This is a genomic window from Luxibacter massiliensis, assembly GCF_900604355.1.
Taxonomy (GTDB): Bacteria; Bacillota; Clostridia; order Lachnospirales; family Lachnospiraceae; genus Luxibacter; species Luxibacter massiliensis.
This window is the reverse complement of the sequence record NZ_UWOE01000001.1, coordinates 3,742,563-3,785,526: the sequence shown is the minus strand read 5'-3', so window position 1 is coordinate 3,785,526 and position 42,964 is coordinate 3,742,563. Positions and strand designations below refer to the sequence as shown.

Annotated in this window: 52 protein-coding genes and 7 pseudogenes (1 of these 59 running past the window's edge); 44 read left to right on the top strand and 15 right to left on the bottom strand. The window is 47.4% G+C overall.

Translation table 11 applies throughout. The annotated features are described in order from the left end of the window. The first annotated feature begins 157 nt into the window (after positions 1–157). Genes EFA47_RS17885 through EFA47_RS17870 form a run of 4 tightly spaced genes read left to right on the top strand, consistent with a single transcriptional unit; the run spans position 158 to position 1,771 of the window. Positions 158–382, top strand: a complete 225-nt coding sequence (locus tag EFA47_RS17885; protein ID WP_015527899.1) for a helix-turn-helix domain-containing protein — start codon at positions 158–160, stop codon at positions 380–382. Between the two features lie 18 nt (positions 383–400). Next, entirely contained in the window at positions 401–820 is a 420-nt protein-coding gene (locus EFA47_RS17880) for a nuclear transport factor 2 family protein (RefSeq protein ID WP_015527898.1), read from the top strand. 33 nt (positions 821–853) lie between these two features. After that, complete coding sequence (locus tag EFA47_RS17875) at positions 854–1,501, top strand: flavin reductase family protein (RefSeq protein ID WP_101692537.1); 648 nt, start codon at positions 854–856, stop codon at positions 1,499–1,501. Between the two features lie 3 nt (positions 1,502–1,504). Further along, a complete protein-coding gene (locus EFA47_RS17870; protein ID WP_097786544.1) occupies positions 1,505–1,771 on the top strand; it encodes a helix-hairpin-helix domain-containing protein in 267 nt (88 codons plus the stop codon). 66 nt (positions 1,772–1,837) lie between these two features. Here the strand turns inward: EFA47_RS17870 and EFA47_RS17865 are convergent, their stop codons facing one another. Further along, complete coding sequence (locus EFA47_RS17865) at positions 1,838–2,650, bottom strand: helix-turn-helix domain-containing protein (protein ID WP_101692538.1); 813 nt, start codon at positions 2,648–2,650, stop codon at positions 1,838–1,840. Positions 2,651–3,183: 533 nt separating this feature from the next. Between EFA47_RS17865 and EFA47_RS20100 the strand changes: the two genes are divergently transcribed. The 22 genes and pseudogenes from EFA47_RS20100 (at position 3,184) to EFA47_RS17745 (ending at position 19,809) form a co-directional block, all read left to right on the top strand. After that, positions 3,184–3,375 (top strand): hypothetical protein, encoded by a 192-nt coding sequence (locus tag EFA47_RS20100; protein WP_172455309.1) that lies wholly within the window; start codon positions 3,184–3,186, stop codon positions 3,373–3,375. Then, complete coding sequence (locus EFA47_RS17855) at positions 3,376–3,714, top strand: DeoR family transcriptional regulator (RefSeq protein WP_101692539.1); 339 nt, start codon at positions 3,376–3,378, stop codon at positions 3,712–3,714. Next, the gene (locus tag EFA47_RS17850) at positions 3,711–4,010 is read left to right on the top strand and encodes a DUF3847 domain-containing protein (protein WP_087418070.1); all 300 of its coding nucleotides are present in this window, start codon (positions 3,711–3,713) and stop codon (positions 4,008–4,010) included. The genes EFA47_RS17855 and EFA47_RS17850 overlap by 4 nt, the downstream gene beginning before the upstream one ends. A gap of 2 nt (positions 4,011–4,012) precedes the next feature. Beyond that, positions 4,013–4,276 (top strand): annotated as a pseudogene (locus EFA47_RS17845) (transposon-transfer assisting family protein); the annotation flags it as partial. 383 nt (positions 4,277–4,659) lie between these two features. Continuing rightward, positions 4,660–4,833, top strand: coding sequence for a hypothetical protein (locus EFA47_RS19985; RefSeq protein ID WP_164690050.1), 174 nt, complete (start codon positions 4,660–4,662; stop codon positions 4,831–4,833). Between the two features lie 123 nt (positions 4,834–4,956). Beyond that, on the top strand, positions 4,957–5,946 hold the full coding sequence (gene rlmN / locus EFA47_RS17830) for a 23S rRNA (adenine(2503)-C(2))-methyltransferase RlmN (protein WP_002590581.1): 990 nt from the start codon (positions 4,957–4,959) through the stop codon (positions 5,944–5,946). Between the two features lie 236 nt (positions 5,947–6,182). Continuing rightward, positions 6,183–6,500, top strand: coding sequence for a DUF3784 domain-containing protein (locus tag EFA47_RS17825; protein ID WP_101692541.1), 318 nt, complete (start codon positions 6,183–6,185; stop codon positions 6,498–6,500). Positions 6,501–6,608: 108 nt separating this feature from the next. Continuing rightward, positions 6,609–8,201, top strand: a complete 1,593-nt coding sequence (gene mobQ / locus EFA47_RS17820) for a MobQ family relaxase (protein ID WP_101692542.1) — start codon at positions 6,609–6,611, stop codon at positions 8,199–8,201. 70 nt (positions 8,202–8,271) lie between these two features. Continuing rightward, positions 8,272–8,922: a CHC2 zinc finger domain-containing protein gene (locus EFA47_RS17815; protein WP_101692543.1), complete on the top strand. Its 651-nt coding sequence runs from the start codon at positions 8,272–8,274 to the stop codon at positions 8,920–8,922. 13 nt (positions 8,923–8,935) lie between these two features. Next, on the top strand, positions 8,936–10,234 hold the full coding sequence (locus EFA47_RS17810; RefSeq protein ID WP_122644338.1) for a virulence-associated E family protein: 1,299 nt from the start codon (positions 8,936–8,938) through the stop codon (positions 10,232–10,234). Between the two features lie 253 nt (positions 10,235–10,487). Further along, the gene (locus EFA47_RS17805) at positions 10,488–10,685 is read left to right on the top strand and encodes a hypothetical protein (protein WP_009249963.1); all 198 of its coding nucleotides are present in this window, start codon (positions 10,488–10,490) and stop codon (positions 10,683–10,685) included. A gap of 5 nt (positions 10,686–10,690) precedes the next feature. Further along, positions 10,691–12,355 (top strand): recombinase family protein, encoded by a 1,665-nt coding sequence (locus tag EFA47_RS17800; RefSeq protein WP_122644337.1) that lies wholly within the window; start codon positions 10,691–10,693, stop codon positions 12,353–12,355. 91 nt (positions 12,356–12,446) lie between these two features. Beyond that, positions 12,447–12,530: pseudogene (locus EFA47_RS17795) on the top strand (Maff2 family mobile element protein); the annotation flags it as partial. Positions 12,531–12,615: 85 nt separating this feature from the next. Further along, positions 12,616–12,879, top strand: a pseudogene (locus EFA47_RS17790) (VirB6/TrbL-like conjugal transfer protein, CD1112 family); the annotation flags it as partial. 71 nt (positions 12,880–12,950) lie between these two features. Continuing rightward, on the top strand, positions 12,951–13,283 hold the full coding sequence (locus EFA47_RS17785) for a transposase (protein WP_072524275.1): 333 nt from the start codon (positions 12,951–12,953) through the stop codon (positions 13,281–13,283). Then, positions 13,280–14,188 (top strand): IS3 family transposase, encoded by a 909-nt coding sequence (locus EFA47_RS17780; protein ID WP_072524276.1) that lies wholly within the window; start codon positions 13,280–13,282, stop codon positions 14,186–14,188. Before EFA47_RS17785 ends, EFA47_RS17780 begins: the two co-directional genes overlap by 4 nt. 49 nt (positions 14,189–14,237) lie before the next feature. Then, a pseudogene (locus EFA47_RS17775) lies at positions 14,238–14,834 on the top strand (VirB6/TrbL-like conjugal transfer protein, CD1112 family); the annotation flags it as partial. Between the two features lie 10 nt (positions 14,835–14,844). Further along, a complete protein-coding gene (locus tag EFA47_RS17770; RefSeq protein WP_002604480.1) occupies positions 14,845–15,393 on the top strand; it encodes an MT-A70 family methyltransferase in 549 nt (182 codons plus the stop codon). A gap of 1 nt (position 15,394) precedes the next feature. Further along, positions 15,395–15,787 (top strand): PrgI family protein, encoded by a 393-nt coding sequence (locus tag EFA47_RS17765; RefSeq protein WP_002604479.1) that lies wholly within the window; start codon positions 15,395–15,397, stop codon positions 15,785–15,787. Continuing rightward, a pseudogene (locus EFA47_RS17760) lies at positions 15,747–16,010 on the top strand (VirB4-like conjugal transfer ATPase, CD1110 family); the annotation flags it as partial. The gene EFA47_RS17765 and the pseudogene EFA47_RS17760, both read left to right, overlap by 41 nt. 237 nt (positions 16,011–16,247) lie before the next feature. After that, positions 16,248–19,595 (top strand): YodL domain-containing protein, encoded by a 3,348-nt coding sequence (locus EFA47_RS17750; protein ID WP_002584961.1) that lies wholly within the window; start codon positions 16,248–16,250, stop codon positions 19,593–19,595. A gap of 4 nt (positions 19,596–19,599) precedes the next feature. Continuing rightward, positions 19,600–19,809, top strand: a complete 210-nt coding sequence (locus EFA47_RS17745; protein ID WP_002584960.1) for a transposon-transfer assisting family protein — start codon at positions 19,600–19,602, stop codon at positions 19,807–19,809. A 201-nt stretch (positions 19,810–20,010) separates the two neighbouring features. Here the strand turns inward: EFA47_RS17745 and EFA47_RS17740 are convergent, their stop codons facing one another. From EFA47_RS17740 to EFA47_RS17730, 3 genes are all read right to left on the bottom strand, one after another. Further along, the gene (locus EFA47_RS17740) at positions 20,011–21,345 is read right to left on the bottom strand and encodes a relaxase/mobilization nuclease domain-containing protein (RefSeq protein WP_002584959.1); all 1,335 of its coding nucleotides are present in this window, start codon (positions 21,343–21,345) and stop codon (positions 20,011–20,013) included. Further along, complete coding sequence (locus tag EFA47_RS17735) at positions 21,306–21,635, bottom strand: plasmid mobilization protein (protein ID WP_002584958.1); 330 nt, start codon at positions 21,633–21,635, stop codon at positions 21,306–21,308. The genes EFA47_RS17740 and EFA47_RS17735 overlap by 40 nt, the downstream gene beginning before the upstream one ends. 201 nt (positions 21,636–21,836) lie before the next feature. Continuing rightward, positions 21,837–22,193, bottom strand: a complete 357-nt coding sequence (locus EFA47_RS17730) for a helix-turn-helix transcriptional regulator (protein WP_002584957.1) — start codon at positions 22,191–22,193, stop codon at positions 21,837–21,839. 398 nt (positions 22,194–22,591) lie between these two features. Between EFA47_RS17730 and EFA47_RS17725 the strand changes: the two genes are divergently transcribed. The 6 genes from EFA47_RS17725 (at position 22,592) to EFA47_RS17695 (ending at position 27,297) form a co-directional block, all read left to right on the top strand. Next, the gene (locus EFA47_RS17725; RefSeq protein ID WP_003431289.1) at positions 22,592–22,777 is read left to right on the top strand and encodes a cysteine-rich KTR domain-containing protein; all 186 of its coding nucleotides are present in this window, start codon (positions 22,592–22,594) and stop codon (positions 22,775–22,777) included. Positions 22,778–22,793: 16 nt separating this feature from the next. After that, positions 22,794–23,777 carry a 23S rRNA (adenine(2503)-C(2))-methyltransferase RlmN gene (gene rlmN, locus EFA47_RS17720; protein ID WP_002584956.1) on the top strand — a complete coding sequence of 328 codons (984 nt, stop codon included), beginning with the start codon at positions 22,794–22,796 and terminating at the stop codon, positions 23,775–23,777. Positions 23,778–24,250: 473 nt separating this feature from the next. After that, on the top strand, positions 24,251–24,688 hold the full coding sequence (locus tag EFA47_RS17715; protein WP_002604474.1) for a sigma-70 family RNA polymerase sigma factor: 438 nt from the start codon (positions 24,251–24,253) through the stop codon (positions 24,686–24,688). Next, entirely contained in the window at positions 24,672–24,914 is a 243-nt protein-coding gene (locus tag EFA47_RS17710) for a helix-turn-helix domain-containing protein (RefSeq protein ID WP_002604473.1), read from the top strand. The genes EFA47_RS17715 and EFA47_RS17710 overlap by 17 nt, the downstream gene beginning before the upstream one ends. A 458-nt stretch (positions 24,915–25,372) precedes the next feature. Next, the gene (locus EFA47_RS17700) at positions 25,373–25,546 is read left to right on the top strand and encodes a transposon-encoded TnpW family protein (protein WP_002604472.1); all 174 of its coding nucleotides are present in this window, start codon (positions 25,373–25,375) and stop codon (positions 25,544–25,546) included. A 77-nt stretch (positions 25,547–25,623) separates the two neighbouring features. Beyond that, positions 25,624–27,297, top strand: coding sequence for a recombinase family protein (locus EFA47_RS17695; protein WP_002604471.1), 1,674 nt, complete (start codon positions 25,624–25,626; stop codon positions 27,295–27,297). A gap of 7 nt (positions 27,298–27,304) precedes the next feature. Here EFA47_RS17695 and EFA47_RS17690 read toward each other — a convergent pair. The 5 genes and pseudogenes from EFA47_RS17690 to EFA47_RS17670 all read right to left on the bottom strand — a co-directional run. Beyond that, positions 27,305–27,448 (bottom strand): annotated as a pseudogene (locus tag EFA47_RS17690) (recombinase family protein); the annotation flags it as partial. 146 nt (positions 27,449–27,594) lie between these two features. Beyond that, positions 27,595–27,789, bottom strand: coding sequence for a hypothetical protein (locus EFA47_RS17685; RefSeq protein ID WP_002334813.1), 195 nt, complete (start codon positions 27,787–27,789; stop codon positions 27,595–27,597). Between the two features lie 72 nt (positions 27,790–27,861). Further along, complete coding sequence (gene mobV, locus EFA47_RS17680; protein WP_008395975.1) at positions 27,862–28,806, bottom strand: MobV family relaxase; 945 nt, start codon at positions 28,804–28,806, stop codon at positions 27,862–27,864. Positions 28,807–28,989: 183 nt separating this feature from the next. After that, positions 28,990–29,385, bottom strand: coding sequence for a replication initiator protein A (locus EFA47_RS17675; protein WP_008395976.1), 396 nt, complete (start codon positions 29,383–29,385; stop codon positions 28,990–28,992). Between the two features lie 111 nt (positions 29,386–29,496). Continuing rightward, entirely contained in the window at positions 29,497–29,910 is a 414-nt protein-coding gene (locus EFA47_RS17670; RefSeq protein ID WP_044930679.1) for a cysteine-rich VLP domain-containing protein, read from the bottom strand. 481 nt (positions 29,911–30,391) lie between these two features. On the opposite strand from EFA47_RS17670, the gene mtnN reads away from it, so the two are divergent. The 4 genes from mtnN (at position 30,392) to EFA47_RS17650 (ending at position 33,523) form a co-directional block, all read left to right on the top strand. Beyond that, positions 30,392–31,087, top strand: a complete 696-nt coding sequence (gene mtnN, locus EFA47_RS17665) for a 5'-methylthioadenosine/S-adenosylhomocysteine nucleosidase (protein ID WP_008395978.1) — start codon at positions 30,392–30,394, stop codon at positions 31,085–31,087. A 43-nt stretch (positions 31,088–31,130) separates the two neighbouring features. Continuing rightward, on the top strand, positions 31,131–31,931 hold the full coding sequence (locus tag EFA47_RS17660) for a helix-turn-helix domain-containing protein (RefSeq protein WP_008395979.1): 801 nt from the start codon (positions 31,131–31,133) through the stop codon (positions 31,929–31,931). Between the two features lie 36 nt (positions 31,932–31,967). After that, positions 31,968–32,483, top strand: coding sequence for a hypothetical protein (locus tag EFA47_RS17655; protein ID WP_015573183.1), 516 nt, complete (start codon positions 31,968–31,970; stop codon positions 32,481–32,483). Between the two features lie 173 nt (positions 32,484–32,656). Continuing rightward, positions 32,657–33,523: an aminoglycoside 6-adenylyltransferase AadE gene (locus EFA47_RS17650; RefSeq protein WP_001255868.1), complete on the top strand. Its 867-nt coding sequence runs from the start codon at positions 32,657–32,659 to the stop codon at positions 33,521–33,523. Between the two features lie 619 nt (positions 33,524–34,142). Here EFA47_RS17650 and EFA47_RS17635 read toward each other — a convergent pair. The 3 genes and pseudogenes from EFA47_RS17635 to EFA47_RS17625 all read right to left on the bottom strand — a co-directional run. Beyond that, a pseudogene (locus EFA47_RS17635) lies at positions 34,143–34,262 on the bottom strand (helix-turn-helix transcriptional regulator); the annotation flags it as partial. An 83-nt stretch (positions 34,263–34,345) separates the two neighbouring features. Continuing rightward, positions 34,346–34,690, bottom strand: coding sequence for a winged helix-turn-helix domain-containing protein (locus EFA47_RS17630; protein ID WP_235853304.1), 345 nt, complete (start codon positions 34,688–34,690; stop codon positions 34,346–34,348). Positions 34,691–34,845: 155 nt separating this feature from the next. After that, a complete protein-coding gene (locus tag EFA47_RS17625; protein WP_087200800.1) occupies positions 34,846–35,043 on the bottom strand; it encodes a nucleic acid-binding protein in 198 nt (65 codons plus the stop codon). 231 nt (positions 35,044–35,274) lie between these two features. Between EFA47_RS17625 and EFA47_RS17620 the strand changes: the two genes are divergently transcribed. The 6 genes from EFA47_RS17620 (at position 35,275) to EFA47_RS17595 (ending at position 40,254) form a co-directional block, all read left to right on the top strand. Next, complete coding sequence (locus EFA47_RS17620; RefSeq protein WP_087200802.1) at positions 35,275–36,588, top strand: sensor histidine kinase; 1,314 nt, start codon at positions 35,275–35,277, stop codon at positions 36,586–36,588. Between the two features lie 136 nt (positions 36,589–36,724). Further along, positions 36,725–37,459: a LytR/AlgR family response regulator transcription factor gene (locus EFA47_RS17615; RefSeq protein ID WP_087200804.1), complete on the top strand. Its 735-nt coding sequence runs from the start codon at positions 36,725–36,727 to the stop codon at positions 37,457–37,459. A gap of 199 nt (positions 37,460–37,658) precedes the next feature. Next, positions 37,659–38,393 (top strand): MerR family transcriptional regulator, encoded by a 735-nt coding sequence (locus EFA47_RS17610; protein ID WP_087200806.1) that lies wholly within the window; start codon positions 37,659–37,661, stop codon positions 38,391–38,393. Continuing rightward, entirely contained in the window at positions 38,386–38,589 is a 204-nt protein-coding gene (locus EFA47_RS17605) for a PLDc N-terminal domain-containing protein (protein ID WP_087200808.1), read from the top strand. The genes EFA47_RS17610 and EFA47_RS17605 overlap by 8 nt, the downstream gene beginning before the upstream one ends. A gap of 1 nt (position 38,590) precedes the next feature. Further along, positions 38,591–39,487, top strand: a complete 897-nt coding sequence (locus tag EFA47_RS17600) for an ABC transporter ATP-binding protein (RefSeq protein ID WP_087200809.1) — start codon at positions 38,591–38,593, stop codon at positions 39,485–39,487. Next, on the top strand, positions 39,484–40,254 hold the full coding sequence (locus EFA47_RS17595) for an ABC transporter permease (protein WP_087200812.1): 771 nt from the start codon (positions 39,484–39,486) through the stop codon (positions 40,252–40,254). Before EFA47_RS17600 ends, EFA47_RS17595 begins: the two co-directional genes overlap by 4 nt. Before the next feature lie 41 nt (positions 40,255–40,295). On the opposite strand, the gene EFA47_RS17590 is transcribed toward EFA47_RS17595, so the two are convergent. The 3 genes from EFA47_RS17590 to EFA47_RS17580 all read right to left on the bottom strand — a co-directional run bounded on the left by EFA47_RS17590 (position 40,296) and on the right by EFA47_RS17580 (position 41,577). Further along, positions 40,296–40,745: a hypothetical protein gene (locus EFA47_RS17590; protein WP_164690049.1), complete on the bottom strand. Its 450-nt coding sequence runs from the start codon at positions 40,743–40,745 to the stop codon at positions 40,296–40,298. A gap of 49 nt (positions 40,746–40,794) precedes the next feature. Next, on the bottom strand, positions 40,795–40,986 hold the full coding sequence (locus tag EFA47_RS17585) for a hypothetical protein (RefSeq protein WP_087200816.1): 192 nt from the start codon (positions 40,984–40,986) through the stop codon (positions 40,795–40,797). 90 nt (positions 40,987–41,076) lie between these two features. Further along, on the bottom strand, positions 41,077–41,577 hold the full coding sequence (locus EFA47_RS17580) for a hypothetical protein (RefSeq protein WP_087200818.1): 501 nt from the start codon (positions 41,575–41,577) through the stop codon (positions 41,077–41,079). A 165-nt stretch (positions 41,578–41,742) separates the two neighbouring features. Here EFA47_RS17580 and EFA47_RS17575 point away from each other — a divergent pair, with 165 nt between their 5' ends. Both EFA47_RS17575 and EFA47_RS17570 read left to right on the top strand, forming a co-directional pair. Then, entirely contained in the window at positions 41,743–42,675 is a 933-nt protein-coding gene (locus EFA47_RS17575; RefSeq protein ID WP_087200821.1) for a ParM/StbA family protein, read from the top strand. A 4-nt stretch (positions 42,676–42,679) separates the two neighbouring features. Then, a protein-coding gene (locus EFA47_RS17570) for a hypothetical protein (RefSeq protein WP_087200823.1) crosses the window boundary here: on the top strand, positions 42,680–42,964 show its 5' portion. It continues 117 nt past the right edge of the window; only the first 285 of its 402 coding nucleotides appear in the window; its start codon is at positions 42,680–42,682; the stop codon falls past the right edge of the window.

Sequence of the window (42,964 nt, the reverse complement as noted above, 5' to 3'; positions counted from 1 at the left end):
AAACAGCTTATGGCTAAGTAGATGTAATCAAGAAAAGAAAGGAAAAGCACAATCCAGACGGAACCGGCGGTTGTGTCAAGAAATGTTTGTGGAATGGCAAGAACTTTGATATAATGGGAACAGGAACCCCGGAACCGGGAGAAAGGCAGGAGGATAAATGCACATAAGCTATAAACCCCTCTGGCACACGCTGGTTGAGCGCAACATGAGGAAAGAGGACTTGCGGCTTGCCGCCGGTCTTACCACAAATATGATTGCCAACATGGGTAAGGGAAAAAATATCAGCATGGAGACGCTGGTTCGTATCTGCGAAGCCCTGAATTGTGGAATTTTGGATGTGATTGAGTTGGAGCAGGACGAAGAAGCGGAAATATTAAATTGACGGAGTAGGTATTGCGAAATGGACAATAGAGAACGAATTATCAGACTTTGGTTTGATATGTGGCTTGCAAAAAAAGATTTAGGTATATTTGATGTATTTTCTGATAATGCCGTATATATTGAAAGTTGGGGGCCAGAGTACCACGGCTCCAAGAAAATAAAACTTTGGTTTGAGGAATGGAATACCCGTGGAACTGTCTTGCAATGGGACATCAAGCAATTTTTCCATAAAGGCAACCAGACCATTGTTGAATGGTATTTCAAAAATAAGATGAACGCCGGTAACGTAGAAGCATTTGAAGGAATGTCGCTGATTAAGTGGACATCAGATGATAAAATTGCCCTCTTAAAAGAATTTGGTTGTAACGAAAATCGGTACGACCCTTATAAAGATGGCGATATCCCACGTTTCAGAGATGAAAATGCAAAGTGGTTTTAATACAGTCATGCTTTAACTTATGGAGGTGACGTAATGAAGATAGAAATTGAAAAAGATTTCCCACAGTATTTCAAACCTTCATATCCAGAAGAATTTGAGTTGTTTTCACATTTTGAAGTGACCGCAGGAATACCAACCGTTTTGTTTGCAATTACTACATGGAAAGAAAATGGGAAACCAAATGTCTGCTTCCATTCATGGAGTTGCTTTCATGGGGATAAAACTGCTTTCTTCGCAGTAATGGGAAATCTATATCAGCATACCCACACCTATGCCAATATCAAAAGGGAAAAATGCTTTTGTATCAACTTTCTCCCGATAAGCTATTATGATAAGTTGGTAGACACAATTAAACACAACGATATGGAAACAGACGAATTTGCAGTAGGTCATTTTACGCTTTCCAATGCAAAAACCATTCATGCGCCAATCATCCAAGAAGCATTTATCAATATGGAATGTACCTTGAAGGAAACACAGGATTTAAGCGGCGCAGGAATAGCAGCTATGGTTATCGGCCAAGTGCAGCACATTTCTGTTGAGAAAGAATATGCACAAGGCTATGAGCAGAGATATGGAAAAGATGGTTTTATGATGTTAATACCGGCACCGCAAAACCTTGTCACCGGGGAACCAAACCAATCTGCGATTGCTACGGTAAAGATAGAAAGGTTAGATTAGAAAATGGGTAAATTGCAGGAAATTCCCGGAGTTGGAAAAAATATTGAACAAGATTTAATAAACATTGGCATACGAGAGATTTCTGATTTAAAAGGAAAGAAACCAGAAGAATTGTATTTGCAGGATTGTCTATACAAAGGATTTCAGGAAGATAAGTGCCAGCTTTATGTTTTCCGCCTTGCCGTGTATTTTGCCGAACATGAAACCCATGAAGCAGAAAAATTAAAATGGTGGTATTGGAAAGATAAAGAATATCCGGACAAAGAATAAAAAAGTGAATATCATCCCCTAAACTAATTGCCGTTGCAGGAACACTCCTTCCCACAACGGCAGTTTTCATTTTCTCTTGCGCCGGAAGTTGAAGGGGCTGTTTTTGATGTTCGGCGCTTTTGACAATATCTTTTTTAATATCTTCTGTTCATCCGGCGGCAGCTTGTAAAAGTCAAGGCCGAGCGTATTGAAAATGACCGCCCACACCTTTCCCAGATAATCCCCGGAGGATTGAATGGCTTTCCGAATATCCATCGCCACTTTCTTTGCGGCAGAGTAATCCGGCGTGCTGTCAATGTCATGTTCATGGGCTTTTCGTATGTCATGGAGAATGGCGTCCCATGTTTTGTGCGTCACATGGCAGAAGAAATCTTCTTCCTTTACCTCTGCGGCAAGGATGGTCTTTGAATAGAAATCATTTTCCGCCTGCTTGTATTTCTGGATGATGGTCTGCCGCTGTTCTTCCAAAGTCTCATACAGGGTGCGAAAGGTGGAGGTTGCATGACCGTCTATGTATATCTCCGTGTCGGTCATAAGCTGCTCAAATTTATCGTTGGTAGCAATCTCACACAGGAGCCGGTTGTTGATACGGCCACTCTTTAGCAGCGCCACCATTTCATCATTCAGGTGCAGTTCCATCAGGGGCGTGTTTATCTGCTCCCGGTTTTCTGTCCGGCAGAACAGATAATCAAGAGATACCTCATAAAAATCCGCCAGCGTGACAAGGTTGCCGTGGTTGATTTCCTTATTGTCGTTGGCTTCATAACTGGCGAGGGCTGACTTTGAAATGCCGGTTTGCTGCGCCAGTTCTTCCAGATTTAAGCCTTTATCCTTGCGTAACTCCCAAAGGCGTTCCTGTATGGTAGTCGCTTTCAGCATAGGGCGCTCACTCCTTTCCGGCGGCTGTTTTCCTGCCGCTAACTGGATTATACCATACTTTCCATAATCGTGGAAATTTCCGTTTTTCGCCCCGAAATCCTACTTTGTGGATATACGGCACAGGGAACAAAAATGTTCTATGATACAGGTAGTTCATCGATGGATTATTCCAATCGAATGACCGGCCTGTATGGGATATGCTCCCCGGCGATGTAGCGCAACGACTTGCGGCAGGGAAATGGAGGAACCCTGACCGCAACGAGCGTACCAAAGGGAGCGAAACGCCGTTGTGAGAGCCAGGGGCAGGAACGACATCAGGGAGAACCGGCGAAAATGAACACCGAATTGATACCGAAACACTACCATCCGATAGGGCGTAGTCTACCCTATCCGTAATACTACGGGGGATTTCCGGGCGGTTCTATGGCCGCTTTTTCCCTGAAAATCGCCCCGAAACACGACACTAAAATCTGCTATCCGTCTATTGCGGCTGTTACGGCTGAAATGGGCGGATTTTTGTTTAAGGAGGCACCATGCCGAGAATGCCGAAAAAGAGGAAGCTGGAACTGTCCTTCTTCCTCAATGAACGGGGGCGGGTAACGTACAACGACCTTTGCCGGAAATGTCAGCGTACTTGCAAGCAGAGTTTCCGGGCGGTCATTGTGGACTGCCCCCATTATCTTTCCAAACGCTCAAAACGAAAAGTAAAGGAGGACACCGATTGAATGGAAGTTGAATTTATGACCGCAGACACCACCCTGCCGCCCTGTATGCCGCTGCCGAGAGCCATGCTGCGGCTCCCGATCAGCAGCACCGCCAAGGTCATGTACGCCCGGATGTTGGATATTGTTTTCCTGTCCGGCATAGAGGACACCAACGGGATTTTATTTATCCATTTCCCCATCGTGGAACTGGCGGCGGCACTTGCCCGCAGCACCATGACCGTGAAGCGTTCCCTGAATGAATTGGAGGACGCCGGACTGATACTGCGGGTGCGTCAGGGCTTCGGGGAACCCAACAAGATATATGTACTCATTCCCAAGAAGGAGGACAGCCGCTTATGAATGAAAAGCTGGAAGCACTCAATCAGGAGATAGAGAAAACGGAAAAGAAGCTGCGCTGGGCGCAACAGGAGGAAAAGCGTCTGACCCATCAGGCCAAGGCGCTGACCCGGAAGGAACGGACGCATCGGCTTTGCACCAGAGCCGCCATGCTGGAAAGCTACCTTCCCCACCCAGAAGCCATCACGGATGAACAGGTCAGTCTATTCTTGAAGCTGCTGTTCCACAAAGACAGCACCCGTCAGCTTATGGAAAAAGTGTTTGCCGGAAACGGCACAGAGAAGGAGGGCGCAGAATGAAGATGAATTTTTCTAAAGACGAGTTGGCTATGGTCTATCAGTACGCCGCCGGTACAAAAGAGGACACCCTTGCGGGGCTGAAAGAAATCGTGCCGGTTATCCGTGACCGGCAGACAAGGGATATTGTGGAGAATACCATCCGAAAGCTGGACGCCATCCCGGAGCCGGAGTGCCGCCGCTTTATCGCTGATACGAAGCAGCGGTTTATCCAGAATCGGGACAATTCCATCCGGCGCAGGCTTGCCGAAGCCAAGGCACAGGCGAGGACGAAAAAGCCACATCCCAAGAGAAAAGAGCCAGACCGGGAACGGTCATAATCGCTTTCAGAGCCGCAACCCGTGGACTGCCCCTCTGAAAGAGGGCGCAACTATACACCACCTGAAGGTAGTGTGTTGCGCCCTGCCGGGGGCTTCCTGCGGAAAGCGGATGATTGCCCGCAGCGTTCCGGCTCCTGCCAATCATCACAGGGGAAGCTACACTTCCCCTGCGCTGGCTGCCGCCAGCTACCCCTTTGTGGACTTGCCGCCCGGAAACACCTTGCGCTGCAAGCTGTTCCCGTCCAGCAAGTTTTACAATTCATCTATTTTCAAGAGAAAACTACCGTAGTATAATGAGACTGACAAAAACGAGTTTTACGGAGGTATGCGTAATGTATAGAACTATATTGATTGAAGGAATTACAACTGAAAATGTGGAGCAAAAAATCAACGAAAAAGTAACAGAAATGGAAAAGGAAAGCTATCATATTAAAACCATGTCGTTTTTAGGAACGGAGAAAGCCGTGTTAGTTTTCAAGAAAGGATTAAAAGGTAGCCTGCTTTAATTCTGATTTCAACGGAAAACAGATGTTGTAAATTAACACATATCGTTGATGTTGAAAAATTAGAAATCATAATCAAAAACTCTGAAAAACAAACTTTTTAATTTTGAAAAGGAAGGATATTAAATGAAACACTTACCTAAAAGTACACCTACGGAAATATTGAATGACCCATACGGATTTACTTACAAAGAAATGTCGGAAGTAATTGGAGAGGATAAAGCAAGAGCCTTATATACGGAATTATATAAACAGCCATTTCACAAAAAAAATCTATCAATATCAACAAAAAAAGTCTATAAAAGTAGCGATACTGAAAAGTATGTTTATGAATTGAAAGACAACAGGTATATCGAAACGGTTTTTATTAAACGGCGAGATGGTGGGACTGTTTGCGTAAGTACGCAAGTTGGTTGTTCTGTTGGCTGTATTTTTTGTGAGTCCGGACGCAATGGTTTTGTTCGTAATCTAACACCGTCTGAAATTGTGCAGCAGGTCATATTGATACGTCAAAAAGTAAATCGTATCGTTTTTATGGGAATGGGAGAACCTTTATTCAATTACGACAACTTGATTGCAGCAATCCATATTCTTCGAGATAGAAATGGACTTAACTTTCCAACCGACGGCATTACCGTATCAACAGTTGGTCCAGTTAATCAATTAAAAAAATTGCGCGAAGAACATCTAAAAATTCAGTTGACAATATCTTTACATGCAGCAACACAGGCTGCGAGAAACTGTATCATTCCTCATATGCACATGTACGCTATTGAAGATGTTGTTAAGCAAGCATTGTCCTATTCACAAAGGCATAATCGAAAAGTGGTATTTGCGTATTTACTTTTACCAGGTATAAATGACCGTTCCTCAGATATAAGGCAACTTGCAAAATGGTTTAAGGGCAAAAATGTTATGATTAACGTGCTGCAATACAACCCGACGAGTAATTCAAAAATTAGAGCACCACAAAAACAAGAAATGGTTGCGTTCAAACATCAATTAGAGCAAACAGGACTTGAAGTTACCATGAGAGTTTCTCATGGTAGAGAGATTAAAGCAGCTTGTGGACAATTAGCTAATACATATAATAAAGCCAAAAAACAACAAAAATAATTTAATTAAAAGAGCCAGACGCACAGACGCAGAGCCGATAATATGCAGTTTGAAATACTGCTGTTATCGGCTCTTTTTTGATTTTAATTTGTGCCCCCAATAACCATATTGGAGCAAAATCAGAACTGTTGCTTGTCGTTCTTTGATTTCCGCAGCAGCTTTGAAAAATCAAAGCCGCCGTTTCTTTTTATTTTAGATAAAACTAATGGGAAATTTCTTTTTGCGGAGGTGATTTTATGCGATGGTTTGAATTGTTTTTTTTACTCATTGTAGGCATTTTGTTTTTCTGCTTAGGCTGGGAAATATGGAAAAAAGAAAAAATCTCGTTAATACACGATTACCACCATAAAAAGGTAAAAGACTCAGATAAAAAAGCATATACAACAATAATGGGGAAATCCCTATTGATTATTGGCGTTGGAATTATACTGACAGGTGTCATTGATTTTATAACACATACCTTATATGGTTGGTGGATTTTTGGAATTGCTTTTTGTATAGGATTGATTATTATAGTTTATGCACAAGTAAAATATAATCATGGTCTATTTTGATAACTGAATACCAGCCGCCCACCGGCGGCACCACCAAGCAGGAAATCATGAACGGTTTCCTGCTTTTTCTTTGCCCGGACGCCGGGAGAAAGGAGGCCACAATCCGTCATGCCACCATGCCCGCACTTTGACCTGAAAATCGTCCAGCGCAGCAAACGCCAGTCTGCCGTCGCTGCCGCCGCCTACCAAAGCGGGGAACGGCTGTTTTCCGAATACGACCAGAAACAGAAATACTATTCCCATAAAAGCGAAATCGTCCACACCGAAATCATGCTGCCGCCCCACGCCCCGCCGGAGTACGCAGACCGCAATACCTTGTGGAACGACGCCGAAGCCATAGAAAAACAATGGAACTCCCAGCTTGCCCGGAGACTGGTGCTTGCCATACCGAGGGATATTCCCCCAGAGCAGCAAGCCGACCTTATCCGGGACTACTGCCGGGAGTTTTTTGTTTCCAAGGGCATGATTGCCGACTTTGCCATCCATGACAAGGGGGACGGCAACCCCCACGCCCATATCCTCTTTACCATGCGGGGGATGGACGAACAGGGCAGGTGGCTCCCCAAGAGCCGGAAGGTCTACGACCTTGACGAGAACGGCGAGCGTATCCGGCTTCCGTCCGGGAACTGGAAAAGCCACAAGGAGGACACCGTGGACTGGAACGACCAGAAGTACGGGGAGATATGGCGGCAGGCGTGGCAGGACACGGCGAACCGCTATCTGGAAGCCATCGGCAGCCCGGAACGCCTTGACCTTCGCTCCTATGAGCGTCAGGGGATAGACAAAATCCCCACCGTCCACATGGGGCCAGCGGTCAGTTATCTGGAACGTAAAGGCATACAGACCAACATCGGCAACCTGAACCGGGACATCAAAGCCGCCAATTCCCTCATGCAGTCTATCCGGCAGATGGTACGCAGCTTAAAGGGCTGGCTGTCCGGCCTGAAAGAGAAAAAGGCGGCGCTGCTGGAAGCACTGGAACAGGCAAAGGAGCCGACCATCCCCGAACTGCTTTCCCGGTATCTGGATATGCGGAGCGAGGAACGCACCGGCTGGACTTCCAAGGGGAAGCTAAAAGGCACTGTTGGCGATTTCAACAAGGTCATGGAAGCCCTTGACTTCCTGCGGCAGAAAGAGATCTCCACCGTGGAGAGCCTTGACGCCTATCTGGATAAGGTCAGCGGGGAGATACTTTCCGCCAAGACCGACATCCGAAAATCAGAACGCCGGATAAAGGCCATCGACACCACCCTTTCCCATATCGCCAACCACGGAGCCTACAAGGAGGTTTACAAGAAATACGCTTCCATCGGCTGGAAAACACGGAAGGAGAAGTTTGCCGCCGAACACCGGGAGGAACTGGACGCCTACCTTGCCGCAAAGCGTTTCTTCAAAGCCCATCAGGAGGAACTGCCCTTTGATACGAAAGAACTGAATAAGGAACGGGCGCAGCTTTCCGGGGAATTATCGGAAAAGAATGAGGGATTGCAGGCGGTTCAGGAGGACATGAAGCTGCTGCGGGATGTGCGCTACTGGATAAACCATGTGCTGCCGCCCGACCAGCGCCGGGTTGTGCCGGAGCCGGGAAAGAAGCCGTCCATCAACGAACAATTAAGCTGGAAGATTGAGGGCGTAAAACAGCGGGAAGAACAGAAACGCCAGCAGCCCCACCGCCAGCAAAAACAGGATATGGAACTTTAACCCATCAGGCGCTTGCCATTTTCCCCGTGAGAATGACAGGCGCTTTTCTTGTATCAGGAGGATTTGCCTATTGAACGTATTTGAAGCCGTGAAGCAGTCTGTTACCACCCGGCAGGCCGCCGAGCATTACGGCGTCCGGGTGGGAAGAAACGGGATGTGCGTCTGCCCTTTCCATGACGATAAAAACCCCAGCATGAAGGTTGACCGGCGCTTCCACTGTTTCGGCTGTCAGGCAGACGGGGATGTGATTGACTTTGTTTCCCGTCTGGAAAATGTCAGCCCCAAAGAAGCCGCCCTCATGCTGGCGCAGGACTTCTCCATCCCTTATGAGGACAGGGAGCCGCCAAGCAGGAGCCACCGCCCGAAGCCAAGACAAAGGCAGGAAAGCCCGGAACAGCAATTCAAGCGCATGGAGCGCTACTGCTTCCGGGTACTGTCCGACTATCACAATCTGCTGCGCCGCTGGAAGCGGGACTATGCCCCCAAGACGCCGGAGGAAGCATGGCACCCGCTTTTCGTGGAAGCCTTGCAGAAACAATCCCATGTGGAATATCTGCTGGATGTGCTGCTGTTCTCCGATATGGAGGAACGGGCTGCCCTGATTGCCAGCTACGGAAAGGAAGTGAGGAACCTTGAGCGGAGAATGGCAGACTTTGCCGCCCGAACTGCGGCAGGCCGTAGAACAGACCATACAAGAAGCCCCGCCGCCCCGGAGTGTTGAGGAAGTAAAGGCCATGCTGGAAAGCACCGAGAAAGGCGGCGTGCGGAATAGTATTCAAAACTGCCTGACCGTGTTCCAGCACGACCCCGAACTTTCCGGGGCGGTGGCGAAAAATCTCCTGACCGAGCGCATTGACCTTCTAAAGCCCATCGGCAGGAAACGCAGAACCGGCAGCAAGGCCATGACCGACACGGATATGAAATATATCCGCCTGTATCTGGAAAAGACCTACGGCCTGACAAGTGAGAAAAAGATAGCAGACGCCGCCGATCTGGCCGCAGACGCCAACAGCTACCATCCCATCCGGGACTACCTAAGTGGCCTTGTCTGGGACGGGAAAGAGCGTATCCGCTACTGCCTGCGGCACTTTCTGGGAGCCGATACAGACAACTACACCTTCCAATCGCTGCGGCTGTTCCTGCTGGGAGCCATCCACCGGGCGTTCTGCCCCGGCTGTAAGTTTGAGGTCATGCTCTGTCTGGTAGGCGGTCAGGGAGCCGGGAAATCCACCTTCTTCCGGCTGCTGGCCGTGAAAGACGAATGGTTTTCCGATGATTTGCGGAAGCTGGACGATGATAACGTGTACCGCAAGCTGCAAGGCCACTGGATAATTGAAATGTCGGAGATGATTGCCACCGCCAACGCCAAGAGCATAGAGGAAATCAAGTCATTTTTAAGCCGCCAGAAGGAGGTCTATAAAATCCCCTACGAAACCCACCCGGAGGACAGGCTGCGGCAGTGCGTGTTCGGCGGGACTTCCAACGCCCTGGACTTCCTGCCCCTTGACCGTTCCGGGAACCGGCGCTTCCTGCCGGTCATGGTCTACCCCGAACGGGCCGAGGTACACATTTTGGACGATGAAGCCGCTTCCAGAGCCTATATCGAACAGGTATGGGCGGAAGCCATGACAACCTACAAAAGCGGCGATTTTAAGCTGTCTTTTACCCCCGAAATGATACAGTATCTCAAAGAACACCAGCGGGATTTTATGCCGGAGGACACCAAGGCCGGGATGATACAGGCGTACCTTGACCGCTACACCGGCAGCGCCGTATGCTCCAAGCAGCTTTTCAAGGAAGCCTTAAACCATCCCTTTGACGAGCCGAAACAATGGGAAATCCGGGAAGTCAACGACATTATGAACCACGGTATCACGGGATGGAAGTATTTCTCCAATCCCCGGATATTTGAAGGGTACGGCAGGCAGAAGGGCTGGGAACGGGAAGCACCGGCAACGGGCGCTGACAACGGGCGTGAAAAAACGCCGGACGGATTTGTGGAAGTCACGGAGCAGATGGAGCTTCCCTTCTGAAAAATCCGGGGAAATGACAGCCGGTTGCCGACCCCGTTGCTATCCCGTTGCTGGGCCGGTTGCCGGGAAAAAGCCCGTAACTGCGGGCTTTTCTCCCCTCTGACAACCAAAGCAACAGAAAAATAAAAGAAAAAGTAATAAATAACCCAACCGCCAGACAGAGATTGTTTTCGAGGTTTTCCCGCGCCCGTTGCCGGACTTCGTTGCCGACCCTCTCCTGTCTGGCTTATTTCATTTATGGAGGTAACTGCCTATGGCAAAAAACAAAACTGAAATCCATGTCACAACGGTATTTGACGGCGAACTGGACGCTACGGACGTTTTCGTGAGCCTGATTGCACAGAAATACAGCCAGAGAAATGATAAAGAATATCTTGCGAAAAAGCAAGATTTGGGATATAATAAAGACAAGGTTCAGAGTGACCGTGTTCCGTCTGGATTGTGCGGGTAACGGTTATGATGAACGGATTTGAATATGCAGGCATGGACATGGTACTGGCAAGCAGCTTCCGGGCGGCTATCTATTGCAGGCTTTCCAAGGACGATGACCTTGACGGGGAGAGCGCCAGTATCGCAAACCAGCGGGCTATGCTGGAAACCTACTGCGAAAAGCAGGGATGGGAGGTTGTTGCAGTCTATCAGGACGATGGCTACACGGGGCTGAACATGGAGCGCCCCGACCTGAAACGGATGTTGAAAGCCATCGAGCGCAGGCAGATAAACCTTGTGGTCACGAAAGACCTATCCAGACTGGGTAGGAATTACTTGCAGACCGGCTTCCTGATTGAAGATTTCTTCCCCCGCAACGGCGTGCGGTATATCGCCATGAATGACGGTATCGACACCATGCGGGACAACAACGACATTGCGCCGTTCAAGAACATCCTCAACGAGATGTACAGCAAGGACATTTCCAAGAAGGTTCATTCCTCTTATCTGCTGAAAGCGCAGAAAGGCCAGTTTACCGGCTGCCTTGCCCCCTTCGGCTACCGGAAAGACCCGGAGGACAAAAACCATCTGCTGATTGATGAGGAAACGGCCCCCATTGTCCGGCGTCTGTTTGCGTGGGCGCTGGAAGGACACGGCCCCAACTACATCCGGCGCAGGCTGGAAGAAGAAAAAATCCCATGCCCGACCTACTGGAACCGGGTGCGGGGCTTTCGGAACGTGTCAACCAAGTGGGAAAAGAAAGACCCGGTCAACGGGCGGTATATGTGGGACTTCTCCGTGATTAAGGACATCCTGATGAACCCCGTCTACACCGGCGCTATCGCTTCCCAGAAGAAGGAATACCGCTTCAAAATCGGCACCATCGGGGAGAAGAAGCCGGAGGACTGGATTGTAGTGGAGAACCAGCATGAGCCGCTTGTTGACCGCAAGACCTTTGACATCGTGCAGCGCAAGCTGAAATCCCGGCAGCGCCCCCGCCAGACCGGGGAAATCAGCCTGTTTGCGGGGCTTATCAAGTGCGGCGAGTGTGGAAAGTCACTGACAATCCGCTACACCAACGACAAGCACCCGAAGCAGATTTATTCCTGTAAAACCTACAATGCCTACGGCAAGCAGCACTGTACCCAGCACCGGGTTGAGTACGACACCCTTTACAGCCTTGTGCTGAACAAAATCCGGGAGTGCGCCAGAGCCGCCCTGATGGACGGGGAAGCCGTTGCCGGGAAGCTGACCGACACCTGCGAAGCCGAGCAGAAAGGCCAGCGGGAAGCATTGGAGCGTTCCCTTACCAAAGACGAGGAACGGATTGACGTTCTGGAAAAGATGGTGCTGCGGCTGTATGAGGATATGGTTGCCGGGCGTATCAGCGAAGCGAACTTCAATCTGCTGATGGAAAAGACACAGGCGGAACAGGCCGAGTTGAAGGCAAAGGTTGAGGAAGGCCGGAAGAAGCTGGCCGATGAAATCCGGCTTGCGTGTGACGCCCGCCAGTGGGTGGAAGCCATTCAGGAATACGCCGACATCACGGAACTGGACGCCGCCACCCTTAACCGCCTGATTAAAGAAATCGTTGTCCATGAGAGCATAGACAGCGATAAGACAAGACACATTTCTATCGAAATTCATTTCAATCTCAAACCCATCCCGGAGGTGGAGCAGGTCACGGCCTGACCTGCCCCCGCCGGGGCGGTTCTTAAAAACTCCATAGATATTTCTTGACACGCCGCCGCCCGCCATCGAGCCGTTTTCCTACACCTATTTGGGGATAAAACAGTTGATGGCGGGCGGCGGCGTTGCCCTTATCGGCCTTACCCTTGTCCCGCTGCTCTCCGGCCTGTTTGGATAATGCCACAAACTAACACTACCCGCCGCGCTCTCCCGCTTCACGCGGGAGGGCGCGGGAAAGGAGGGATTAGCTTTTGATATGGCAGATGATTGAAGATTGGTTTCGCGGCATTTTGACAGACGGAATACTCTCTAATCTCTCCGGGCTGTTCGACAGCGTAAATACAGAGGTTGGAGAAATCGCAACGCAAGTCGGCACAACCCCCGCCGGGTGGAACGCGGGCATATTCAATATGATACGCAGCCTATCGGAAAACGTCATTGTGCCGATTGCGGGCGTTATCATTACCTTTGTCATGTGCTACGAACTAATCCAGCTTGTAATTGAGAAAAACAATCTGCATGGTGTGGTATAAAAAAAGTTGACAGCTTATTCTCAAGGATTTCATAATAAAACCAAGAGAATAAGGAGGTATTCAAAGTGGCACGTAAATATGACCATGAATACAAAGTACAGGCAGTGAAACTTGCCAAAGAAATCGGCGGCGCTAAGGCTGCTAAAGAATTAGGAATCCCTGAAGGAACCATCCATACATGGCTGAAAGCTGTAAGAGCTGGTAAGCTGGATGTTGGGGAAGGTTCCCATACCCCTGCCAGTGCAATGAGCCTGTCAGAAGAAATTACCATGCTGCGTAAGCGGGTGAAGGAGCAGGATAAAGAAATCCGCCGCCTGAAGGAAGAAAATGAATTTCTGGAGGAAGCCAGCGCTTTTTTCGCCGCCAGCCGTCGGAAGTCAGCAAAAACCAGAGAATGATCTTTCTCGCTTTGAAAACAGAGGACGGCAGGATTACCGGAAAAATTTCATTTTATTGCCGGATGCTTGGTATCAGCCGGCAGGGCTTCTATAAATATCTCGCAAACAAAGACCGTCCATGGAAGTACCAGGATCTGGCGGATGCCATGAAAGAAATCATCAGTGAGGATGAATGTAACGATACTTATGGACGGATCCGGATGTATCAGGCGCTGTTGCTGAAGCAGCCGGAGGGCGTACATATACCCAGTGAACGGACCGTATACCGGGTTATGGATCAGATCGGCCTGAGCCATCGGCCAAAGAGAAAGCCGAATGGACTTACAAAGGCAGACCGGGAAGCCATGAAATCGGATGATCTGTTGAAGCGGGATTTCCATTCAGATGCCCCATTAGAAAAATGTATTACAGATATCACGGAGATTCCGGCGCGCAATGGGAAACTGTATGTATCTGCGATTTTCGACTGCTTTGATCTTAGCGTCCTCGGTCTGTCAATGGGGACAAACATGAAAGCAGATCTGTGTATCCAAACACTGGAAAATGCCCTGACTGCATATCCCGCATTGGAAGGAGCGATCATCCACAGTGACCGTGGGACACAGTATACCAGTGAGTCTTACCGCCAGACCATCCGGGAGCACCACATCCACCAAAGCATGAACAGTGCAGGAGGACGCTGCCATGATAATGCACGCTGTGAGAGTATGTGGGCCAGAATGAAGACAGAGCTCCTTTATGACCGCTATGACACAAGGCAGATGACGGTAGAGGAATTAAAGGCGCTCATTTGGAGATACTTCCTCAGCTACTGGAATAACCGGAGGATCTGCTCTGCCAATGGCGGGCTTCCTCCCATGATAAAACGCAGACAGTATTATGAGGATTTGGAACTGGTAGCATAGTCAGTGATATCCTTGAAATAAATGTGTCAACTAATCTTGACAATATCAGCACGATCTCGACACTTGGATTTTCTTCAAGTGGATTTTCAAAACCTTTGTTGCGGTGCTGCTGGTAACAAATACTTGGAACATCGTCATGGGCGTATTTGACATTACACAGAGCGTCGTCAACGACAGCGCGGGCGTTATCATATCCGACACAAGCATAGATATTGCAACCGTTATCACCGATATAGAAGCAAAGCTGGACGCTATGAGCGTCGGCGGGCTTTTGGGGCTATGGTTTCAATCACTCTTTGTGGGGCTTACCATGAAAGCGTTGTCTATCTGTATCATGCTGGTGGTGTACGGGCGCATGATTGAAATATACCTTGTAACGAGTATCGCCCCTATCCCCGTTGCGACAATGGTAAATCGTGAATGGGGCGGCATGGGACAGAACTACTTAAAATCCTTGCTTGCCCTCGGTTTTCAGGCTTTTCTAATTCTTGTGTGCGTCGGTATTTATGCGGTTTTGATACAGACAATCGCAGCAACCGATGACATATCCGGCGCGATCTGGTCTTGCATGGGCTATACCGTCCTCTTGTGTTTTACGCTTTTCAAAACGGGAAGCCTTGCAAAATCCGTATTCAGCGCGCATTAAGGGGGTGCAGATGAAGAAATACAAAATCATTTACGCCGATCCCCCTTGGAGATACGCGAGAAGCAAGGTACAGGGCGCAGCGGAAAAGCACTATCCCACTATGAGTATTGAGGAACTTTGCGCTTTACCCGTCAAAGAAATTGCGGATAAGGACTGTATTTTATTCCTATGGGCGACGTTCCCGCAGCTTAAAGAAGCGTTGCAGTTAATCAAGGCTTGGGGATTTACCTATAAATCCGTTGCCTTTGTATGGTTAAAGCAAAATCGGAAATCGCCCACTTGGTTTTATGGCTTGGGCTTTTGGACGCGAGGAAATGCGGAAATCTGCTTGCTTGCTACCAAAGGACACCCGAAGCGACAATCAAACAAGGTACATCAATTTATTATTTCCCCTGTTGAGCAGCACAGCAAAAAGCCGGATATAACGCGGGAAAAGATACTTGCCCTTATGGGCGACCTACCGCGTATTGAACTGTTTGCAAGGCAGCATACCCCTGGTTGGGACGTATGGGGAAATGAAATCAAAAGCGACATACGGTTTGCCGGAAAGGAGGTTTGAAATGGCGTATGTAACCGTCCCAAAGGATTTAACCAAAATCAAGAGCAAGGTAATGTTCAACCTTACCAAAAGACAATTACTCTGTTTCGGCGCGGCGGTGGCTATCGGGCTACCGCTATTCTTTTTGACAAAGGACAGCGCGGGAACGACAACGGCGGCTTTGTGCATGGTGCTTGCCATGCTGCCCATGTTCCTACTCGCTATGTACGAGAAGAACGGGCAACCGCTGGAAGTGATTATACGGCAATTTGTGGAAGTGAAGTTTCTTCGCCCCAAAGAGCGACCTTATCAGACCAACAATTTTTATACCGCCCTTGCGCGGCAGGAGCGATTAGATAAGGAGGTACGGGCGATTGTCAAAGGAAAAGGGAAAGACCCAAAACAAAAAGCGTAAACTTACGCGGCAGGAAAAGAAACAGATCGACGCGCTTATCCGGCAGTCAAAGGGCGACGGGAAGCCCCATACGGCGCAGGACAGCATACCGTTTGAACGAATGTATAAGGACGGGATTTGCCGCCTTGCAAACGGGCGGTATTCCAAGTGCATTGAGTTTGAAGATATTAACTATCAGCTTGCGCAGCCGGACGACAAGACCGCCATTTTTGAAGCCCTTTGCGGCGGGCAGCAACCGGGCGAAATACTGCCCCGATTGCGCGGCAAAGATACGCCGCAGACAGAAAGCCCAAAGCGAGAGAAACAGGCGTTTACGGATAAAAACAACTACATAGCAAGCACAGCAAACGAGTACCCGTTTGCGAGAAATGCCCGCGCTTCCCATAGAGAGCGCGGGCATTTTGCTTGTTGGGATAGTCCCAAACCCTTATATGACCGAGAAAGGACGTGATGAAAGAATATGCCGTATTCCTCATACGACCATGACAAATTAGAAGCCGCCGAAACCATGCGGATAGAACGCCGGATATATTTTGAAGCAAAGGACAGGGAGATTGCCCCTTATGCTTCCTTGCCGATTGCGCAGCTACTTTCCATGCGCAGCGAAAGCGCGGCGGCAGAACAGGCGATTTTTGACGACCTTAAAGAACGCGCCGCCGCATGGGAAGAACAGGCGGGAAGAACGCTTTTGCTGGATAAAACACTTGAATATGTGAGAACGCCGCACGTCCAGCACACCGCTAACGAGTGGCAGACCACCGAGCATAACCGCCATATTCGCAGCAATCGGGTATATCAGATGAATTACTACATTTACGAGAATACCCGCTACGACAAAGAAGCGCAGAAATCTATCCCGTATTCATGGACGCTTACATGGAGCGTGCGCACCAACAGCCCAAGCAGAACCCAAGCGAAGATTGCCGGACAAGATAGAAAGGTTTTCACCGACAAGGCAGCTATGGAAAAGTATCTGAATGGGCGTATCAAAGCGTATGACCGCTTGTTTACGGAAATCTCCCCGCCTATCCCGCAGGAGTACGCCGACTATTTCAAAGTAAACGGTATGCTCATGCCGGACTACACCATAGAGGGCGAAGAACCCCCGCAGCAGCAACAGGCGGCAGCTATCCCCGAAAATACCGGGCAGGAAAAGGAGCGTGAACACATGAGCGAACAGTTTTCTATTATGATAGGCAACCGCAGCCGCTTTGACGCGGGCGACCCCGGCGGCTATTGGTTGGATATGCCCGCCACAAAGGAGCAGTTGCACGAAGCTATGCGGAACGTCGGCATTACCGCCGACAACCCGCAGGATTTTTCCATTCGCGGCTATTCCGACGACCCGGAGAAACATATTGCCTTGCCTTATGAAATGGTATGCGCCGCCGACGTGGACGAACTCAATTTTCTTGCGGCGCGGCTCGAACAGCTTGACCCCGCCGAGGTTGGCAAGCTGAACGCAGCTTTGCAGCAGAAAAACGGGCTTGCAAATATTGGACAGGTAATTGACTTCACCTACAACGTGGATTTTTACGTCCATATCCCCGAAGTACATAACTACCACGATTTGGGCGACTATTACTTAAATCAATCCGGCATGGTACAAATGCCCGAAGAATGGAAAGGCGGCATTGACCTTTCTACTTTTGGCAGGAACGCTGCCGCGCAGGAAAAAGGCGCGTTTACCGAGTACGGCTATATCGTGGAAAGCGGCGACGAGTGGGAACGGCAGTTTGAGGGGCGCGAAGTGCCGGAAGAATACCGCATTATGAGTTACCCGCAGCCGGAGCGCGGCGAACAGGACAAAGCCTATATGGACGCAGCCGAAACGCAGCAAGCAGACGCACAGGCCGCAGAGCCGCAGCAGCCCCGCCCCGTCGTCCCCATTATCCTTACTTCCGAAAAGCCCGCCGAAAAGGTAAAGGAGATCACCGCGCGTTTGGAACAGGGCGTACAGGCGATTTTTGACAGCGACCGCTACAAAGAGTTTCTAACCGCTATGTCAAAGTTCCATGATTATAGTTTGAATAACACTATCCTAATTGCTATGCAGGGCGGCAATTTGGTAATGGGCTTCCGTCAATGGGAAAAGGAGTTTGACCGCCATGTAAAGAAAGGCGAGAAAGGCATTAAAATCTTTGCCCCCGCGCCCTACAAGGTGAAAAAGCTGGTTGATAAAATCGACCCCGAAACGAGAAAGCCCATGCTTGACCGCGAGGGAAAAGTGGTAAAGGAAGAAAAGGAAATCACCGTCCCCGCCTTTAAGGTTATAACCGTCTTTGATATTTCGCAGACCGAGGGCAAGGAGTTTCCCGACCTTTCCGTTAAACCGCTGCTTGCCGATGTGGAGCAGTACGAGGATTTTTTCGCCGCCCTTGAAAAAGCGTCCCCCGTCCCGATTGCATTTGAGCAGATCACAAACGGCGCAAATGGGTATTTCAGTTTGACCGACAAGCGTATTGCAATCAAAGAGGGCGTGAGTGAATTACAGGCGGTAAAGACCGCCATTCACGAAATCGCCCATGCGAAGCTGCACGACGTAGACTTAAACGCCCCGCCGGAGCAGCAAAACCGCGTTGACCGCCATACCTGCGAGGTAGAAGCGGAAAGCGTCGCTTATACGGTTTGCCAGCATTTCGGCCTTGATACTTCCGATTACTCTTTCGGCTATGTGGCTGGTTGGAGCAGCGGCAAGGAAATGACCGAGTTAAAAGCGTCCCTTGAAACAATACAGACCACCGCAAAGGAACTCATTACCGAGATTGAGGGGCATTTTACCGAGTTGCAGCAGCAGCGGCAAGCCGAGCAGGAGCAGGGCGATACCTTTTCCATTTATCAGTTAAAGCGCGGGGACGAAACAAGGGACTTGCGCTTTGAGCCTTATGACCGTCTGCAAGCGGCTGGACTTACCATTGACCGGGTAAATTATGAACTCGTCTATACTGCACCGCTTACAAAGGATATGACGCTGGGCGACATTTGGGAAAGGTTTAATATCGACCACCCCGCCGACTTTAAGGGGCATAGCCTTTCCGTTTCCGACATTGTTGTGCTTCATCAGAACGACGAGGACACCGCCCACTATGTAGACAGTATCGGTTTTCAGCAAGTGCCGGAGTTTTTGCAGGAGCAGCAGACCCCCGTATTTGACAAGCTGCCGCCCGAACAGCAGCAAGCCTTGTCCGACACCGTACAAGACACTTTGCAAATGCTGGTTGACGCAGACAAGCGGATTTATGGCGACGTTACGGGCAAGACCCTTGAAGCAATCGCGGCGCAAGGATATTCCTACAAGGACGGGCAGCTTGAAAAGCAGCAGCCGGAAGCGACCCCCGACAGCCTTTTGACGGGTGAAACCGTTAGAACGCCGAGGGGCAATTTTCATATTACCGATATGAGCCGTGAACAGATCGAAGCGGCGGGATTTGGTTTTCACCATGCGTCGGAGGACGGGAAGTATCTCATTATGGGGAATGGCACACAGGCTTATGCCATAGCCGCCGAGCAGCCGCAGCGGGATAATCCCTTAAAGCACGTCGAGGACACCATAGAGCAGAACGACAACAATTTTGACGGGCTTATCAACAATACGCCGCAAACGCCCACCGTTGCAGATTTTGAGCAGCGGGCAAAGGCGGGGGAAGCGATTTCCGTTACCGACCTTGCAAAAGCGGTAAAAGCCGAGAAACGGGAACAGCCGCAGAAAAAACCGTCCATTTTGAAGAAGCTGGACGAATACAAGAAACAGGCGGCGCAGCAGCCGAAAGATAAACAGAAAGAGCATAAAAAGGATTTGGAGGTTTGATAGCATGAATACCCGCTTTACCATTGAGGAAGAAAACATTGTTGCGATCTACGCCGAGGACAGCCGGGAAACAACGCTTGAAAATATCCTTGCCGCCATGCCCTACATGGACGAGGATATGCGCCAGCTTGCCGCCGCAGCGGTGAACAAGCTGCAAGCCATGACGGACAGCGAGTTTTCCGAAAGGGAGTTTATCTTGACCGACGAGGAATAGCCCATAGAGAACAGGGGCGCGGTTGCCGATTTCCGGCACCGCGCCCCTGTTCTTTTTTTGTCCTTGCGTGGACAATTAGAAAGCCGTTTTTGCGGGTTTGAATATACTTTATCGTCTATGTCGTTTTCATGCGCTGGAAGCCGCAGAAACACAGGCGTTTTCAGCCCTTAACATTCCACTTGCCACCCCATGTTTTGCGCCTTATCGCTCCTGCTCCCGCGCCCTGCTTTGGGACGGGTAAAGAATACTATCGACGTTCTTTTTGACAACGCCGTATTCCTGCATTTGCTTCTTGGCTTGCCGATAATCTTCATACAATTTGGTTTTCCTGTCGTTTAAGCTTCTATACTCCTTGCGCAGCGCGGCGAGATCGGGCAGCTTCTTTATCTGCATTTCCTTTAATGCCCTTGCCGCAGCTTCAAACAGGATAATTTCGCTTTCATGCCCCCGCAGATACTTTTCCTTGTCCGGCGATTTTCGGTATTCATCGTAAATCGGTTTTAACTGTCGGTATGTGGTGGTGTGCTTGATAAGCAGCGACAAATCAGACATACGCTGTTCCACTTCCTTAACCGCCTTTGCCGCCGCGTCATGAGCGGTCATAATATCGGCTATCTTGCTTTCAAGTTCGCTATAATACTCAATCTTGTTTTCGGTTAGGAAGTTCATGCTTTTAGCAGCCTGTTTCAGATTATGGATTTTTGCCCACCGTTCATAGCCCGCCGACTGTTGGGCTTTGATACTGTTTTCAAGATCGACGACAAGCCGGATTTTCTTATCTTCCCGCAGCGTTTTTGTTTTGGCAACATACACGCCCTTGATACGCTCCTTTATCGCTTCTTCCGTATAGGCCGCGCCGAGCGTCTTTGTGCGGGTAAACCGTTCCTGTCCGGCAGCGCGAAAGGAAATGTATTTGCCCTGTTTGATTTCATACCCCATTTCCTGCAAGCGGCGCAGCAGTTCGTCAAAATCTTTCACTTGGGGAATGAGAGTATCTATCGCCGTTTTCAGCTTTGCTTTGTAGCTTGTCCCTTGCTTTTCGGCGGTGTATTCTGCATAGCTTTTTCCCTTGTCCTGTCCCGGTACGACGACGGATAGCCCATGCTCTTTACATATCCTGTCGCTGGTGCGCCGGATAAAGTGATAGCTTTGCTTGTTGGAATGGTACTTTTTGTAGTCAACGAAGCTAACCGCGTTGAAAATCAAGTGATTATGCAGATGGTCTTTATCGACGTGAGTTGTCAAAACAAACTCATACTTGCCGCCTAATACCGCCCCGGCAAGTTCCATGCCGATTTTGTGCGCTTCTTCCGGTGTGGTTTCTCCCACCGCAAAGGATTGTATCAAGTGCCGCCCTAAATGTGTGCCGCGATCTCCGGCAGCTTCCCGCGTCCATGCAAACTCAATATCGGCGGTTTCCAGCCCGCAGCCGAAAGAGGACGCAAGCAGCTTCCCGTCTGTCTTTTCGGGATTTAAGATATAGTCTATCGCAGCCTTTAAGGTTGATTTAATAGGGTGCGTCTTTGTAACCGCCATATCTCGTCCACCGCCTTTTTAATGTCCTCTATATCCTGCCTGTAAACCGTCCCCGTCGCATTGGCGCGTTTTGCAATTTGGTTGATGTTCCGGCTCACCGCTTGCAGTTCCCGGATATATGCTTTTGTGTCGCTTCGGTCAACGACAAGAATATACCCGTCTATCGCCATTTTACGGAAGTATGCCCCATACTGCTTTATGGGAAGCTGCTTCATCTTCTCGTCGATCAGCCGCTTTTCTTCTTCCGTAACGTAAAACTTCATCTGTATATTTCTCTTTCGGTTTTCCATTTCCGCACCGCCTTTCGGTATAAGGGTTTGGGATTATCCCAACAAGCATTTTCCGCAAACGGGTACTCGTTTGCTGTGCTTGCTATCTACTCCATACCCCCACCGAAAGGCGGTATTTGTTGCGCGTTCCTTTGATTTTGGACGCAAAAAAAGATTGCAGCCGCCATGCGCTGCAATCTCCCGATTTCTCATATTGTGAGGTTAATCCTCTGCTTTTTCGACTTCCGTTATCTCCCTTGCTGTTGCGGTTACAATCCGTATGCCTTTATCGCTCATACCGTCCAGCAGCGCGTCAAGCTGCCGCCGCCCGGTGGATTTCTCCGCATTGCTGTTCGGGAAGAAAAATTGATCTACCGAAATATGATACCGGGTTACAAGGTCATAGAATACCTGTAAACTCGGCTGTTGTCCCTTGTTCTCGATATTCGCAAGGTAGCGCGGGGAAATATATAACTCGTCGCTTACCTTTTTGCGGCTCTCGCCGTATTCATTTCTCGCGGCTTTTATAGCTGCCCCGAAAGCCTTAAAGTCGTACAATGGTACGGGTCTTTTTGCCATTTTCATTCACCCTGTTACATTTTACAGTTCACCTTTCTTTTTGGATATGTCCACACAATTCATATCATTAGGTTAAATACTTCCTGTTGTGTATTGACAGTAGACTGATTTTCTGATAAAATAAAATTTATGTAAAAGGAGGCGGCGTTTATGTTGCATAGCATGCGTATTAGATAAGCATTGAAAAAAAGGATTTTCCCATTTTCAACATGGGCTTTTTTGTCATGCTTATTTTGCGGATGCTATACAAAAAACTAACGACGTATAGATATAGTATAGACATAGTGCAAGCTATGCCTTAGTTTTGTTGTACTGCTCTGTGCATTATAAATGCAGGTCAATGCTCATGTTGAGGATTGACCTGCATTTTTTTGTGTAAAAAGGACGAGTGAAATATAATGCTTAAAAAATATTGGATAAAATGTCCGATTTGTAACGGAAAGACGAGAGTTCAAGTATTTCATAATACTGTATTAAAAGATTTTCCTCTTTTCTGCCCTAAATGCAAATTGACGCATATCATTGATGTAGAAAAATTAGAGATTGTAATCAAAAATACAGAAAAACAAACTTTTATTATTTAGAAGAAAGGATATAAAAATGAAACGTTTACCTAAATATACGCCTGCGGAAGTACGGAATGATCCATACGGATTTACTTACAAAGAAATGTCGGAAGTTATTGGCGAGAATGAAGCAAAAGCCTTATATGAAGAATTATATAAGCAATTACCACGCAAAAAAAATCTATCAATGTTGGTAAAAAATATTTGCAAAAGCAGTGATACTGAAAAGTATGTTTACGAACTGAAAGACAACAAATACATTGAAACGGTTTTTATCAAGCGGCGAGATGGTGGAACTGTTTGCGTGAGCACACAAGTCGGTTGTCCTGTTGGTTGTATTTTTTGTGAGTCCGGGCGAAATGGCTTTGTTCGTAATCTAACATCGTCAGAAATCGTACAACAGATTATATTGTTGCGTCGAAAAGTAAACCGTATCGTTTTTATGGGTATGGGAGAGCCTTTATTCAATTATGACAACTTGATAAAAGCAATCCATATTCTCCGAGATAGATATGGGCTCAACTTTCCAACCGACGGCATTACCATATCAACAGTTGGTCCGGTCGATCAATTAAAAAAATTGCGCGAGGAACATCTTAAAATTCAGTTGACAATATCTTTACACGCAGCAACACAATCTGCAAGAAATCGTATTATTCCTCACATGCGCATATATGCTATTGAAGATGTTGTTAAGCAAGCCTTATCCTATTCTGAAAGGCATAATCGCAAAATTGTCTTTGCGTATTTGCTTTTACCGGGTATAAATGACCGGCCCTCAGATGTAAGACAACTTGCAAAATGGTTTCGGGGCAAAAAAGTTATGATTAACGTGTTACAATACAACCCAACAAGCAATTCAAGAATTAAAGCACCACAGAAACGGGAAATAGTTGCATTCAAACATCAATTAGAGCAAGCAGGACTTGAAGTTACTATGAGAGTTTCTCATGGCAGAGAGATTAACGCGGCTTGTGGACAGTTAGCTAACACATATAATAAATTCAAAAAAAAATGATTAAAAGTGCCAGACGCATAGACGCAGAGCCGATAACGCATTAGGTCAAAAAACCTATGTGTTATCGGCTTTTTTATTTAATATTGCGCAAAAGCCGCTGTTCCCTATTATAGAATGGATTGCGGGTAGTGTATTAAAGTCGCCCTTTTTTAAGGATACGGCGGTATCGGGGAGGTATCGCCGTGTCCATTTTTATTTACTGTAACCCGCCTAATGCTTTGCGGTCAAAAAAAGCTATGCTCCGCAAGCGGGATATTCCGGCTATGAATGTGAACTGTCAATACATTTAGCTACTGCTTACATTTCCTTTGCGCCCGTCCGCGTCTTGCGGACGGGCGCATTTTGCTTTTTTCAACTTTTTTCTGAAAAGCGCACTCAAGAGCCATCTCCCGAACGGGTACGGAGCGAAAGGGGCAGAGAGGACAAGCCCTTAACTCCCGTCCTCTACTCCACGCGGGAAGGAGGTGAACTCTATGGAGCTATCTTCTTCCGACAAGGAAAGAATACAACATCAGTACGACGCATTAGCAAAGAAAACTTTGGTCGGCGAAGCGAAAAGCCACCGCCGCACTCTTGCGAAACGCGCAGCACGCGAAGTTACTTTTTCGGATTTGAGCGAAAGCGAACTCGCGCAGCTTTTCACAACGGACGAATACGAAAGCGATTATTTCCGTTTTCAAGTGTCCGGCTTTGATGTACTCGTCAAAAATGAACTGCTTGCCGAAGCCCTTAACGCTTTGCCCGAAAGGAAACGCGACATTATCCTTTTGTCCTACTTCTTGGATATGAGCGACGCGGAAATTGGCGAACTGCTGAATGTTGTACGCACGACGGTTTTCCGGCACAGGAAATCCGCGCTTGCGAAAATCAAACAGTATTTGGAGGGAAAAGCAGATGATGAATACCGTTAGGAAGTCTGAAAATCTGTTGCCGTTCCCTGTCATTTCCGCAGCGGCAAACGGCGACACAACCGCCATGTGCGCGATCTTGAAGCACTACGAGGGTTACATAGCGAAACTTTGTACCCGCACGCTGAAAGACGACGCGGGCAATACCTATTCCTATGTGGACGAGGAAATGCGTAACAGGCTGCAAGTGCGCCTTATTACCCGCACCCTTGCTTTTCATGTAGGATAATCTTTTAGCCCATGCGGGGAGCGTGTCCCCTTTCCACGCTTCCCGTTATGGGCTATTTGTCGTTCCGCAAAAGCATATCCGCTGTTGATGTGCTTTTGCAGGCCGACAAAGCCTATTGTTCTTTGACAAAGAAAGCGGCCTTTGGTGCGCAGCATAACAGGCAAACGGGTACATTCCGTCTGTACCGAGCCAGTCGGCGGGTACGCCATGACAGCTTTTCCCCATAGGGGAAAAGCCGAGCGAGAACTACCGCGCCGTAAAACAGGTTTAGCAGCTTGTGGGCGACGACATACAAGGCGGCACAATGATACTCCCGCGTTGAACACCCTCAAAGTATTGCGCGGCGCACCCATAAGCATGGGCCGGGGTGAAACTCCCGTGAGGTTGCAGCTAACAACCGCCCGTTTTTGCCTTTTGACGAATATAGTTTATCCATACAGGAAAAGGAGGTTTTTCTAATGGATAAAAAACAGACAATTACAACCGAACGCAAAATAGGGAAAATCACCTATCTTGTTCAAGCGTTGCCGAGTGAAAAGGCAACCGATACAATCCATAAAAAGATTGAGAAACTCATTGTAAAGGATTTGCAGAAAAAGCCCGGAAATCCGGGATTTTTAGCGTCCGAGTAGTGCATTAGGCGGCGGGATATGGTATAATGATAGCAACACATTATACCTGTTTATTCGGCTGTCGGAAAGGAGGACTAATGTTACAGTCGAATAAAATCACCGCCCTTTACTGCCGTTTAAGTCAAGAGGATATGCAAGCCGGAGAAAGCGGAAGCATACAGCACCAAAAAATGATACTTCAACGCTATGCGGACGAACACCATTTTTTGAACACAAAGTTTTTTGTGGACGACGGATTTTCCGGCGTGAGTTTTGAGCGCGAGGGGCTGCAAGCGATGTTGCAGGAAGTGGAAGCCGGACGAGTGGCGACGGTCATTACCAAAGACCTTTCCCGTCTTGGCAGAAACTATCTGAAAACGGGCGAACTCATAGAGATTGTATTTCCCGAAAACGGAGTACGCTATATCGCGATCAACGACGGAGTTGACACAGCGCGGGAGGATAACGAGTTTACCCCCTTGCGGAACTGGTTTAACGAGTTTTACGCCCGCGACACAAGCAAGAAAATCCGCGCAGTTAAACAGGCACAGGCGCAAAAAGGCGAGCGCGTCAACGGGGAATATCCATACGGCTATATCCCAGACCCGAACAACCGCCACCACCTTATACCCGACCCGGAAACCGCGCCGATTGTCAAACAGGTTTTCGCTATGTTTGTTAGCGGCGTGCGTATGTGCGAAATCCAAAAATGGCTTGCGGAAAACAAAGTCTTGACGATTGGAGCGTTGCGCTATCAGCGTACAGGACAGGCGCGGTATCAGCGGGCAATGATCGCCCCCTATACTTGGCCGGACAAAACGCTCTATGACATATTAGCAAGGCAGGAATATTTAGGGCATACCATAACCGCGAAAACTCACAAGGTATCCTACAAGTCGAAAAAGACCCGGAAGAACGAAGAAGAACAACGCTATTTCTTCCCAAACACCCATGAGCCGCTTGTTGACGAGGAAACCTTTGAACTTGCGCAAAAGCGGATTGCTACCCGCCACCGCCCGACAAAAGCAGCGGAGATTGATATTTTTTCCGGCTTGCTGTTTTGCGCTGGTTGCAGACATAAGATGTATTACCAACAGGGCGTAAATATCGAGCCGCGCAAGTTTTCCTATTCTTGCGGCGCATGGCGCAACAGGGCAAGGACAGGCAGCGAGTGTACCTCTCATTATATCCGCAAAAACGTACTTCTTGATTTAGTGCTGGAAGATATGCGGCGGGTTTTGCGGTATGTTAAGGAACACGAACAGGACTTTATCTGTAAAGCTACCGAGTACGGCGACATGGAAGCGAGAAAGGCATTAGCGCAGCAGCAAAAGGAACTTTTCAAAGCACAGGCGCGTATGACCGAACTTGACACGCTTTTCCGCAAGCTGTATGAGGACAACGCATTAGGCAGACTGACAGATGAACGGTTTGTGTTTCTAACTTCCGGCTATGAGGACGAAAAGAAATCCCTTGCCGCAAGGATAGACGAGTTACAACAGCAGATCGCAACCGTTACCGAGCGAAAAAGGGATATATCAAGGTTTATTCAGATTGTCGGGAAATACAGCGACATACAGGAATTGACCTATGAAAACGTCCATGAGTTTATCGACCGTATTTTGATACATGAATTAGACCGGGAAACCAACACCCGGAAAATCGAAATCCATTATAGCTTTGTCGGACAGGTTGATACCGAGCAGGAGCCGACGCAAGTTGTCAACCATGACCGCCGCAACATGGTAGATGTAAAAAGTATCGCTATCTAACCCCAGCAAAGTTCGTCCCCGACCAGCCATCGTCCACATACTCACCGACTACATGAAGTCCCTGTTCCTTTGCGTACTGTTGCAGGATTGTCCGCTGTGTTTCAATGCTTACGCTGTCACCATAGTTTTCATCGTCCCGGCTCAATCTCATATAAAGCGCCGTGTTGTAAATCGTAGTATTGTAAGGTTGTTTCACCGTTAAAAATCCTCCTTCTTAAAGAAACAACCCACGCTTACAATACTTTTGCTCTATGGCAATTATATCATAAGCGTGGGCGTGTTATCAATGATGGGCTATCAGGTTGAAGCGGCTTTTTCTGCGGTATGCCGCACCACATCTACAATCAGATCACCGAGGGGCTTCCCGCCTGCGGCGAAGTGTTCGGAGATTTTTATACGGTTGTTCCCACATACAAAATACTGCGTGCCGTTCTCTGCTTGTATGACCTGCCCTGTCCGGGGCGTAAAAATATCGCTTTCGCTTTTTGCCATCCAGTGTCCTCCATATTCAGTTTTCAAGGTACAATGCCGCACAGGGGCGGCGAAAATTTCTGCTTATATCTATCACCTTTCCTTTACTGTGTGCCGCTGTTGCCGTTTCACCTGCGCCAGCACTTCCGGCGGGATACGGTCAACGAAATTGCGGAGATTGTGTAATTCGCTTTCCAGCGTTGCCCGTTCCATGCGGTCTTTCATCTTGCCTTGCTCACTGGCCTTTGCCCTTGCTTCCAGCTTTTTGTTTTCTTCCAGCAGGTCATTGATTGTGACCTTGTACTTTTTCAACTGCCCGGAGAAGTTCTCCATCTGCGGGAACCACTTTTTCAGCATGAAGAGGGCTTCCTCTTTTTTCTTTCCGGCGTTCAGCGGGTTAATGCCGTCAAGGGCGGCTTCAATGGCTCTGGCCTGTTTGGAGAGGGAAACCGCCTGTTTGAAAAGCCGGGTGGGGATATGCTTCCGGCCTGTCTTGCTGGCACTCTCCCCACGCTCCAAGTCGGGATATTTCACCACCATATAGGCGTGAAAATCGTCCTGCCACTTCGTCAGGTTTGCCCGGTTGCCGATAATCTCCTTTGCACACAGGCGGTTGTCCTTTGTCAGCGGAACAAAGGTCAAATGCAGGTGGGGCGTTTTCTCGTCCATGTGTACCACCGCCGACACGATATTTTCCCGTCCTACCCGGCCAATGAGGAAATCTGCCGCCCTTTGGAAGAACGCCTGTATCTCCTTTGGAGATTTCCCCTTGAAAAACTCCGGGCTGGCGGTTATCAGCGTATCGACAAACCGTGTGCTGTCCTTGCGGGTTCGGCATCCGGCCTGCTCGATACGGCTCTGAATGAAGTGGTAATAGCGTCCCTCCGGCTTGACGATATGGAAATTGTATTTGCTCCGGCTTGTGTCAATGTCGGGGTTACTGGCGTATTGTTCTTTCTGCCTTTCGTGATGGGCTTCCAGCGGCCTTGCCGGGTTGCCCTTGTGCTTCTCAAACCGCAAAATTGCGTGTTGTGCCATTCTGCTCCTTTCCCCATTCCTTTCCTATCCTGGGTTTTCCACAGGGAAAATCCTGCCAGAATTATCTCTGATACGATAGGAATGGAATGGATATAAATAAATCATTTTAATCTTTGTATTTCTATATACCGTCCGGTTTTCGTACTTTAGGGGGGCGGTTTCCGTACTTCAAGGGTACGGTTTTCAGTCCTCCGGCGTACCAGAACGGGATTTCTTGAAGTCGGTGTTTGGAACCGCTTCATAGGATTTTGGAAAAATGCGGTTGGGTTTTCCACAGCCCTGCTTCTGGATCTCCACCAGTCCGGCGTATTGCAGTTCCCGCAGGGTGTTCACCGCTTTCTGCCGCCCACAGTGGAGCAGGTCAACCACTTCGCAGATAGGGTAATACAGGAAAATCCGTCCGCAGTCATCCGCCCACCCATTCTTGCGGGATAACTCTGTCCGGCGCAGGATAAAGGTGTACAGAACCTTTGCCTCGTTAGACAGGGGCTTGAATGTGGGGGCTTCAAAGAGAAAATTCGGGAGCCGGGTGAAGCTGAACGCCTTTTCCGGCTGATGAATGTAAATCGTGTTTGTCATATCGTGTTTTGTGGACGGTTAGAAGCCCGTTTTCCGGGGCGGGCGATACTTTATACCACCTGCCCCGGTTTGGGGCTTGCGGAGCCTAATAAATCAAGGCTTTTTTCGCTCCTAACTGTCCACAGCAGACCTCCTTTTCCGTTCACTTTCTGTTTTCTGCCGCCTGTGAACTCTGGCGGCACAGCCGGGGCAGTATTTTGCCCGGTTGGATTTGGGGACGAACACACCGCCGCAGACCACACAGCGTTTCAAGTCCTTATCCCGGAAAATCTCCGCTTCCAGCGTCCCGTCCAGCGGCAAGACCGCCCAGCGGAACCACTTACAGCAGACCGAGAAAGAAACTGTCTGCGGGCAGGTGCAGGTGTCCCCATCATCAAGGACAATGCAGTTGCCGTCCTCACAGCAACAGCACTCCTGGCGTATCAGGCTGGCCGCCTGTTTCCTTTGCGCCGGTGTCATGCGGTAAAGGGAACCGTCCGGCCTGCGTTCCAGCGGCGGCAAGTCTTTATAGGGGTTATCTCTCATGCGTTCCCTCCATTTTGCTTTCCGTTGCCGTTCTCCCCGAAAAGGTTTCTTGCCCCATGCCTGCGGCGTGTTCCCAACAGGGGCCCCCGCAAAGTCGTCAGACTTTGTGGGGAGAGGAGCCGCAGCGGAGCGAGTGAGCTTTCGCCCTCTGGCGGAAGCGAATGATACGCAGCTTGCGGCGACGAGGCACGCTCCCCGCAACTTCGGGACAACTTGTCCCGAAGTGACCTCTGGACAAAGTGTCCAGAAGCTGGCTCCTTGCAGTGCTTCCCCAGCCGGGGTATTCCTTTTTGGACGGTCATTCTGTTTTCAAGGTGCTGTCCATCGATGAACTACCCTAAGTCTACACCTAAATGACCGCCCGTCCCGTATATCCGAAAGGTAGGAAATCGGCTTAAAAAACAGGCTATTTCCGTGCTCTCGGAATTATGGTAAAATAAACATAAAAATTGGCTTTCAAGCCATAGGAGGACAATAATCTATGAAAATCGGAATTTTATGTGCGGGTGACGAAGAACTCGCCCCATTTTTGCCCTTGATAAGCAACTGTAAGATAACGGAAAAAGCTATGCTGAAATTCCATGCTGGACAGATTGATAGTGTAGAAGTTGTCGCCCTGTTTTCCGGCGTGTGCAAAGTAAATGCCGCCATAGCCGCTCAGCTTTTGATAGATGTATTTTGCGTGGATATAATTATCAATTCAGGGACAGCGGGCGGTATGGAGCCAGAACTTGAAATATTCGATACAGTTATCTCCACAGAAGTTTGTTACCACGATGTAGCGCCAGACATTTTAACGGAATTTCATCCGTGGATGAATTCTGTGTTTTTTGTGGCAGACCCAAAGCTGATAGATATGTCAAAGTCTGCTGTTGACAAGCTTTCAACTTCTGGAAAGGTAGTTTGGGGCCGTATGGTAACGGGAGAATCGTTTATAACCGATGAGAGCCGGCAAAAAATAAACGATGAATTTGCTCCCTTGACGGTTGACATGGAAACTGCCAGTATCGCTCATGTCTGCTATGCAAATGACATACCGTTTATCGCCATTCGGTGTGTGACCGATACTGAAAAACACAGCGGAGTTGATAATTTTGACGGAAACTGTGCAAAAGCATCAAGTATTGCCAAAGATATTACGGTTGCTTTATTAAGAGAAATCAAAAAGTCGTGGTAAGATTGGATGATATTTTAGAACAGAGGACAGAGGGGGGGAGAGTATGGCCCTAACTATTCAAGAACGACTAAAAGACCTGCGTGTGGAGCGTGGCTTGACGCTGGAACAGCTTGCGGAACAGACGCACCTCTCCAAATCTGCGCTTGGCAGCTATGAAGCGGACGAGTATAAGGACATCAGCCACTATGCCCTTATTGAGTTAGCAAAGTTTTACGAAGTGACTGTTGATTATCTGCTGGGCCGTTCCCAAACAAAAAATCACCCAAACGCCGATCTTGCAGACCTGCGTTTGAGCGACGATATGATTGAACTATTGAAAAGCGGGCGGGTGGACAATTCCCTCTTGTGTGAACTGGCGACCCACCCGGATTTTCCCCGGCTCATGGCCGACCTTGAAATCTATGTGAACGGCGTAGCGGGAAAGCAGGTGCAGAGCGCAAACGCCATTGTGGACGCTGTGAGTGCAACGATTATGAAACAACACAATCCCGGCTTGACTGACCCACAGCTGCGACAGCTTATCGCCGCCCATATTGACGATGACAGCTTTTGCCGCTATGTGATACAGCAGGACATAAACAAGATAGCCTTCGACCTGCGGGAAGCCCACAAGGACGATTTTTTCAGCGTCCCGGAGGACAATCCTCTGGAAGATTTTTTGCAGACCGCAGAGGAAACCACCAGAGAGGACAGCGACCCGGAGCAGGCGGCTATGGCATTTATCTGTAAGCGGCTCAAGCTGAACTATGGGAAACTGTCAGAGGAAGAAAAGAAGTGGTTGAAAAAGATTGCACAGAAATCGGATTTGCTGAAAAATCCAAAGCCGCAGCGGGGACGCAAGTAAGAGAATAATAAATCAGATTATATGGAGGTATTGGTTATGAAAAAGTGGTTACTGATAATTTCAGCGACTGTTATTTGCGTTGCTGCCGCTTTTTTATATTTCTTTAGTTTAACTCCCAAAGGAGATACCATTACCAGCAGAGAAAGCATATTGAACACCGCAATTTCAAAAGGGAATGAATGGACTATCGCAAAAGAACTGGAACTTGGCGGTTATATCGTGAGTGGAGCATACAGTACAGATAATAAATCTACACTTGCTATCTTTGAACCAACAGGAAATGGAGACTACAAATTTAGTACATCAACAAACCGAAATAGTGATGAGATTATTGTCGGTGGCGTTGCAATAAACGGAGAATGGTATGATTTAATTTGGTTTAATGGTGCTAAAACAGAGTATGCTGAAATCACTTATACAATAAATGGACAAGTGCAAGATACATTGAGATACAACACAGATGATATGGATATTATCTCAATTAAAAACCCAGAAAAAGAGTATTCCATTCATGTGGCTTACTATGACAATGATGGAAATAAATACGAATAAATTGTTTTTCATCGAGAAAATAGCAAAGCCAGCCGAGCCAGTCAACGGTCAAGATGAACGGCGCATTTCATGCGCCGCCGTTGACAGTCCCGCCCGTCTTTGCTAAAGGGTAATCAAGGCGGGAAAGCCCTAAAATGGCTTCACACCTATTTCAATAATTGGAGGAGATAAAAATGAGATCAGAAAAGGAAGTTTATGATATTGTTTTGAATTTTGCAAAAACAGACAAACGCATTCGCATGGTTACTTTGGAAGGATCTAGAACAAATACAAATATTCCGCCTGATGATTTTCAGGATTTTGATATTACTTTTTTTGTTACGGATATGGACAGCTTCACAAGTGATGATAAATGGCTAGATATATTTGGTGAAAGGTTGATTCTGCAAAAGCCGGAAGATATGGAATTATTTCCAGCTGTAGAAAAGGGATTTTCATATTTAATGCTGTTTACTGATGATGTTAAGATAGATTTAACTTTGCTGCCGCTGGAACTGATAGACGAGTATTTTACATGGGATAAACTGGTAAAGTTACTGTTGGATAAAGACAACCGTATCGTAAAGCCGCCAATACCAACGGATATAGACTACCACTTGCAGAAGCCTACTCAAAGAATGTTTGACGATTGCTGTAATGAATTTTGGAATACTACAACATATGTAGTAAAGGGCTTATGCCGCAAAGAAATTCTTTTTGCTATTGACCATATGAATGATATAGTACGAAAAGAATTGCTTCGCATGATTTCCTGGCTGATTGGTATCAAACAGGGATTTCATTTCAGTTTGGGAAAAAACTATAAATTTATGAAGCAATATGTCCCAGAGGAATTGTGGGAACGACTTATGTCTACTTATAATATGGATTCCTATCCCCATATGTGGGAATCCTTTGAACAATGTATGGCATTGTTCCGGGAGGTTTCGTCAGAAGTGGCATGCCAGTTGGATTACCAGTATCCACTATATGATGAAAAAATCAGTAATTATGTGATTCGGCAAAAGAAAAAATATGGCATTGAAGATGATAACAAATAAAATTTTTTCAATCGAAAAAATTTATTTTGATTATTCAATTTTGAAAAACTGAATACCTCAAAATCAGAAAGAGCGCGGCCAAGCACTTTGAGGGATTGGCCGCCTTGTCCACCCATCCAGCGGGGCGGCGGGCGGCGGTCAAGGCCGGGTGTAACCCCGTTCATTTCAGCCTTGACGGTTGCCCGCTGTCCTGCTACTTTTCCGGGAGTGTGGCCACAACTTCGGGACACTTTGTCCACAAGTCGGAGCGTAGGACGAGGGACGGGGGCTTTCATATACGCCCTGTCTGCTGATGAAACCAGACCTGCGCTTGCGGCTCCACGCCACGCAAGCACAGCCCTGTTTTCTTGCCGCTTCAAATCTTGCCGCTTCAAATGCCCTTGCCCTCCCCGGCGGCAACGGCATTTTCACGACAACGCCGACAGAGCGTATAACACACTACACTTTGCTTCGCAAAGTCGTGTGCCAAATGGGGGCGTTGCCCCCTTTGGAAACCCCCACAAGAAAAGGCGATATGCTACCCCTCCACGGGGCGCATACCGCCTTTTCTTGTTATCCAGCCCTCCGGCTGTATTGGTTGAGCAAAAGTCAGCGTGGGATTGGTGTGGTATCTTTATCTAAGTGAACCCCCTTTCTCCCATTTCGATATGGTCTGTCTTACGACATTCAGCCTGTTGGCAAGTTCTTCCTGTGACAGCCCTTTTGCTTTTCGTAAATTCTTAATATTTTCATTCAACATAGCCTGTGCCTCCTTTGTTTTGATATAGTCATTAAACATCAAAAACGCCGTTGCCACAAGCAACGCAGATTAACATGTTAAAATTACGCCTCCGGAGTCTCATTAAACCGGTATCCCATGCCCGGAACGGTCTGGATATATTCCTCACGGGTATGCGCTTTGAGTTTCTTCCGGAGGCTGGAGATGGTGCAGTAAACTGCCCCTTTTATATTTACCGGCTCTTCCTTCCATACAGCCTGATAGAGTTCTTCCTGGCTGACGATCCAGCCGGGATGCGCTGCCAGATAGCACAACGCAGAAAATTCCAAAGGAGATAAAGGGAGGTCCTTTCCGTTTATCGTTACCTGCCGCTTCTGAGGAAGGATTGTTAAGCCGGATGCCTGTATCTGCTGTCGGTCCTCTTTTTCTGCAAGCTCTATGACAGGCATATCTGCTGAAAGTGCAGCGACAATGTGACGAAACAGTTCTTCCTCTTTCTCTTCAAATAAAATGATCAGCGCCTTCCCATTTACATCCCTCCCTCATCTGCGGTTTATTCATATTCCCGCAGCCGGTCTACAATAGAATGTACTTTCTTTTGGGTTTAGCCCAGCTTGCTGACATCCTCCAGATAGATAGAAACTTCCCCACATTTGGGGCAGATGGCAACTTTGGGTTTCCCGATCCTGCCGCCAAACAGTTTGGACTCATCGGAAGAGAGGATGATCCCATATCCCGCACCCTCGATCTTTACTGCACAGTCCTCTTTCATTTCGCTTCCGCAACGGATACATTTTCTCATTTTCATACACCTCACAATTTCTTTGCTTTTGGTTTCCCATGTTTCTTTTTACAAGAGGTTTCTCCTCTGCTATAATTATAATGCTTTATGGTATGTTGCCGACAAAATAGTAATAAACGCACGGGAACGGCGAAAAAACGCTCTGATCTTGAACCAGAGAATCGCTTTTTATGAATAAATGCAGCAAGGGCTTAGAGCCGCCTGCAAATCTGATGGAAGGAGCCAAGAGTCATGGAAATCCTGGCGACGTGTATCCTATCTCTTCTGAGTGCCTGTTCTTACCTGCTTCCGGTAAGTTTTTTTCTTCCATGCAGGCTTTCAAAGAAGGAGAAATGGATCCTGTTTTTGATCTTTTTGGGGAGTATTCTCCTGATCCAGTGGAAACTGGGAAATATTGGCGTGATTGTGCTGCTCCTTTTGGGAGGGCTTTACATCGCATGGATCGATGAGAACCGCTTCCTGAATGTCAGCACTTTTATCGGGACCTATCTTTTCTGTGTGGTCTGCGATTACCTGCTGACCCTGGTATGGGAGCCGGTGAGCCGCCGGATCTTCGGGAGCATCGGCACATACGGAGCCAGTCTCCTGTATGTTCTGCTCTATCTTCTGATACTGGCAGCCGTCTGCCCGGTACTTTCCAGGCTGCTCCACAGGCTGATGGGGAAGATAAACCGGACGCTGCCCCGTCAGCTTACGGTCCTCATATCCATCAACCTGGTATTCTGCCTGCTGATCTTTCTTTTTAATATTGCGGTGGGGGAATATATCGGCTACAGCCGACCGGTCATTCTGTTTAACTGCTTTCTCTTTGGGTGCTACTTTGTGATCAGCACCGTGCTGATCGTCAATATTATCCGCTCCCGGATAGAAAACATGGACCTGCAGATGAAGCAGGACGCTTATCAGAGACTGCAGGAGTATACGGGACAGGTGGAAGCCATGTATTCCTCCCTGCGGGCGTTCAAGCATGACTATAATAATATCATGCTGACTCTCTCCGGGTATATGGAGTCCGGCGATATGGAAGGGCTAAAAGCCTATTTTAACCGGGAGATCGCACCCATGAACCAAAAGCTGTTTACGGCCACATCCCGTCTCAACCAACTGATCCATATCAAGATTACGGAATTGAAAAGTATCGTTTCCGCCAAACTTCTGTATGCGGCGGAACTGAACATCAATGTAACCGTAGAGATTGAAAAGGAAATCAGCAGCGTTCCCATGGGAACGGTGGACTTGTGCCGTGTGGTCGGCATTTTCCTGGATAATGCCATCGAGGGGGCACTGGAAACGGAGAAGCCGGAGATACGGATGGCCGTTCTGGATGAGGCGGAAGAGGTTGTCTTTATCATTTCCAACAGTTTTCAGGATACCGGTCTGCCCCAGGCGTCACTGCGGCAGGCGGGAACGACGACCAAGGGGAAAAACCGGGGGATCGGCCTCTATAACGCAAAGGAAATCCTCAGCGCTTATGACCGGATCTTCTGGGATACGGAAGTACGGAATGGACAGTTTATCCAGTGCCTCCGCATGAAGAAACAGTAAGATTTCCAGAATAACCGTGGGCCTTGATGAAGGAAGGCTGCGTTTATGATCGGATACGTAGCGTATTTTACTTTTTCACAGGAGCTGCGGGAGGCTGTGCTAGAATATCAGTATAGACACGAAGGGAGAGGAACATATGCTGGATATCTATATTTGTGAAGATAACAAGAAACAGCTCAGTCTGTTTACCGGGTATATCAGGGATGCGCTCCTCATTGAGAACTTAGATATGCAGATCGTGCTGGCGTCCTCTGATCCGGATGAGATCCTGGAAGGGATGAAGGCTTCCAGCAATATGGGCGTATTCTTTCTTGACATTGATCTGAAGTCCAGGATCAATGGGCTGACCCTTGCGCAGGAGATCAGAAAACTGCAGCCCCGGTGCTTCATCATATTCATCACATCCCATTCAGAAATGGGATTTCTGACCTTCCAGTACAAGGTAGAGCCCCTGGATTTCATCATAAAAAGCAGTACCGAGGATATTAAGCGGAAGATCCACGACTGCCTGCTGAACGTGCAGGAGAAAGAGACCTCCCCGGCAAACAGCCAGATGGGGAAATTCCTCCTCCGGCAGTCGGATCGTACTATTTTCATCGGCTATGATGAGATCCTCTTTTTTGAAACTTCCGATAACATCCACAAGATCACCCTCCATGCCCGACAACGTCTCCTGGAGTTTCCCGGGCAGCTTGGCGATATCGAAAAGGAGCTGGACCAGCGGTTTTACAGATGCCACCGCTCCTACCTTGTAAATACAGATAATATCGCAGAGATTGATTACGGGCAACTTATGATCCGGATGAAAAACGGGGAGATATGCCCTGTGGCAACACGTAAAAAGCGAGGGCTGAAAAACAGGATGTCTTAGATTGGGACGTTTAGGGGAAAACTGCAGTCCGGGAGAATGGTAAATACAGCGCAGGCGCCGGGAAACCGACGCCTGTCTTTGTCAGAGGAAAGTATAAATTTGAATCATATTTTGAAATAATCAAAAATCCCCCTGCGTCATGTATTGCTTGTGACGCTGCGTAATGAAGTAAAGTAGAGGGCGAAAGGAGGTAAATGCTATGTCAAAATACACGACTGGAGAAATTGCAAAGCTCTGTGGCGTTTCCGTCAGGACAGTGCAGTATTACGACACCCGTGGTATTCTTGCACCCAGTGAACTCACAGAGGGCGGCAGACGGCTTTATTCAGAGGATGACTTAAAGAGACTGAAGATTATCTGCTTCCTTCGTGACGCGGATATTTCCATCAACAGCATAGGAGAATTGCTGTCTGAGGAGCATCCCGGCAGTGTTATTTCCGTTTTGCTTGAACAGCAGGAGCAGCTCCTTCAGGAAGAAGTACGCAAACGGCAGGCAAAACTTGATATGCTCGCTGAGATTAAGCGAGAGCTGAAGGGCGTAGAAAATTTCTCCATCGAATCTATCGGTGATATAGCTTATGTGATGGAAAACAAAAAGAAGATGAGACGGCTGCACGCAATCCTGCTGATCACAGGTCTTCCCCTTAACATCATGCAGTGGCTCTCTATCCTTCTCTGGATTTTCACAGGAATATGGTGGCCTTTTGTGCTTTGGGTACTGATAGCTGTTTCATATGCAATTTGGGTCACGAAATTCTATTTCAAAAGAGTTGCGTATATCTGTCCGCAGTGCCATGAGGTCTTTAAACCTCAATTAAAAGAGGCTGTTTTTGCAAGACATACTCCCACGCTCAGAAAACTGACATGTACCTGTTGTGGATATAAGGGCTTTTGCGTGGAAACCTATGGAGAGGAGGCAAAAAAGAATGAATAATTTTATAGATTTTCTTCCGTTTTTAATCCCGCTGGCAATCGCTCAGCTTGCCCTGTTGGGCTATACGCTTTATCACATCCTGACACATAAAAATTATAAAAGAGGCAATCGTACTTTGTGGCTTATTATTGCAATGATCGGCATGGAGTTTATCGGCCCGATCCTGTACTTCCTGCTTGGCAAGGAGGAGGACTGACATGGATGTACTGACGATACAAAACCTGAAAAAGAACTTTGGCAGCAAGGAAGTGCTCTGCGGGCTTGATCTGTCTGTCCCAGAACACAGCATTTTTGGTTTTATCGGAAAAAACGGCGCAGGAAAAACAACGACAATGAAAGCTATCCTGGGGCTTCTGAAAGCGGACAGCGGGGAAATTCATGTGATGGGTGAAAAGGTGCGTTTTGGACAGACCAACACCAATAGGCACATTGGCTATCTGCCCGATGTGCCAGAATTTTATTCTTATATGACGCCCCATGAGTATCTGACTCTCTGCGGAGAAGTATGCGGAATGAGTAAGGCGGACATTGCGACGAGGAGTAATGAACTGTTGGAGTTGGTCGGTCTTGAACAGGAGCGCCACCGTATCAAAGGATTTTCAAGAGGAATGAAACAACGACTGGGAATTGCACAGGCACTTTTGAACCGTCCAAAACTTTTAATCTGCGATGAGCCTACATCCGCGCTTGATCCGGCAGGCCGCAAGGAAATTCTGGATATCCTTCTTGCAGCAAAAGAACAGACTACGGTATTTTTCTCCACGCATATTCTTTCAGATGTGGAGCGTATCTGCACAGAGGCAGCTTTTTTGAACGATGGGAAGATTGCTATGCAGGGAACCATTTCAGAACTGCGAAATAAGCGGTCATCTAACGGATTTATCATTGAAATGGAGAAGAAAGAAGTCACGGATACGCTTACAGAAGCCTTTCGTGAACTACAACGCACAGAGGAAAATGTGCTTGTTTATCAGGGAGATGAGGGCCATTTTTTCGATATTATGAAATATATCTCTGAAAATAAGGTTCCCATACTAAAAATTGAACGGATAGAGCCGACGCTTGAATCGTTGTTTTTGGAGGTGACAAAATGAAATCTCTGTTTTCTTTTATGAAAAAGGAATATCTGGAAGCTGCAAGGACGGGCAGAATCATGATTATGATATTACTGTTTGTTCTGTTCGGTATCATGAGCCCTGCCGTTGCAAAGCTGACGCCGTGGATGATGGAAACGCTGTCTGAGTCCATGGCAGAAAGCGGGTTCATTGTCACGGATGTTCAAGTAGACGCCCTGACCTCATGGACACAGTTTTTTAAGAACATTCCTATTGCACTGATTGCTTTTGTATTGATCTTCAGCGATCTATTTACGAAAGAATATAAATCCGGAACCTTGCTGCTCATACTGACGAAAGGCTTGTCAAGATATAAGGTTGTGCTTGCAAAGGCAGTGCTCCTGCTGTCGCTGTGGACAGTTGGCTATGGAATTTGTTTCGCCATTACTTATGGATACAATGCTTACTTTTGGGATAACCGCATTATGGATCACTTAGTTTTCTCGGTGACTATATGGTGGCTGTTTGGTATATGGGTTATATGCCTGATGGTTCTTTTTTCATCGCTGCTGCAAAATAACGCAGGTGTTATTCTGTGCGTTGGCGGAACAGTGCTTCTGGCATATTTATTGAGTATCATACCAAAAGTAAAGGCGTATTCCCCCATTGTATTGATGAATACCAGTTCAATTTTGACGGGTGCGGGAGAAACAGACGCATATATAAAAGCGATTGTTATTACCGCTTTCTTATGTATCGTATGCGTTGCTGTAAGTATTCCGGTTGTAAATAAGAGACAGCTTTAAGTATGCCGCCGCATGGGTAACCATAGCGGCGGTTTTTCTACCTATCGGCTGCCTCTGTCAGGATTTCTTTTCCTGTTTCGGATATAGGCAATTACAGGAAATAAAATATAACAGAAGGCAATGGCTGCTGTGCCAATAATAACAATTTCTGTTAATGGATAGAAATAGTAAGTCACTAATGTTATGTTGATTATGGACCAAGTTGATACTAATCCAGTTGAAAAAGCGCCAGACATCTCTATACTTAACGAATTTTGTCCAGGACGCTTTTTTGAAAAGCTGCTATGCGTAAACATAGATAAAAAAGCCAATAACAGCATAGCCCATAAAACCCATTGCCCGGAAGAATTATTCGGAACTCCTGCATCATTCCAATGTATAATCAGAACACCATGAATGGTAAATGTTCCGATCAAACAAAAAACCATTGCCAACAGAAACATGATTATTGAGATATTTCTCCATAATTTTATTGGTGATAATCTAAACATTCAAAGCACTCCATTCCAGGCAATGATATAATCATCAATTAGGATTTGTCTATTTTTTCAAATTTTCTATAAGCCCGGAGACAGCGGATATAAGCCAACCCAAGCCAATAATAATTAACGCAATTTTCCACCCGATACCATTATCAAAAACAAAGATAAATGTATATAGAGCAAATAAACTAACAGGAATGGCAATTCCATATAACACCAAATGTAACTTCCTCTTTTTTTCTTTATCCATTTATTCTTACCTCATTGACTTCTAATTCGACAACTTAGGATTTGTTGCTATGTTCAACTTCCTGAGAAACTATAATTCAGTAACATCTAATTATAGTTTTAAATCATATTCTTTTGGGCTTTGAACACTTATAGTCACAAATCTTAATTGCTCTTTTCTATCATAAGCATTTTTTAATATCATATATCCATTGACTATGCTAACAGAATATCTTTTTATAATGCTCTTTAAATTGTTGTATATTTTTTTGCTACTTTCATTTTCATACCAAATTGTAGATACCGTTGTAGGTAAAATAATATTCTCAGCATATAATCCACCCAAATCAATAACAATACTTGTTTCATGATTTACATGCTTATAATTATCAAGCCGTACTGTTTCATCGCCTTTTATAACAAAATACTGATTTCCTATATGACTTCCACTAAGAGAAAAACCAAAGTTATCTGTTTTAGTAATGTCTGTTATTTTATTGCTATCGCTTTTGCCGCACCGATAATAGTTTACTATATTGTTTTTTTGAAATTCATTAAATATATTGTCTAAGTCTTTTTTCGTTCCAAATACTCGAAAGCTTCTTGAAATCATTTTATCACCCTTACAACTCCCAATCTGTTGTTGTCCTTATTCTACCAAAGATCTACCTCGAATACTATCTTAAATAAAAATCTCAAGAATTTTCCCCTCCGGAGTTGCTCCCTACATATCTCTTACGTATGGGATAAGTAGAAAACAATATAAGGAGTGACGCATATGATAAAAAAACTGACCATTCCCGTGGATCACGGGAACCGGAACATGAAGACCACCCATTTTCTTTTTACCACAGGGCTTTCTGCCACAGACCGCAAGCCGGCAGGCCGGGAGGATTTCCTTCAGACTGACGGGAAATATTATGTTTTGAGTGACAAGCGGATCCCGTATCAGAGGGACAAGACGCAGGATGAGCGTTTTTCCATCCTGACGAGGTTTGCTATTGCAAAGGAACTGGAGCGGACCGGGCAGGTAGCGGAGGAAGATGTGGTGCAGGTATCTCTGCCTATCGGTGTGCCGCCTAAACATTACGCAGAGCTGGCAGACCGATATCGGGAATACTTTCTGGGAGACGGGAAGGTGCAGGAACTGGTATACAACGGCAGGACCTATCACACCTGTATCCGGGATGTAGCCGTATATCCCCAGGCGTATGCTGCCATGATGACTGAGGGGGAGAAAATCCGGCAGATCCCCAAGGCGGTGGGGATTGACATTGGCGGATTTACATCGGATTTTCTGCTGATGCGGAGTGGAAGCCCATGTCTGGACTATTGCGATTCCATGGAAAAGGGTGTCATCACCATGTATAACGATATCATTTCCAGTGTCAACGGGGATCACGATATGCTCCTGGAGGAAACAGACATTGACAGTATCCTGGAAGGCAAGACGGAATATTATCCGGATATGGTGGTACATACGGTAGAAGAAATGGCCCGGAATTTTGTGACCGACTTGCTCAGCAGTGTCCGGGAGCGGGGCATTGATACGAAATCTACCTATACTATATTTATTGGAGGCGGAGCTATTTTGCTGCGGCGGTTCCTGGAAAGTTCCAGCCGTCTGATCAAGTATCAGTTTATTGATAATATTTTTGCAAATGCGAAAGGGTACGGCATCCTGTACCGCAGTTCTTTAGCAGGGAAGTGATGATGTGGGAAAGAAAAATCCATATGTATTTACGATAGGGTTTGACAAGAAAAATCCGGAGCATTTGGAAGTCGTAGAGATCCTGAACGGGACGGAGAAAAAGGCGGCCCTGATTGCGGAAGCCGTTCTGCAGTATATGGGGAAGAAGTCTGGTGAAGATACTGGAGTCTCCCAGGAAAACATCCAGGCGATGGTGCGTCTTCTGGTACGGCAGGAAATGCAGCGAATCACTGCCCAGACTCCTGCTTCAGACGCTGGAACTTCAACGAGCCAGCAGAGGCAACCGGAG

What these genes read in the sequence shown, in the direction of transcription:
- EFA47_RS17580 (WP_087200818.1), bottom strand. Translation starts at nt 41,577, where the DNA reads ATGATTTCAAGAAGCTTTCGAGTATTTGGAACGAAAAAAGACTTAGAC.
- EFA47_RS17600 (WP_087200809.1), top strand. Translation starts at nt 38,591, where the DNA reads ATGGATGTACTGACGATACAAAACCTGAAAAAGAACTTTGGCAGCAAG.
- EFA47_RS17630 (WP_235853304.1), bottom strand. Translation starts at nt 34,690, where the DNA reads ATGCCTGTCATAGAGCTTGCAGAAAAAGAGGACCGACAGCAGATACAG.
- EFA47_RS17725 (WP_003431289.1), top strand. Translation starts at nt 22,592, where the DNA reads ATGCTTAAAAAATATTGGATAAAATGTCCGATTTGTAACGGAAAGACG.
- EFA47_RS17655 (WP_015573183.1), top strand. Translation starts at nt 31,968, where the DNA reads ATGAAAAAGTGGTTACTGATAATTTCAGCGACTGTTATTTGCGTTGCT.
- EFA47_RS17715 (WP_002604474.1), top strand. Translation starts at nt 24,251, where the DNA reads ATGGAGCTATCTTCTTCCGACAAGGAAAGAATACAACATCAGTACGAC.
- EFA47_RS17595 (WP_087200812.1), top strand. Translation starts at nt 39,484, where the DNA reads ATGAAATCTCTGTTTTCTTTTATGAAAAAGGAATATCTGGAAGCTGCA.
- EFA47_RS17750 (WP_002584961.1), top strand. Translation starts at nt 16,248, where the DNA reads ATGCCGTATTCCTCATACGACCATGACAAATTAGAAGCCGCCGAAACC.
- EFA47_RS17870 (WP_097786544.1), top strand. Translation starts at nt 1,505, where the DNA reads ATGGGTAAATTGCAGGAAATTCCCGGAGTTGGAAAAAATATTGAACAA.
- EFA47_RS17885 (WP_015527899.1), top strand. Translation starts at nt 158, where the DNA reads ATGCACATAAGCTATAAACCCCTCTGGCACACGCTGGTTGAGCGCAAC.
- EFA47_RS17620 (WP_087200802.1), top strand. Translation starts at nt 35,275, where the DNA reads ATGGAAATCCTGGCGACGTGTATCCTATCTCTTCTGAGTGCCTGTTCT.
- mobQ (WP_101692542.1), top strand. Translation starts at nt 6,609, where the DNA reads ATGCCACCATGCCCGCACTTTGACCTGAAAATCGTCCAGCGCAGCAAA.
- EFA47_RS17650 (WP_001255868.1), top strand. Translation starts at nt 32,657, where the DNA reads ATGAGATCAGAAAAGGAAGTTTATGATATTGTTTTGAATTTTGCAAAA.
- EFA47_RS17730 (WP_002584957.1), bottom strand. Translation starts at nt 22,193, where the DNA reads ATGGCAAAAAGACCCGTACCATTGTACGACTTTAAGGCTTTCGGGGCA.
- EFA47_RS17825 (WP_101692541.1), top strand. Translation starts at nt 6,183, where the DNA reads ATGCGATGGTTTGAATTGTTTTTTTTACTCATTGTAGGCATTTTGTTT.
- EFA47_RS17615 (WP_087200804.1), top strand. Translation starts at nt 36,725, where the DNA reads ATGCTGGATATCTATATTTGTGAAGATAACAAGAAACAGCTCAGTCTG.
- EFA47_RS17745 (WP_002584960.1), top strand. Translation starts at nt 19,600, where the DNA reads ATGAATACCCGCTTTACCATTGAGGAAGAAAACATTGTTGCGATCTAC.
- EFA47_RS17700 (WP_002604472.1), top strand. Translation starts at nt 25,373, where the DNA reads ATGGATAAAAAACAGACAATTACAACCGAACGCAAAATAGGGAAAATC.
- EFA47_RS17770 (WP_002604480.1), top strand. Translation starts at nt 14,845, where the DNA reads ATGAAGAAATACAAAATCATTTACGCCGATCCCCCTTGGAGATACGCG.
- EFA47_RS17610 (WP_087200806.1), top strand. Translation starts at nt 37,659, where the DNA reads ATGTCAAAATACACGACTGGAGAAATTGCAAAGCTCTGTGGCGTTTCC.
- EFA47_RS17695 (WP_002604471.1), top strand. Translation starts at nt 25,624, where the DNA reads ATGTTACAGTCGAATAAAATCACCGCCCTTTACTGCCGTTTAAGTCAA.
- EFA47_RS17850 (WP_087418070.1), top strand. Translation starts at nt 3,711, where the DNA reads ATGAATGAAAAGCTGGAAGCACTCAATCAGGAGATAGAGAAAACGGAA.
- mobV (WP_008395975.1), bottom strand. Translation starts at nt 28,806, where the DNA reads ATGGCACAACACGCAATTTTGCGGTTTGAGAAGCACAAGGGCAACCCG.
- EFA47_RS17780 (WP_072524276.1), top strand. Translation starts at nt 13,280, where the DNA reads ATGATCTTTCTCGCTTTGAAAACAGAGGACGGCAGGATTACCGGAAAA.
- EFA47_RS17670 (WP_044930679.1), bottom strand. Translation starts at nt 29,910, where the DNA reads ATGAGAGATAACCCCTATAAAGACTTGCCGCCGCTGGAACGCAGGCCG.
- EFA47_RS17875 (WP_101692537.1), top strand. Translation starts at nt 854, where the DNA reads ATGAAGATAGAAATTGAAAAAGATTTCCCACAGTATTTCAAACCTTCA.
- EFA47_RS17575 (WP_087200821.1), top strand. Translation starts at nt 41,743, where the DNA reads ATGATAAAAAAACTGACCATTCCCGTGGATCACGGGAACCGGAACATG.
- rlmN (WP_002584956.1), top strand. Translation starts at nt 22,794, where the DNA reads ATGAAACGTTTACCTAAATATACGCCTGCGGAAGTACGGAATGATCCA.
- EFA47_RS17585 (WP_087200816.1), bottom strand. Translation starts at nt 40,986, where the DNA reads ATGGATAAAGAAAAAAAGAGGAAGTTACATTTGGTGTTATATGGAATT.
- EFA47_RS17740 (WP_002584959.1), bottom strand. Translation starts at nt 21,345, where the DNA reads ATGGCGGTTACAAAGACGCACCCTATTAAATCAACCTTAAAGGCTGCG.
- EFA47_RS17880 (WP_015527898.1), top strand. Translation starts at nt 401, where the DNA reads ATGGACAATAGAGAACGAATTATCAGACTTTGGTTTGATATGTGGCTT.
- EFA47_RS17590 (WP_164690049.1), bottom strand. Translation starts at nt 40,745, where the DNA reads ATGTTTAGATTATCACCAATAAAATTATGGAGAAATATCTCAATAATC.
- EFA47_RS17855 (WP_101692539.1), top strand. Translation starts at nt 3,376, where the DNA reads ATGGAAGTTGAATTTATGACCGCAGACACCACCCTGCCGCCCTGTATG.
- EFA47_RS17805 (WP_009249963.1), top strand. Translation starts at nt 10,488, where the DNA reads ATGGCAAAAAACAAAACTGAAATCCATGTCACAACGGTATTTGACGGC.
- EFA47_RS17660 (WP_008395979.1), top strand. Translation starts at nt 31,131, where the DNA reads ATGGCCCTAACTATTCAAGAACGACTAAAAGACCTGCGTGTGGAGCGT.
- EFA47_RS17810 (WP_122644338.1), top strand. Translation starts at nt 8,936, where the DNA reads ATGCTGGAAAGCACCGAGAAAGGCGGCGTGCGGAATAGTATTCAAAAC.
- EFA47_RS17800 (WP_122644337.1), top strand. Translation starts at nt 10,691, where the DNA reads ATGATGAACGGATTTGAATATGCAGGCATGGACATGGTACTGGCAAGC.
- EFA47_RS17710 (WP_002604473.1), top strand. Translation starts at nt 24,672, where the DNA reads ATGATGAATACCGTTAGGAAGTCTGAAAATCTGTTGCCGTTCCCTGTC.
- EFA47_RS17735 (WP_002584958.1), bottom strand. Translation starts at nt 21,635, where the DNA reads ATGGAAAACCGAAAGAGAAATATACAGATGAAGTTTTACGTTACGGAA.
- EFA47_RS19985 (WP_164690050.1), top strand. Translation starts at nt 4,660, where the DNA reads ATGTATAGAACTATATTGATTGAAGGAATTACAACTGAAAATGTGGAG.
- EFA47_RS20100 (WP_172455309.1), top strand. Translation starts at nt 3,184, where the DNA reads ATGCCGAGAATGCCGAAAAAGAGGAAGCTGGAACTGTCCTTCTTCCTC.
- mtnN (WP_008395978.1), top strand. Translation starts at nt 30,392, where the DNA reads ATGAAAATCGGAATTTTATGTGCGGGTGACGAAGAACTCGCCCCATTT.
- EFA47_RS17625 (WP_087200800.1), bottom strand. Translation starts at nt 35,043, where the DNA reads ATGAGAAAATGTATCCGTTGCGGAAGCGAAATGAAAGAGGACTGTGCA.
- EFA47_RS17675 (WP_008395976.1), bottom strand. Translation starts at nt 29,385, where the DNA reads ATGACAAACACGATTTACATTCATCAGCCGGAAAAGGCGTTCAGCTTC.
- EFA47_RS17685 (WP_002334813.1), bottom strand. Translation starts at nt 27,789, where the DNA reads ATGGCAAAAAGCGAAAGCGATATTTTTACGCCCCGGACAGGGCAGGTC.
- EFA47_RS17865 (WP_101692538.1), bottom strand. Translation starts at nt 2,650, where the DNA reads ATGCTGAAAGCGACTACCATACAGGAACGCCTTTGGGAGTTACGCAAG.
- EFA47_RS17605 (WP_087200808.1), top strand. Translation starts at nt 38,386, where the DNA reads ATGAATAATTTTATAGATTTTCTTCCGTTTTTAATCCCGCTGGCAATC.
- EFA47_RS17765 (WP_002604479.1), top strand. Translation starts at nt 15,395, where the DNA reads ATGGCGTATGTAACCGTCCCAAAGGATTTAACCAAAATCAAGAGCAAG.
- rlmN (WP_002590581.1), top strand. Translation starts at nt 4,957, where the DNA reads ATGAAACACTTACCTAAAAGTACACCTACGGAAATATTGAATGACCCA.